Source organism: Allobosea sp. P4_C6 (assembly GCF_056402015.1).
Window position 1 is genome coordinate 1 of record NZ_JBFUIF010000022.1, and the last position, 54698, is coordinate 54698.

56 protein-coding genes and 1 riboswitch (1 of these 57 running past the window's edge) are annotated in these 54698 nt (G+C 67.0%); of the genes, 18 read left to right on the top strand and 38 right to left on the bottom strand.

All coding sequences use genetic code 11. The features are described from left to right. The 5 genes from AC1DVA_RS16570 to AC1DVA_RS16590 all read left to right on the top strand — a co-directional run. Positions 1-1482, top strand: a 1482-nt coding sequence (locus AC1DVA_RS16570) for an OmpA family protein (RefSeq protein ID WP_476806592.1), incomplete at its 5' end; no start/stop codon positions are given. Positions 1483-1595: 113 nt separating this feature from the next. Beyond that, positions 1596-1874 (top strand): hypothetical protein, encoded by a 279-nt coding sequence (locus AC1DVA_RS16575; protein WP_476806593.1) that lies wholly within the window; start codon positions 1596-1598, stop codon positions 1872-1874. Positions 1875-1921: 47 nt separating this feature from the next. Beyond that, a complete protein-coding gene (locus AC1DVA_RS16580) occupies positions 1922-2119 on the top strand; it encodes a hypothetical protein (protein ID WP_476806594.1) in 198 nt (65 codons plus the stop codon). A gap of 73 nt (positions 2120-2192) precedes the next feature. Continuing rightward, positions 2193-2296: riboswitch (TPP riboswitch) on the top strand. A gap of 78 nt (positions 2297-2374) precedes the next feature. Then, complete coding sequence (gene thiC, locus AC1DVA_RS16585; RefSeq protein ID WP_476806595.1) at positions 2375-4267, top strand: phosphomethylpyrimidine synthase ThiC; 1893 nt, start codon at positions 2375-2377, stop codon at positions 4265-4267. After that, on the top strand, positions 4264-5025 hold the full coding sequence (locus tag AC1DVA_RS16590) for a hydroxyethylthiazole kinase (protein WP_476806596.1): 762 nt from the start codon (positions 4264-4266) through the stop codon (positions 5023-5025). The genes thiC and AC1DVA_RS16590 overlap by 4 nt, the downstream gene beginning before the upstream one ends. Here AC1DVA_RS16590 and AC1DVA_RS16595 read toward each other — a convergent pair. Further along, positions 5009-5890, bottom strand: a complete 882-nt coding sequence (locus AC1DVA_RS16595) for a hypothetical protein (protein WP_476806597.1) — start codon at positions 5888-5890, stop codon at positions 5009-5011. The two genes, AC1DVA_RS16590 and AC1DVA_RS16595, sit on opposite strands and share 17 nt — an antisense overlap. Positions 5891-6210: 320 nt before the next feature. Here AC1DVA_RS16595 and dnaK point away from each other — a divergent pair, with 320 nt between their 5' ends. Together dnaK and dnaJ are read left to right on the top strand one after the other, a co-directional pair. Then, positions 6211-8124 (top strand): molecular chaperone DnaK, encoded by a 1914-nt coding sequence (gene dnaK / locus AC1DVA_RS16600; protein WP_265051224.1) that lies wholly within the window; start codon positions 6211-6213, stop codon positions 8122-8124. A gap of 152 nt (positions 8125-8276) precedes the next feature. Then, complete coding sequence (gene dnaJ, locus AC1DVA_RS16605) at positions 8277-9407, top strand: molecular chaperone DnaJ (RefSeq protein WP_476806598.1); 1131 nt, start codon at positions 8277-8279, stop codon at positions 9405-9407. Between the two features lie 68 nt (positions 9408-9475). On the opposite strand, the gene AC1DVA_RS16610 is transcribed toward dnaJ, so the two are convergent. Together AC1DVA_RS16610 and AC1DVA_RS16615 are read right to left on the bottom strand one after the other, a co-directional pair. Further along, complete coding sequence (locus AC1DVA_RS16610) at positions 9476-9667, bottom strand: CsbD family protein (RefSeq protein WP_265051226.1); 192 nt, start codon at positions 9665-9667, stop codon at positions 9476-9478. Positions 9668-9747: 80 nt separating this feature from the next. Next, positions 9748-10569, bottom strand: a complete 822-nt coding sequence (locus AC1DVA_RS16615) for a helix-turn-helix domain-containing protein (protein WP_476806648.1) — start codon at positions 10567-10569, stop codon at positions 9748-9750. A gap of 132 nt (positions 10570-10701) precedes the next feature. On the opposite strand from AC1DVA_RS16615, the gene AC1DVA_RS16620 reads away from it, so the two are divergent. Beyond that, the gene (locus tag AC1DVA_RS16620) at positions 10702-11136 is read left to right on the top strand and encodes a hypothetical protein (RefSeq protein WP_476806599.1); all 435 of its coding nucleotides are present in this window, start codon (positions 10702-10704) and stop codon (positions 11134-11136) included. A 258-nt stretch (positions 11137-11394) separates the two neighbouring features. Here AC1DVA_RS16620 and AC1DVA_RS16625 read toward each other — a convergent pair whose 3' ends face one another. From AC1DVA_RS16625 to AC1DVA_RS16645, 5 genes are read right to left on the bottom strand one after another with little or no spacing between them, the layout of a single operon-like run. Next, entirely contained in the window at positions 11395-12195 is an 801-nt protein-coding gene (locus AC1DVA_RS16625; RefSeq protein ID WP_476806600.1) for a MetQ/NlpA family ABC transporter substrate-binding protein, read from the bottom strand. A 42-nt stretch (positions 12196-12237) separates the two neighbouring features. Further along, positions 12238-12903 carry a methionine ABC transporter permease gene (locus AC1DVA_RS16630; RefSeq protein WP_476806601.1) on the bottom strand — a complete coding sequence of 222 codons (666 nt, stop codon included), beginning with the start codon at positions 12901-12903 and terminating at the stop codon, positions 12238-12240. Continuing rightward, complete coding sequence (locus AC1DVA_RS16635; RefSeq protein ID WP_476806602.1) at positions 12893-13999, bottom strand: methionine ABC transporter ATP-binding protein; 1107 nt, start codon at positions 13997-13999, stop codon at positions 12893-12895. The genes AC1DVA_RS16630 and AC1DVA_RS16635 overlap by 11 nt, the downstream gene beginning before the upstream one ends. Before the next feature lie 7 nt (positions 14000-14006). Further along, positions 14007-14180: a hypothetical protein gene (locus AC1DVA_RS16640; RefSeq protein WP_476806603.1), complete on the bottom strand. Its 174-nt coding sequence runs from the start codon at positions 14178-14180 to the stop codon at positions 14007-14009. Positions 14181-14187: 7 nt separating this feature from the next. Further along, positions 14188-14436 carry a hypothetical protein gene (locus AC1DVA_RS16645; protein ID WP_265051232.1) on the bottom strand — a complete coding sequence of 83 codons (249 nt, stop codon included), beginning with the start codon at positions 14434-14436 and terminating at the stop codon, positions 14188-14190. A gap of 411 nt (positions 14437-14847) precedes the next feature. Here AC1DVA_RS16645 and AC1DVA_RS16650 point away from each other — a divergent pair, with 411 nt between their 5' ends. Together AC1DVA_RS16650 and AC1DVA_RS16655 are read left to right on the top strand one after the other, a co-directional pair. Continuing rightward, on the top strand, positions 14848-15225 hold the full coding sequence (locus AC1DVA_RS16650) for a hypothetical protein (RefSeq protein WP_265051233.1): 378 nt from the start codon (positions 14848-14850) through the stop codon (positions 15223-15225). A gap of 100 nt (positions 15226-15325) precedes the next feature. Beyond that, a complete protein-coding gene (locus AC1DVA_RS16655; RefSeq protein ID WP_476806604.1) occupies positions 15326-15805 on the top strand; it encodes a copper chaperone PCu(A)C in 480 nt (159 codons plus the stop codon). Between the two features lie 102 nt (positions 15806-15907). Here the strand turns inward: AC1DVA_RS16655 and AC1DVA_RS16660 are convergent, their stop codons facing one another. Both AC1DVA_RS16660 and AC1DVA_RS16665 read right to left on the bottom strand, forming a co-directional pair. Beyond that, on the bottom strand, positions 15908-16837 hold the full coding sequence (locus tag AC1DVA_RS16660) for a dihydrodipicolinate synthase family protein (RefSeq protein WP_265051235.1): 930 nt from the start codon (positions 16835-16837) through the stop codon (positions 15908-15910). Positions 16838-16863: 26 nt separating this feature from the next. Continuing rightward, the gene (locus AC1DVA_RS16665) at positions 16864-17550 is read right to left on the bottom strand and encodes a fumarylacetoacetate hydrolase family protein (RefSeq protein ID WP_265051236.1); all 687 of its coding nucleotides are present in this window, start codon (positions 17548-17550) and stop codon (positions 16864-16866) included. Positions 17551-17766: 216 nt separating this feature from the next. Between AC1DVA_RS16665 and AC1DVA_RS16670 the strand changes: the two genes are divergently transcribed. Further along, positions 17767-17976, top strand: a complete 210-nt coding sequence (locus tag AC1DVA_RS16670) for a cold-shock protein (protein ID WP_265051237.1) — start codon at positions 17767-17769, stop codon at positions 17974-17976. Between the two features lie 136 nt (positions 17977-18112). On the opposite strand, the gene AC1DVA_RS16675 is transcribed toward AC1DVA_RS16670, so the two are convergent. Both AC1DVA_RS16675 and AC1DVA_RS16680 read right to left on the bottom strand, forming a co-directional pair. Next, entirely contained in the window at positions 18113-19351 is a 1239-nt protein-coding gene (locus AC1DVA_RS16675) for a multidrug effflux MFS transporter (protein WP_476806605.1), read from the bottom strand. 143 nt (positions 19352-19494) lie between these two features. Continuing rightward, entirely contained in the window at positions 19495-20133 is a 639-nt protein-coding gene (locus tag AC1DVA_RS16680; protein WP_265051239.1) for a glutathione S-transferase family protein, read from the bottom strand. Positions 20134-20258: 125 nt separating this feature from the next. On the opposite strand from AC1DVA_RS16680, the gene AC1DVA_RS16685 reads away from it, so the two are divergent. After that, a complete protein-coding gene (locus tag AC1DVA_RS16685; protein ID WP_476806606.1) occupies positions 20259-21011 on the top strand; it encodes a hypothetical protein in 753 nt (250 codons plus the stop codon). A gap of 9 nt (positions 21012-21020) precedes the next feature. On the opposite strand, the gene AC1DVA_RS16690 is transcribed toward AC1DVA_RS16685, so the two are convergent. The 6 genes from AC1DVA_RS16690 to AC1DVA_RS16715 form a co-directional block, all read right to left on the bottom strand. Next, positions 21021-21968: a lysylphosphatidylglycerol synthase domain-containing protein gene (locus AC1DVA_RS16690; protein WP_476806607.1), complete on the bottom strand. Its 948-nt coding sequence runs from the start codon at positions 21966-21968 to the stop codon at positions 21021-21023. A 186-nt stretch (positions 21969-22154) separates the two neighbouring features. Continuing rightward, the gene (locus tag AC1DVA_RS16695) at positions 22155-22580 is read right to left on the bottom strand and encodes a GNAT family N-acetyltransferase (protein ID WP_476806608.1); all 426 of its coding nucleotides are present in this window, start codon (positions 22578-22580) and stop codon (positions 22155-22157) included. A gap of 60 nt (positions 22581-22640) precedes the next feature. Further along, the gene (locus AC1DVA_RS16700) at positions 22641-23207 is read right to left on the bottom strand and encodes a hypothetical protein (RefSeq protein WP_476806609.1); all 567 of its coding nucleotides are present in this window, start codon (positions 23205-23207) and stop codon (positions 22641-22643) included. A 48-nt stretch (positions 23208-23255) separates the two neighbouring features. After that, positions 23256-25052 (bottom strand): ABC transporter ATP-binding protein/permease, encoded by a 1797-nt coding sequence (locus tag AC1DVA_RS16705; RefSeq protein WP_476806610.1) that lies wholly within the window; start codon positions 25050-25052, stop codon positions 23256-23258. Between the two features lie 362 nt (positions 25053-25414). Further along, positions 25415-27700, bottom strand: a complete 2286-nt coding sequence (locus tag AC1DVA_RS16710; protein ID WP_476806611.1) for an NADP-dependent malic enzyme — start codon at positions 27698-27700, stop codon at positions 25415-25417. A gap of 127 nt (positions 27701-27827) precedes the next feature. Further along, a complete protein-coding gene (locus tag AC1DVA_RS16715) occupies positions 27828-29651 on the bottom strand; it encodes a methyl-accepting chemotaxis protein (protein ID WP_476806612.1) in 1824 nt (607 codons plus the stop codon). A 104-nt stretch (positions 29652-29755) separates the two neighbouring features. Here AC1DVA_RS16715 and mutS point away from each other — a divergent pair, with 104 nt between their 5' ends. Next, positions 29756-32479, top strand: coding sequence for a DNA mismatch repair protein MutS (gene mutS / locus AC1DVA_RS16720; protein WP_442864861.1), 2724 nt, complete (start codon positions 29756-29758; stop codon positions 32477-32479). A 9-nt stretch (positions 32480-32488) separates the two neighbouring features. On the opposite strand, the gene AC1DVA_RS16725 is transcribed toward mutS, so the two are convergent. The 3 genes from AC1DVA_RS16725 to AC1DVA_RS16735 form a co-directional block, all read right to left on the bottom strand. Beyond that, positions 32489-33346: a C40 family peptidase gene (locus AC1DVA_RS16725; protein WP_476806613.1), complete on the bottom strand. Its 858-nt coding sequence runs from the start codon at positions 33344-33346 to the stop codon at positions 32489-32491. Between the two features lie 156 nt (positions 33347-33502). Next, entirely contained in the window at positions 33503-33856 is a 354-nt protein-coding gene (locus AC1DVA_RS16730; RefSeq protein WP_265051248.1) for a MarR family winged helix-turn-helix transcriptional regulator, read from the bottom strand. Between the two features lie 80 nt (positions 33857-33936). Then, positions 33937-35319 (bottom strand): leucyl aminopeptidase family protein, encoded by a 1383-nt coding sequence (locus AC1DVA_RS16735; RefSeq protein WP_476806614.1) that lies wholly within the window; start codon positions 35317-35319, stop codon positions 33937-33939. Positions 35320-35445: 126 nt separating this feature from the next. On the opposite strand from AC1DVA_RS16735, the gene AC1DVA_RS16740 reads away from it, so the two are divergent. Next, positions 35446-36330 carry a tetratricopeptide repeat protein gene (locus tag AC1DVA_RS16740; protein WP_476806615.1) on the top strand — a complete coding sequence of 295 codons (885 nt, stop codon included), beginning with the start codon at positions 35446-35448 and terminating at the stop codon, positions 36328-36330. Positions 36331-36499: 169 nt separating this feature from the next. Here the strand turns inward: AC1DVA_RS16740 and AC1DVA_RS16745 are convergent, their stop codons facing one another. The 10 genes from AC1DVA_RS16745 to AC1DVA_RS16790 form a co-directional block, all read right to left on the bottom strand. Further along, positions 36500-37477 (bottom strand): type II secretion system F family protein, encoded by a 978-nt coding sequence (locus AC1DVA_RS16745; RefSeq protein ID WP_265051251.1) that lies wholly within the window; start codon positions 37475-37477, stop codon positions 36500-36502. A 9-nt stretch (positions 37478-37486) separates the two neighbouring features. Then, a complete protein-coding gene (locus tag AC1DVA_RS16750; protein WP_265051252.1) occupies positions 37487-38464 on the bottom strand; it encodes a type II secretion system F family protein in 978 nt (325 codons plus the stop codon). Positions 38465-38491: 27 nt separating this feature from the next. After that, positions 38492-39937, bottom strand: coding sequence for a CpaF family protein (locus AC1DVA_RS16755; RefSeq protein ID WP_476806616.1), 1446 nt, complete (start codon positions 39935-39937; stop codon positions 38492-38494). Between the two features lie 96 nt (positions 39938-40033). Continuing rightward, positions 40034-41287, bottom strand: a complete 1254-nt coding sequence (locus AC1DVA_RS16760) for a CpaE/TadZ family protein (protein WP_265054969.1) — start codon at positions 41285-41287, stop codon at positions 40034-40036. Between the two features lie 8 nt (positions 41288-41295). Continuing rightward, positions 41296-42072: a CpaD family pilus assembly protein gene (locus AC1DVA_RS16765; RefSeq protein ID WP_476806617.1), complete on the bottom strand. Its 777-nt coding sequence runs from the start codon at positions 42070-42072 to the stop codon at positions 41296-41298. Positions 42073-42081: 9 nt separating this feature from the next. Further along, a complete protein-coding gene (locus AC1DVA_RS16770) occupies positions 42082-43524 on the bottom strand; it encodes a type II and III secretion system protein family protein (RefSeq protein WP_265051255.1) in 1443 nt (480 codons plus the stop codon). Beyond that, positions 43521-44300 (bottom strand): Flp pilus assembly protein CpaB, encoded by a 780-nt coding sequence (cpaB, locus tag AC1DVA_RS16775; protein ID WP_265051256.1) that lies wholly within the window; start codon positions 44298-44300, stop codon positions 43521-43523. The genes AC1DVA_RS16770 and cpaB overlap by 4 nt, the downstream gene beginning before the upstream one ends. A gap of 124 nt (positions 44301-44424) precedes the next feature. Next, the gene (locus tag AC1DVA_RS16780) at positions 44425-44937 is read right to left on the bottom strand and encodes an A24 family peptidase (RefSeq protein ID WP_476806618.1); all 513 of its coding nucleotides are present in this window, start codon (positions 44935-44937) and stop codon (positions 44425-44427) included. A 168-nt stretch (positions 44938-45105) separates the two neighbouring features. Then, positions 45106-45279, bottom strand: a complete 174-nt coding sequence (locus AC1DVA_RS16785) for a Flp family type IVb pilin (protein WP_265051258.1) — start codon at positions 45277-45279, stop codon at positions 45106-45108. Positions 45280-45589: 310 nt separating this feature from the next. After that, a complete protein-coding gene (locus AC1DVA_RS16790; protein ID WP_476806619.1) occupies positions 45590-45763 on the bottom strand; it encodes a hypothetical protein in 174 nt (57 codons plus the stop codon). Between AC1DVA_RS16790 and AC1DVA_RS16795 the strand changes: the two genes are divergently transcribed. The 3 genes from AC1DVA_RS16795 (at position 45762) to AC1DVA_RS16805 (ending at position 47686) form a co-directional block, all read left to right on the top strand. Continuing rightward, positions 45762-46205 (top strand): pilus assembly protein N-terminal domain-containing protein, encoded by a 444-nt coding sequence (locus AC1DVA_RS16795; protein WP_476806620.1) that lies wholly within the window; start codon positions 45762-45764, stop codon positions 46203-46205. The two genes, AC1DVA_RS16790 and AC1DVA_RS16795, sit on opposite strands and share 2 nt — an antisense overlap. Positions 46206-46451: 246 nt before the next feature. After that, complete coding sequence (locus AC1DVA_RS16800) at positions 46452-47066, top strand: TadE/TadG family type IV pilus assembly protein (RefSeq protein WP_265054971.1); 615 nt, start codon at positions 46452-46454, stop codon at positions 47064-47066. 74 nt (positions 47067-47140) lie between these two features. Then, on the top strand, positions 47141-47686 hold the full coding sequence (locus tag AC1DVA_RS16805; protein ID WP_476806621.1) for a TadE/TadG family type IV pilus assembly protein: 546 nt from the start codon (positions 47141-47143) through the stop codon (positions 47684-47686). A gap of 49 nt (positions 47687-47735) precedes the next feature. Here the strand turns inward: AC1DVA_RS16805 and AC1DVA_RS16810 are convergent, their stop codons facing one another. After that, positions 47736-48230, bottom strand: coding sequence for a retropepsin-like aspartic protease family protein (locus AC1DVA_RS16810; RefSeq protein WP_265051261.1), 495 nt, complete (start codon positions 48228-48230; stop codon positions 47736-47738). 220 nt (positions 48231-48450) lie between these two features. Next, a complete protein-coding gene (locus AC1DVA_RS16815) occupies positions 48451-49347 on the bottom strand; it encodes a 2-dehydro-3-deoxygalactonokinase (RefSeq protein WP_476806622.1) in 897 nt (298 codons plus the stop codon). Positions 49348-49477: 130 nt separating this feature from the next. Between AC1DVA_RS16815 and AC1DVA_RS16820 the strand changes: the two genes are divergently transcribed. Continuing rightward, positions 49478-50362 carry an aldose epimerase family protein gene (locus tag AC1DVA_RS16820; protein ID WP_265051263.1) on the top strand — a complete coding sequence of 295 codons (885 nt, stop codon included), beginning with the start codon at positions 49478-49480 and terminating at the stop codon, positions 50360-50362. A 15-nt stretch (positions 50363-50377) separates the two neighbouring features. Here AC1DVA_RS16820 and AC1DVA_RS16825 read toward each other — a convergent pair whose 3' ends face one another. From AC1DVA_RS16825 to accD, 5 genes are all read right to left on the bottom strand, one after another. Then, complete coding sequence (locus AC1DVA_RS16825) at positions 50378-51082, bottom strand: L,D-transpeptidase (protein WP_476806623.1); 705 nt, start codon at positions 51080-51082, stop codon at positions 50378-50380. Positions 51083-51214: 132 nt separating this feature from the next. Further along, positions 51215-52057: an aldo/keto reductase gene (locus AC1DVA_RS16830; protein WP_476806624.1), complete on the bottom strand. Its 843-nt coding sequence runs from the start codon at positions 52055-52057 to the stop codon at positions 51215-51217. 18 nt (positions 52058-52075) lie between these two features. Then, positions 52076-52498: a hypothetical protein gene (locus AC1DVA_RS16835; RefSeq protein ID WP_476806625.1), complete on the bottom strand. Its 423-nt coding sequence runs from the start codon at positions 52496-52498 to the stop codon at positions 52076-52078. Between the two features lie 41 nt (positions 52499-52539). Beyond that, positions 52540-53862 carry a bifunctional folylpolyglutamate synthase/dihydrofolate synthase gene (locus tag AC1DVA_RS16840; RefSeq protein WP_476806626.1) on the bottom strand — a complete coding sequence of 441 codons (1323 nt, stop codon included), beginning with the start codon at positions 53860-53862 and terminating at the stop codon, positions 52540-52542. A 29-nt stretch (positions 53863-53891) separates the two neighbouring features. Further along, on the bottom strand, positions 53892-54698 hold the 3' portion of the coding sequence (gene accD, locus AC1DVA_RS16845) for an acetyl-CoA carboxylase, carboxyltransferase subunit beta (RefSeq protein WP_265051268.1). 93 nt of this gene lie beyond the right edge of the window; the window shows 807 of its 900 coding nt (coding positions 94-900); the start codon falls outside the window, past its right edge; its stop codon occupies positions 53892-53894.

The following is a 54698-nucleotide window of genomic DNA, read 5'->3' on the forward strand; positions in this document are numbered from 1 at the left end:
CCGGCGGTTCCGCGCGGCGGCCCGGCCGTTCCGCCTTCGGCCGCTCCGGCTCAAACCCGCCCGCCGGCCGCTGCGCCGCAGCCCGGCACCGCACCCTCGGTGCCCGCCGGGCAGCCGCGCCCGACACCGGGAACGCCGCCGGCTGCCGCTCCCGCGCCGGCTCAGCCGGGCGCAGGCGCTCCGCCTTCCGCCGTTCCGCGTGGCGGCCCGGCCGTGCCACCCTCGGCTGCGCCGTCCCAAGCCCGTCCGCCGGCCGCAGCGCCGCAGCCCGTGACGCCTCCGGCCGCAGCGCCCGGCGTTCCCACGGCCCCTGCGCAACCAGGCGTAACCGCTCCGACTCCGCCCGCGGGAACAGCTCCGGTTCAGCCGCCGCGCCCCGCTCCGGGAGCGCCGCCGTCCGCTGCACAACCGGGTGTTGCCCCCACCCCTGCTCAGCCCGGCGTTGCTCCGGGTCAGCCGCCCGCCGGTGGGGCCTTCCCGACCCAGCCGCCCCAGCGCGAAGGACGTCGCGGCGGCATCTCGCCCGGCGTCGCCGGTGCGATCGGCCTCGGCGCCGGTGTCATCGGTGGCATCATGGCGACGCAGGGCGCACAGCGCTTCGAGGATATCCGCAGCCGCCGCGAGGAGCGCCGCGAGGGTGACGTCACCATCATCCGCGAGCCCGGCCGCACCATCATCCGCGACGATGACGGCCGCGCCATCATCCGCCGCGACGAGGATCAGCGTTTCCGCGATCTCGGCTGGCAGGGGCGATCCGAGCGCCGCGGCGACGAGAACCGCATGGTCTTCGAGCGCCCCGACGGCACGCGCATCGTCACCGTCACGGACGAGGAGGGCCGGCTGATCCGCCGCACCCGCATCGACCGCGACAACCGCGAGGTGATCATCATCGACAACACGCTGCGCGACCGTCCCGGCCGTTTCGCCGACGATGTCGTCGTATTGCCGGCGCCGCCGCTGCCGATGCCGCGCGAGCGCTATATCGTCGATGCGGATCAGGCCGACGAGGCGCTGATCTATGAGACGATCACGGCGCCGCCGATCGCCGCGATCCCGCGTCGCTATACGCTGGACGAGGTCCGCTACTCGCCGGATCTGCGCGCCCGCATGCGCAGCGTCGACATCGACACGATCACCTTCGACACCGGCTCCTGGCAGATCGCGCCCGAACAGGCGCAGCGCCTGTCCGTGATCGCGGACTCCGTCCGGCGCGCCCTGCAGCGCGCGCCCAACGAAGTCTTCCTCGTCGAGGGACATACCGACGCCGTCGGCGCCGATATCGACAACCTCTCCCTCTCGGATCGCCGCGCGCAGTCCGTCGCCGAGATCCTGACGCGCGATTTCCAGATCCCGCCCGAGAACCTGACGACGCAGGGCTATGGCGAGCAGTATCTGAAGATCAACACGCAGGACGCGGCACGCGAGAACCGTCGCGTGACGCTGCGGCGCATCACGCCGCTGCTCAGCGGCCAGAACCAGTGACGACGGGAACGGGGCTGCTCGACAAGCGGCCCCGTTCTTCCCTGGACGCAGGGAACTGCCGCCTTCTGTGGCGGTTTCATCTCCCGGAGGACAAGCCGAAGGGAGGTTCAGTCATGAAAAAGCTTGGTCTGGTGATGGCCTGCCTGATGATGGCGGGCTCGTTTGCATCGCTTCCGTCACTGGCTCAGAGTGCTCCTGCCGCCGTGAAGCAGCGGGCTCCGGGTGTGCCGTTGGCTCCTCGCGCAGGCGAGGCCGTTCGCGCGCCAGCCAGTGAGAGGCCCGTGCCGCGCGCGGAAATGCGCGCCCCGCGCGATGACCGCGCGCAGGCGGCGCCGCAGCCAGATCGCGACCCGCCGATGCCGCGCCCGGTGCCGTCGATCATCGCGCCCTGAGCGGGGCCGTTCAGGATTTGGCAAGGTCGGCGAACTAGCGTCGCCGCATGAGCGACGCCGTTTCCCTTGCCCGCAGCATCGTCACGATGCAGGCCGCCTCGACGCAGCAGGCGCTGTCCGTCGAGATGATCAAACAGAACGCGCAGGCCGATCAGAGCCTCGTCGCCATGCTCCAGCAGAGCGTCGAGCAGACGCAGGCGACGGTTCCTGCTGGGCAGGGCAGCCTGGTCGACCTGACGGCCTGATCTCCCTCTTCCATCCTCCAGTCATTCGTCATGCAGCCCCGTTGCCAAGCGGCGGCGCTGCGCCTAACCTCGGCGCTGTTCCGAGGGGTGCTCGCAAGAGCTGAGATGGCCTGACCGCCGAACCCATCGAACCTGATCCGGGTCATACCGGCGGAGGGACTGGAACGCGGCACGGTCACAACCATGCCCGCATCACAGCGCTTGAACCGCTTCGACGCCGGATCTCCTGACCCTTGAACCAAGGCGGAGATCCCCATGAACACCCATACGAAACCTCCGAAACCTGCTGCCGATGCGGCGCGAAAGTTCGGCGCGCCAACCGGCGTCACCACCGGGCCGATCATCGGCTCGCGCAAGATCTATGTTCCGACGCCGCAGGATGCCTCGATCCGGGTGCCCTTTCGCGAGGTCGTGCTGACGACCGATGCCGAACCGCCGGTGCGCATCTACGATCCTTCCGGCCCCTTCACCGAAACGGATGTGAAGATCGACCTCAATGCCGGCCTGCCACAGATCAGGCGCGAATGGCTGAGCCGCCGCGGCTTCGATACCGTGCCGGGCCGCGCGGTGACGGCCGCCGATAACGGCAACATCTCGCCGAACCAGATGGTCCCGGCTTGTCCCGCCGAACGCCCAGTGTTGATGGCGGCTGACGGGCGGATGACGACCCAGTACGAGTTCGCGAAGGCCGGCATCGTCACGCCCGAGATGATCTATGTCGCGCATCGGGAGAATCTCGGGCGTGCGCAGATGCTGGAAGGTGCCAGGGAGCGCCATGCCGATGGCGAGAGCTTCGGCGCTTCGGTGCCGGAATTCGTCACGCCCGAATTCGTCCGCGACGAGATCGCGCGCGGCCGTGCCATCATCCCCGCCAACATCAACCACCCCGAGCTGGAGCCGATGGCGATCGGCCGCAACTTCCTGGTCAAGATCAACGCCAATATCGGCAATTCCGCCGTGACCTCGGGTGCAGCCGAGGAGGTCGAGAAGCTGGTCTGGGCGATCCGCTGGGGCGCCGACACCGTCATGGACCTGTCGACCGGGCGTAACATCCACAACATCCGCTCCTGGATACTCAGAAACTCGCCGGTGCCGATCGGCACCGTGCCGATCTATCAGGCGCTGGAGAAGGTCGGCGGCGATCCGATCAAGCTCGACTGGGAGGTGTTCAAGGACACGCTGGTCGAGCAGGCCGAGCAGGGCGTCGACTACTTCACCATCCATGCCGGCGTGAGATTGCCGTATGTGCCGCTGACGGCATCCCGCGTCACCGGCATCGTCTCGCGCGGCGGCTCGATCATGGCGCGCTGGTGCCTGGCGCATCACCGCGAGAGCTTCCTCTACGAGCGCTTCGACGAGATCTGCGAGATCATGCGCAAATACGACGTCTCGTTCTCGCTCGGCGACGGCTTGCGCCCCGGCTCGATCGCCGACGCCAACGACCGTGCCCAGTTCGCCGAGCTGGAGACGCTGGGCGAGCTCACCAAGATCGGCTGGGACAAGGGCTGTCAGGTCATGATCGAGGGCCCCGGCCACGTGCCGATGCACAAGATCAAGGAGAACATGGACAAGCAGCTCCGTGAATGCGGCGAGGCGCCCTTCTACACGCTGGGACCGCTGACCACCGATATCGCGCCGGGCTACGACCACATCACCTCCGGCATCGGCGCGGCGATGATCGGCTGGTATGGCTGCGCCATGCTCTGCTACGTCACGCCGAAGGAGCATCTCGGCCTGCCCGACCGCGACGACGTCAAGACCGGCGTCATCACCTATCGGATCGCGGCGCACGCCGCCGACCTCGCCAAGGGCCATCCGGCCGCGAAGATCAGGGACGATGCGCTCTCCCGCGCCCGCTTCGACTTCCGCTGGGAGGACCAGTTCAATCTCGCGCTTGATCCCGACACGGCGCGCGCCTACCACGACGAGACCTTGCCGAAGGACGCCCACAAGGTCGCGCATTTCTGCTCGATGTGCGGGCCGAAGTTCTGCTCGATGAAGATCACGCAGGACCTGCGCGCCGAGGTTCTGGCGATGAGCGACAATGAGCGCGCCAATCTCGAAGCGATGGCAGCAGACGGCATGGCCGCCAAGTCGAAGGAATTCCTCGACAAGGGCGGCAGCATCTATCTACCAGCGGCGGAATGAGCAGCGAGAACGATAGTCTCGACGCGGCGCAGGTCGCGTCGATCCTCGCGCGGGTGGCCAAGCGCCGCCCGCGCATCCATTGCCTGACCAATACGGTGGCGCAGAACGTCACCGCCAACATGCTGCTCGCCTTCGGGGCCGTGCCCTCGATGGCCGGTCATCCCGACGAGGTCGCGGCCGTCGCCGCCGGGGCCGGCGCGATCCTGATCAATCTCGGCACGATCAGCCCGGAGGGCGAGCGCGCCATCCCGAAGCTCGTCGCCGTCTCGCAAGAATGCGGCATCCCCCTCGTGCTCGACCCTGTCTTCGTCGAGCTGTCGCCGCTCAGACTGGGTTTGGCCGAGGCGGTCCTGCGCTCGCCGGGCGTCACCGTGCGTGGCAACGCCACGGAAATGGCCGCGCTCGATGCCGTCATGCGGCGGGCGGATGGCGTCCTGCGCGTGACGACAGGCAAGATCGACAGCATCGAGGGCGATGGGCGCAGCTTCTCGATCGGCCATGGCCATGAATTGATGACGAAAGTCACGGGGCTCGGCTGCGCATCGAGCGCGCTGGTCGCTGCCTGCCGGGCGGTCGAGCCGGACGCCGCCGTCGCGGCAGCCGCCGCGCTGACGGCTTATGGGATCGCGGGCGAAATCGCAGCCGAACGCGCGGCTGGCCCGGGCAGCTTCGCGATGCTTCTGATCTACGCTCTCGCCGGGCTCGACGAAGCGACATTGGCCAAGCGGATGGGCCGGGACCCTACTGCGTCGGTGTGAGCGAGAGCGGCGCCGGCCTCGGCGTTGCCGGGCGCGGCTTCGGCTTGGCTGCCGGCTTGGGCTCGGTGTTGAGGCCGAGCCGGGCGCGCAGCCCGGCGGCGCGCGCCTCGGTGATGCGCGCGGCGCAGAACCCCACCTGCCCCTCGCGCTGGAAATCGCGGCAGATCATCTCGCGCTCGGCCGAGAAGCCCGCCTGCTCGCGGGCGATCGTGCGCTGCTCGACCGCGTCGGACTTCGCGGTCAACGTCTTGTAGCCTTCGCGGACGGCCCGCTCGGCCGCGCCGCGGGCTCGCTCGATCTCCTTGGCCTGGGCGGCGGCCGTACGTGCGTCCGGCCCCCACAGGCCACGCGGGTCGATGCGGCATTGCGCGGCCTCGACCACGCAGGGCTCCGTCGGCTCCACGACGAGGAAGGCGCCGTCGAGCACATCGAAGACGATCGGGCAGATCGGAGCTTCCAGCCGGTAGCGCGGCACGCCGGCCGGGCGGCCCAATGCGGTGACCGGAACCGGATCCGCGCCGAAGGAAACGGCGCAGGGCTCGACGAGATTGGCGGGCTGGAAGCCGTCGAGATTGAGCTTCATCCCGAATCCGCCTGCCGTTTTGGTGAAGATCGCCTCGCCGTGATGGCCGTTGCGATGCAGGACCTTGCCGAGGATCGCATCCTCGCCGGCGATCTTGATCGCCGGCATGCTCGGCGGGCGCGGCTGGGCGGGCGCGCCCGATTGCGACGGGGCCGCCTGTTGCGCACCCGGTGCATTGAACGGCTGCGCGCCCGGCAACTGCAGGGGCTGCGCCTGCGCGCAGGCGGTCATCGCGGCTAAAGCAGCCGCCAAAGCGAGGATGAGGCGCGTCGATCGGCTCATGGCTGTCCATGCGCTAACGGAACGGCCTTCCTGCATGAAGGGCGGCGTCAGGATGCGCAAGGGCGGCGAGGCCACAGTCGCGCCTGAAAGCACGAATCCGGCCGCAAAGCCCGAAATCCCCGTTTCTTATTCGGCTCGCCTGTCTTGCAAGGGTGGGAACACCCTCACTATATACGCCGCCAAGGGGCGGTTTAACCACCGTCAAACGTGGAATGCCGGTTCGTTCGCCGCCGAAGCGGGGGCGGTCCGGTCCATGGGCCGGCAGGTGACGGGAATGCGTCGCCGGCCGGCGATCTGCTCAATCGAAAGGGATCCCATCCATGGGTAAAGTCATTGGTATCGACCTCGGCACGACCAACAGCTGCGTTGCAGTGATGGAAGGCACCACGCCGAAGGTCATCGAGAATTCGGAAGGCGCGCGCACCACGCCCTCCATCGTCGCCATCACGGATGACGGCGAACGCCTTGTCGGCCAGCCGGCCAAGCGCCAGGCCGTCACCAATCCGGAGCGCACCTTCTTCGCGATCAAGCGCCTCATCGGCCGGACCTTCGAGGATCCGATGACGCAGAAGGATCTCTCGCTCGTTCCCTACAAGATCAAGAAGGCTTCCTCGGGCGATGCCTGGGTCGAGGCTGACGGCAAGGACTATTCGCCGTCGCAGATTTCGGCCTTCACCCTGACCAAGATGAAGGAGACGGCGGAGGCCTATCTCGGCCAGCCCGTCACTCAGGCCGTCATCACGGTTCCCGCCTATTTCAACGACGCCCAGCGCCAGGCGACGAAGGATGCCGGCCGCATCGCCGGCCTCGAGGTGCTCAGAATCATCAACGAGCCGACGGCGGCCGCGCTCGCCTACGGCCTCGACAAGAAGCAGGCCGGCACCATCGCGGTCTATGACCTCGGCGGCGGCACCTTCGACGTCTCGATCCTCGAGATCGGCGACGGCGTCTTCGAGGTGAAGTCGACCAATGGCGACACCTTCCTCGGCGGCGAGGATTTCGACATGCGCCTCGTCGAGTATCTCGCGGACGAGTTCAAGCGCGAGCAGGGCATCGACCTGAAGAAGGACAAACTCGCGCTCCAGCGCCTGAAGGAAGCCGCCGAGAAGGCCAAGATCGAGCTCTCGACCACGGCCCAGACCGAGATCAACCTGCCCTACATCACGGCCGATGCCTCGGGTCCGAAGCACCTCGCCATCAAGCTCTCGCGCGCCAAGTTCGAGAGCCTGGTCGACGACCTGATCCAGCGCACCATCGAGCCCTGCAAGAAGGCGCTCAAGGATGCCGGCCTGTCGGCGGGCCAGATCGACGAGGTCGTCCTCGTCGGCGGCATGACCCGCATGCCGAAGGTCCAGGAGGTCGTGAAGCAGTTCTTCGGCAAGGAGCCGCACAAGGGCGTCAATCCTGACGAGGTCGTCGCCATCGGCGCCGCGGTTCAGGCCGGCGTGCTGCAGGGCGACGTCAAGGACGTGCTGCTGCTCGACGTGACCCCGCTCTCGCTCGGCATCGAGACGCTGGGCGGCGTGTTCACCCGCCTGATCGACCGCAACACCACGATCCCGACCAAGAAGAGCCAGGTCTTCTCCACCGCCGAGGACAACCAAAACGCGGTGACGATCCGGGTCTTCCAGGGCGAGCGCGAGATGGCGGCCGACAACAAGCTGCTCGGCCAGTTCGACCTGATGGGCATTCCGCCGTCCCCGCGCGGCATGCCGCAGATCGAGGTGACCTTCGACATCGACGCCAACGGCATCGTCTCGGTGACGGCGAAGGACAAGGCCACCAATAAGGAGCAGCAGATCAAGATCCAGGCTTCGGGCGGTCTCAGCGAGGCCGACATCCAGAAGATGGTGAAGGATGCGGAGGCCAACGCCTCCGAGGACAAGAAGCGCCGCGAGCTGGTCGAGGCGAAGAACCAGGGCGAGAGCCTTGTGCATTCGACCGAGAAGTCGCTGAAGGATTATGGCGACAAGGTTTCGGAAGCCGACAAGGCGGCGATCGAGACCGCGGCCGAGGCGCTCAAGACTGCCCTGACCGGCGAGGATCCCGAGGCCATCCAGGCGCGCACCAACGAGCTGATGCAGGCTTCGATGAAGCTCGGCGAGGCGATGTATGCCGCCAGCCAGGCCGAAGGCGCCGCTGCCGAAGGCGAGACGACCGAGGAAGCCAAGAAGGACGACGTCATCGACGCCGACTTCAAGGACGTCTCGGACGACAAGAAGAAGAGCGCGTAACCGGCGCTCGCCTTCTCCTGGGACGTCATGGCCGGGCTTGACCCGGCCATCTCGTTACGAGAAGGCATCGCGAAGAAAAACGCTTTCCTGCCGGAGATGGCCGGGTCAAGCCCGGCCATGACGCATGAGGCGGCGAAGGGGCTGTTCGATCGATGTCGAAACGCGATTACTACGAGATCCTTGGCGTCAGCCGGACCGTGACGGAAATCGAGCTGAAGGGCTCCTTCCGCAAGCTCGCGATGCAGCATCACCCCGACAAGAATCCCGGCGACAAGGAAGCCGAGATCAAGTTCAAGGAAATCAACGAGGCCTATCAGGTCCTCTCCGACGGCCAGAAACGCGCCGCCTATGACCGCTTCGGCCATCAGGCCTTCGAGAATGGCGGCGGCGCCGGCGGCAATGCCGATTTCTCCGACTTCATGTCGGACATCTTCGATTCCTTCTTCGGCGATGCCCGTCGCGGCGGGCCGCGCAGCGCCAATGGCCGCGAGCGTGGCGCCGATCTGCGCTACAATCTCGAGATCGGGCTGGAGGACGCCTTCACCGGCAAGAACGCCTCGATCCGCGTGCCGACCTCGGTCTCGTGCGAGGCCTGTTCGGGCACGGGCGCCAAGCCGGGCTCGAAGTCGCGGCAATGCCCGACCTGCGGTGGCCATGGCCGGGTGCGCGCCAATCAGGGCTTCTTCTCGGTCGAGCGGACCTGCCCGACCTGCTCGGGCCGCGGCGAGATCATCGACGACCCCTGCAAGAACTGCCAGGGCGCGGGCCGCGTCACGCGCGAGCGCACGCTTGCGGTCAACATCCCCGCGGGCGTCGAGGACGGCACGCGCATCCGTCTTGCCGGCGAGGGCGAGGCCGGCCTGCGCGGCGGGCCGGCGGGCGACCTCTACATCTTCCTCTCGATCAAGCCGCACGCGATCTTCCAGCGCGACGGCGCCGACCTGTTCTGCCGCGTGCCGATCGGGCTGGTTTCGGCCGCGCTCGGCGGCGAGATCGAGGTGCCCACGCTTTCGGGCGAACAGGCGCGGGTGAAGATCCCCGAGGGCACCCAGACGGGCAAGCAGTTCCGCTTGAAGGCCAAAGGCATGAGCGTGCTGCGCTCGCGCGAGGTCGGCGACCTCTACATCCAGGTCGTGGTCGAGACGCCGCAGAAGCTCACAGTGCGCCAGCGGGAATTGCTCGAGGAGTTCGAGCGCGAGAGCTCGCACAACAACCACCCGGAGACGGCCGGCTTCTTCTGCCGGGTGAAGGACTTTCTCGGCGGTCTCGGCGGCACGGCCTGACCGGCACCCGGGCATAGATACAAAAAGGGCCGCCTTTCGGCGGCCCTTTGCGTTTTGAGGCCGGTGCCTCAGACCTTGTCGACGGCCTTCTTGACGGCGTCCTTGCCCTTGCCGATCGCCTGCTGGGCTTCGCCCTTCAGCTCCTGCGCGGCGCCCTCGGCTTCCAGGTCCGGCTTGTTGAACGCCTTGCCGGCGGCCTGCTTGACGTTGCCGGTGGCCTCGTTGGCCATACCCTTGATCTTGTCGGTCGTGCTGCCCATTGCGAAGCTCCTCTTGGTTCCGGTGCGACATCCGTCGCGTCGGGTAAGGAACGGAGCCTGGGCTGAAAGGTTCCGGGCGATCACGCCGTTCCGCTGCCGTTTGCGGCGAGGGCATGCAGCGCCTCGGCCGTGGCGGTATCGGCCGGGAAGAACGTTTCAAGCGCGAGCTCCGAAAGCGTGATGTCGACCGGTGTCCCGAACACCGTGGTCGTCGAAATCAGCGAGAGCACGGTGTCGCCGAGCCGCAGCTGCATGGGCACGACGATGCCGGCTTCGGCTTCGGGCTCATGGCGCGCCTTCGTCGCCTGGCTCGGATGCGGGTACTCCGAAAGCTCGCTCAGCAGGGCGCCCAGCGTGCCGTCTGCCGTCGATCGGACCTGCTGGCGCAGCCGGGCCAACAAATGTGCGCGCCATTCGCCGAGATTGAGGATGAAGGGCGCGAGTCCGTCCGGGTGCAGCGACAAGCGCAGCACATTGACCGGCGGCCGCAGCAGCTCCGCATCGGCGACGAGGCTGAGCAGGCGGGTAACCGCGCCGTTCGCCGCGAGCAGCGTCCAGTGCCGGTCGATCGCGATTGCCGGATAGGGCTCATGGCCCTTGAGGATGAGGTCGATCGCGCCCTTCGCCGCTTTCAGCGACGGGTCTTCCAGCGGGCGCGCCAGATAGACCGGCGCATAGCCGGCGGCCAGCAGCAGCGCGTTGCGTTCGCGCAGCGGGACAGCGAGGTGCTCTGCGAGCAGCAGCACCATCTCGCGGCTCGGGCGCGAGCGGCCGCTCTCGATGAAGCTCAGATGCTTCTGCGAGATCTCGGCCTCGAGCGCGAGGTCGAGTTGGCTGAAGCGGCGCAGCTGCCGCCAGTCGCGGAGCAGGGCGCCGATGGAGGGGGCGTGATGCATGGTCATGGCAGGCAAGCTAGCGATCCCGGCGGACCGTTCCAATTACCTCCCGCTTAATCGACGCGTCCCCGCGAACCCGTCAGCATTCTCCGCATCGACAACGGGCCTTCCGCCCAACAAGCCGCAAGGAGAAATGCCATGTCGCTCATCCAGTCCTCGCCGTTCCTGCGCAACGCTCTCGCGCTCGATGCCGCTGCCTGCGCCGGCATGGCTCTGCTGCTCGCCACCGCCGCCGGCCCGCTTGCCGCGCCGCTCGGCCTGCCGGAAGGCTTCCTGCGCGGGGCCGGCCTCATGCTGCTGCCCTGCGCGGCGCTGCTCGGCTTCCTCGCCAGTCGCAAGCTCCTGCCGCGCCTCGTGGTTTATGCGGTCATCGGCGGCAACCTCGTCTGGATAGCCGACAGCATCGCGATCCTGCTGTTGGGCTGGTTCGCGCCGACGGGGCTCGGCATCGCCTTCGTGCTGGCGCAGGCAGCCGCCGTTGCCATCGTCACCGAGCTCGAAGTGATCGGCTTTAAGCGCTCGCCGGCGCAGGCCGCGATAGCGCTGGGCGCGGATGGCGCGGGCCTGCGCTAGGCCTGTCACGCGGCCGCCGCATGGTTCCCGGCCGGCGGATTCCGATCTTGTCAGCGGGGCCGTTCCACGCGCCAGAGCGTGGCATCATGGGCAACAAGGGGGGCGACCTCTTCGTGGTCACCGAACGACCGGCGAGACCCGGTGCTCCGCCTTCGGCCCGCCTCGGCGCTGAGCGTCGGAAAACAAAAAGCCCCGGATGCACGCATCCGGGGCAGTTGCCTGGCTATATGACTGGAGAGCCAGGTGGGGAGGAGACGGTCACCAGCCGGCGAGAACGGCGCCCTTGAAGCGCTCGGCGACGAAGGCCTTGATCTCGGGCGTGTGATAGCTTTCGAGCAGCGTCTTGACCCACGGCTTGTCCTTGTCGGCGCTGCGGATGGCGATCAGGTTGACATACGGGCCCTTGGCATCCTCGCGCAGGATGGCCGAGGCCGGGTCGATCTTGGCATCGACCGCGTAGTTGGTGTTGATCGCGGCGGCGGCGACGTCGGCCAGCGAACGCGGGGTCTGGGCAGCCTCGATCTCGATGATCTTGAGCTTCTTCGGGTTCCCGACGATGTCGGCCACGGTCGGCTTGAAGCCGACGCCGTCCTTCAGCTTGATGATGCCCTTGTCCTGCAGCAGCAGCAGCGAGCGCCCGCCATTGGTCGGGTCGTTCTGGATCGCGACGGTCGAGCCATCCGGCACCTCGGACCAGTTCTTGTATTTCGACGAATAGATGCCGAGCGGGAAGTTCACTGTCAGCCCGACGCTCTCGATCTTGAAGCCGCGGTCCTTCACCTGGTTGTCGAGATAGGGCTGGTTCTGGAAGGAATTGGCCTCCAGCTCGCCGGCGTCGAGCGCCTGGTTTGGCACGACATAGTCGGAGAACTCGATGATCTTGAGGTCGATACCCTTCTTGGCGATGAGGGGCTTCACCTTTTCGAGGATTTCGGCATGCGGGCCGGGCGAGACGCCGATGCGCACGACCTGATTCTGCTGGGCCAGCGCCGGGCCGGCGGCAAGGGCGAGGGCAAAGCCGGCGGCAAGGGCGCTGCGGCGGCTGACGGAGGTCGTCATGATGGTGGTTTCCTTTGACGTGAAGCGGATGGAATGTCGGGTTCAGGCGTGGCGCAGGCGCTTGTTGAGGCGGCGCGCCAGGCGGTCTCCGATGCTCTGGACGAGCTGGACGAGAACGATGAGTACGGCGACGACGGTCGCCATCACATCGGGCATGAAGCGCTGGTAGCCGTAGCGGATGCCGAGATCGCCGAGCCCACCGCCGCCGACCGCGCCGACCATGGCCGAGAAGCCGATCAGGCTGACGATGGCCAGCGTCAGGCCGAGCACGATCGCCGGGAGAGCCTCGGGCACCAGGACTTTGCGCACGATCTGGACGGGCGTGGCGCCCATGGCGCGGGCAGCCTCGACCAGACCCTGATCGACCTCGCGTATCGCGCCTTCGATCAGGCGGGCGATGAACGGCGTCGCGGCGACGGTCAGCGGCACGATCGCCGCTGCTGTGCCGATCGAGGTGCCGGCGAGCAGCCGTGTGAACGGGATGATCGCCACGACCAGGATGATGAAGGGCGTCGAGCGGGTGGCGTTGACCAGCACGCCGAGCAGGGCATTGGCGGCAGGTGCCGAGAACAGCTCGCCGCGCTTGCTGGTGGCGAGGAAGACGCCGAGCGGCAGCCCCAGCAGTGTGCCGATGCCGGCCGCTGTCGCGACCATGATCAGCGTGTCCAAAGTCGATTGCCAGATCAGGCGGATGATTTCAGGAGACATGGCCGATCACCTCCGCCTTGAGTCCCAGGCTCTTGAGGGCGCCGAGCACGGCTTCGCTCTCCGGCGCGCGCGAGGGCACCGAGACGAGCAGGCTGCCGAAGGGCTGGCCGGCGATGGCGTCGATGCGTCCCGCCAGGATGTTGACGTCGATGCCGACGATGGCGCTCAGCCGGCTGATCACGGGCGCGGTCGCGTTCTCGCCGATGAAGGTGATGCGCAGGACGAGATTGTCGCCCGGCCGTGCCTGCGAGCGGATGCGGCCCGCAAGATGCTCGGGCACCTCGACCCCGGTCACCGCTTCGACGAAGCGGGCCGTCGTCGGATGCTGAGGGTTGGTGAAGACGGAGAAGGTCTCGCCCTCCTCGACGATCCGCCCATCCTCGATCACCGCGACCCGGTCGCAGATCTCCTTGATCACCGGGATCTCATGGGTGATCAGCAGGATGGTGATGCCGAGATCGCGGTTGACCTGCTTCAGCAGGGACAGGATGGAGCGGGTCGTCTCGGGATCGAGCGCCGAGGTCGCCTCGTCGCAGAGCAGCACCTTCGGATTGGTGGCGAGCGCCCGGGCTATGCCGACGCGCTGCTTCTGCCCGCCCGACAGCTCGGCCGGATAACGCTCGCTCTTGTCGGCGAGCCCGACGAGCGCGAGCAGCCGCTCGACCTTGGTGGCGATCTGCGCGCGCGGCGTGCCGGCGATCTCCAGCGGCAGCGCGACATTGTCGAAGACCGTGCGCGAGGAGAGCAGGTTGAAGTGCTGGAAGATCATGCCGATCCGCCGCCGCTGTGCCCGCCAACCGGCCTCGGTCAGGTTCGTGACGTCCTCGCCCTCGATCAGGATGCGCCCGGCGGTGGCGCGCTCCAGCCCGTTGACCAGGCGGATCAGTGTCGACTTGCCGGCGCCGGAGCGGCCGATCACGCCGAGGATGCTGCCGGCCGGCACATCGAGATCGATGCCGGCGAGCGCGCTCACGGCCTGCTGGCCGCTGCGCCCGGCATAGGTCTTGCCGACCTGCTCGAAGCGGATGGCCGGATCGGGAACGGCGATGGGCAGGGCGCCGGCACTCAGCGTGCCGGGTCTGACGGGGGCGTTCATCATGTCCTCAGAAATGGGTATGGCAGGACCAGTGGGCGATGCCGAGCTGCTCGATCGTCACGTCGTGGATCGAACGGCGCCGGTCGTCCGCGCTCGTGGCGTCGAGCGGGTCGAAGCTGGCGGGAACGGCGCGGGCGAACCAGGCTGCCAGGGCGTTCCAGAGTGGCGACAGGAGCTGCATCTTCGCCTCACGAGGCCAGTCGAAGCGAGCTGGCGCGTCGCGGCGCGGCAAGCCGGCGGGCAGCGCTTTCCGCCGCACCCGGGCTGGCGAAGCGGCGCCCGTCCAAAGCGTGGAAAGCCGAGGAAGCGGCGATGAAGGTGAAGTCGCGCTCGTCGGCGCGGCGGCTGACGAGGCCGATCTGGGCCTCGCCGATTTCGATCACATAGGCCTGCTGGGCCGGGCGGGTCCGGCTCGAAGCGGAGTAAAACTGGGACATGGCTCTGCCTTTCGCCGCTCTTGCGGCGTTCGTCGAAACGATCGGATGGAAGCGGCCTTGCGGCCCTGCGATCTCAGCGTCGACAGCAACAGAGAGAGTGGCGGAAGCGGATTTGGCTTCGGCTCGTTTTCGCAATGGCCATGTCAGTCTCCTCGGTCTGGAGCCCACGACCCAGTCGTGGCGCTTTAGCGTTTGGTGACGCGGCGCAAGCTGCTCGCTCAAATCTCCGCGGTGCCTGGATCGCTCCAGGAACGATCTACAATCTGGCGGTGGTCGTCCTCTTTGTCAATCGGTTCGTTCTTTTAAAGAAACTCAGGCAAGGAGAATAATCTTCTCCAATCGTATGTCCGGAGTGCGGCCTGCGGCATCGCGCGGCTTGACGGCAGGGCGGAAGCGGCGCCATTTGCCGCCATGCCGGCTCGCGCCACCCTTCTTGACCGCCTGCGCCGCTCCGGGCTCGGAGTCTGGCTCGCCGTCGCTTATGCCTGGGCGGTGCTGGCGCTGGCCCTCGCTCCTGCGCCCGCGCAGGCGGCTTTCATCGCGCAGAACGGCGCCGTCCTCTGTTCCAGCATGCCCGTTCCCGGCGATGCCGCGCCGGTTCCGCTTGGCGATCTCGTCCATTGCAAGGGCTGCCCGCTAAACCCGATCCTCGCTGGTTCGGCAGCCGATGGCGTGCCCTCGGTCGGGCGTTCCGTCGTCAGCCTGCCCGTGCCGCTCCCGCTGGCGGAAGGCCTGGCGCATCGCTTCGCCACCGGCCTCGCGCATTCGCGCGCCCCGCCGGCCGCCTGACGTTTCTTCCCCGATCCGTCGATACGTCGCCGGCCTCACGGGGGCGGGCGACATGCAATCTGGACTGCGTCAGCGGTCCTCTCCGTTCAGGACACAAGCCATGAAGCTTTCCTATTCGCTCGCCGCGGCCGCCTTCGCGCTATCGGCCACCATCGCCTCCGCCCATGAGTTCAAGGCGGGCGCGCTCAAGATCGGTCACCCCTGGTCGCGTGCGACGCCAGCCGGCGCGAAGGTCGGCGGCGGATATCTCAGCATCGAGAACACCGGTTCGACGGCGGACCGGCTGGTCTCGGTCTCCGTTCCCTTCGCCGCCCGTGCCGAGGTTCACGAGATGGCGGTGAWGGACGGCATCATGGCCATGCGCCCGCTTGAGAATGGCGTGGACGTCCCGCCCGGCGGCAAGGTCGAGTTCAAGCCCGGCGGCTACCACATCATGTTCATGGAGCTGAAGCAGCAGCTGAAGCAGGGTGAGATGATGAAGGGCACGCTGACCTTCGAGAAGGCCGGCAATGTCGATGTCGAGTTCAAGGTCGACTCGATCGCCGCCAAGGGCGGCGAGGGCGAGCACAAGGGGCATTGAGCCCGGATACATGCGCGAGATGCTCGGGCTTTGACCCGAGCATCTCTTGCCTGAGATTCTCGGGTCGCCGTGCACGGCGCCCGGGAATGACGTTCTGGCCGATCAGATCTTCGCGCGCGGATCGTGCTTCGCGATCCGGGCCAGCAGGTAATCGACCTCGGCCTTCGCGGCGGCGCTCAACGCCGCGCCCGGCTTGCGCTGGGCGTCATGCGTGAGGATGCCGCGCTTCATCATCGTGTATTTGCGCACGGCAAGGCCGACGCCCTGCTGCTGCTCGTAGCGCATCAGCGGCAGATGCGCGTCGAAGATGTCATGGGCTTCGTCACGCTTGCCGGCCTTCTGCAGCCGCACCACGTCGATCAGCAGCTCCGGGAAGGCATAGCCGGTATTGGCACCATCCGCGCCGCGCTCCATCTCGAAATCGAGGAAGAGCCCGCCATTGCCGGTCACGATCGAGATCGGCCGGAGCGAGCCTTCCGCCTGGAACTTTCGCAGCGTCGAGATCTTCTCGAGCCCCGGCCAGTCCTCGTGCTTCAGCATCACGCAGGAGGGATTGTCTTGCACGATCTTGCGGATCACCGCCGGCGTCATCACCACCGACAGTGTCAGCGGATAGTCCTGGATGACGAAGGGGATGTCGGTCCCGATCGCCTCGACGGCCTGCGCGTAGTAGCCGGTGATCTGGTCGTCGGTCCGCAGGGACGGGGGCGGCGCGATCATCACGCCGCCGGCGCCGAGATCCATCACCTGTCGCGCGAGCGAGCGCATCGCGGCGAAGCCCGGCGCGGAGACGCCGACGATGATGGGCTTGCCGCCCATCTTCGCGACGGCGCGCTTGACCAGCCCGATCGATTCCTCCGGCTCCAGCTTCGGCGCCTCGCCCATGATGCCGAGCACGGTAACGCCGTCCGAGCCGATGCCGTGATAGAACTCGAACAGCCGGTCGGCCGAGGTCCAGTCGATGCTGCCGTCCGGGTTGAACGGCGTCGGCGCGATCGGGAAGACGCCGCTGGCGTCGGGTGTCAGGCGCATGATGCGCTCCTTGTCGTACGGTCGGGTCAGACGATGCGGGTGCGGACGGTGCCGACGCCGGCGATCTCGCCTTCCAGCACATCGCCCCTGCCGACCGCCGCGACGCCTTCCGGCGTACCCGTGAAGATCAGGTCGCCCGGCTTCAGCTCGACCAGCCCGGAGAGATAGGCGATCGTCTCCTCGACGTTCCAGATCTGCTTGGCGAGGTCGGAGGTCTGGCGCACGACGCCGTTGACGGTCAGTTCGATCTTGCCGGCGCTGGGATGGCCGGCATGGCTCGCCGGCACGATCTCGCCGATCGGGCCCGAGAGATCGAAGCCCTTGGCCATGTCCCAGGGACGCCCTGCCTTCTTGGCGGCGGCCTGCAGGTCACGGCGCGTCATGTCGAGCCCGGCTGCGTAGCCGTAGACATGGGCGAGCGCCTCGGATTCCGGGATGTCCCTGCCGCCGGTGCCGATCGCCACGACCAGCTCCATCTCGTGGTGGAGGTCCTTGGTCTTGCTCGGATAGGGCATGTCGGCGCCGTTGATCAGCAGCGCGTCGGCCGGCTTGGTGAAGAAGAACGGGTCCTCGCGATCGGGATCATGGCCCATTTCGCGGGCGTGCTCGGCATAATTGCGGCCGACGCAGAAGATGCGCCGCACCGGAAAGGAACCGCCCCCCGCGACCGGAACGGCCGTGACGGCCGGCGGATCGATCACATAATTGCTCATCGGGCAGCTCCCTCTTGCTCGCTTGCGCCGTTCATGCGGGAGCCGCGCGCCGACCGCAAGCGACTTGCGGCCTCACCAGGGCTGCGCGGGCGGCATTGCAGACCGCTCTTCGCATGCGCGGCAGAGTTTGTGCGGCGCGTCGTTGCAACCGTGACGATTTGCCTCCTACACTGCCTGACCGGACCGGTGCCGGTGGTCTTATGGAAGGAGTGACATGTGAGTACGGGAACCGTGAAGTGGTTCAATGAGACCAAGGGTTACGGCTTCATCACGCCGGACGAGGGCGGGAGCGACATCTTCGTCCATGTCAGCGCGGTGACGCGTGCGGGGCTGCGTGGGCTGAATGAAGGCCAGAAGATCAGCTACGACCTCGAGCCCGATCGCAAGACCGGCAAGAGCGCTGCGGTGAACCTGAAGGTCGCGTAGGACACGCGCGCGACAGCGGGAAGGCGAACGGCGGCACCCTTCCCGAGCCACAGCGAATCTCTTTCGCTCACGAGCGGATTGAAGACGATTCCAGGCATGCCCGTCGCCGCTGGCGGCGGAACCGAGGGCAGGCTCCTCAGGAGCGGCCCGGCGCCGGATGGAACAGCCGGCCTTTTTCTACGATCAGCACGGTGACGAGCGCCGCAAGGCCGCAAAGCGCGAAGCCCAGCGTGATCGGGACGACCGTGCCGTTGAAGTGCTGGCCGATATAGAAGCCCAGCAGCGCCCCGATGACGGTGGTGACGAAGCCCTGCACCGAGGATGCCGTGCCCGCGACATGGCCGAGCGGCTCCATCGCCATGGCGCCGAAATTCGGGCCGATCAGGCCGAAGCAGAACATGGCGCCGCCCTGGAAGATCGCGAAGCTCCACAGCGATTCATAGCCGGCGAGGGCGACGAGCGCATGCGCGCCGGTCAGCGCGATATAGCCGAGCAGTGCCGCATGCGAGACGCGGCGCATGCCGAGCCGGCCGACGATGCGCGAATTAAGCAGGGACGAAGCGGCCATGAACATCGCGATCATCGCGAAGATCGTGGTGAACAGCTCCGGCGCGTGGAAGACGTCGACGAAGACCTGCTGGGCCGAGTTGATGAAGCCGAACAGCCCGCCGAGGACGAAGGCCATGGCCAGCATGTAGCCGACGCCGATACGGCTCGTCAGCGTGCTGCGGAAGGCGGCGGCGACGCTTGCGAACGCGATCGGCTTGCGGTCCTCCGGGTGCTGGGTCTCCGGCAGCTTCACCGCGACCCAGAGCAGCACGGTGGCACCGAAGGCGGTCAGCACGCCGAAGATCCAGCGCCAGGGCGCGATCCAGAGGATCGCCTGGCCGATCGAGGGCGCCAGGATCGGCACGGCCAGGAAGACGATCATCGCCAGCGACATGACGCGCGCCATGTCGCGGCCGGAATAGCAATCGCGCACGATCGAGACGACCAGCACGCGCGTCGCTGCCGCGCCGACGCCTTGCACGACACGCGCGACCATCATCGCCTCGAACGAGCCGGCGAAGGCTGCGGCGATGCTGGCGAGGACATAGATCACGAGCCCGATGATCAGCACCGGGCGGCGGCCATAGCGATCCGAGATCGTGCCGTAGAAGATCTGCGAGATGCCGAAGCCGAGCAGATAGGCGGTGATGATCCACTGCCGCTGGTTGGCCTCGGCGATGCCGAGCGCCTCGGCCATCTGCGGCAGGGCCGGCAGCATCGAGTCGATGGCGAGCGCATTCGTCGCCATCAGCGCGGCCGCGAGGCCTACGAAAGGATAGAAGCCCATGCCGTGGCGCGGCCGGGCAATGACGGACATGTCGTTCATGGTGATCGCGAAAGTTGCTGTAGGGCCCGGCGGCTGCAACCGGGCGGCAGCGGCGGACCATCGAACCGCAGAATTAGACGCGCCGGCAGGCTGCGGCAACCCGCCTTGCCGGCCAGGAGCCATGCACCGGGCGCGATTCTGGCTCAGTCCGCCTTCTTCTGCATTTCGGCCATCAGCGCGTTGTCGATCTCGTCGGCCCGCCGTGCGGCCGGCCGACCGGACAGTCGCGCGCCATAGGCTTCGAAGGCCGGCCGCTTCTCGATCGTTCCGAACTGCAGACCCCAGAGTATCTGTGCGCCGACATAGACGTCGGCGGCGCTGAAGCGGTCGCCGAGCAGATATTCGCCCTGGCTGACGGCCTGTTCGAGCGTATCCATCACGTCGCCGAAGGTGCCGTAGCCCATCGATCGCGCCCGTTCCGGCGGGACTTCGAAACCGAAGGCCTTGTTGCTGACGGCGGCCTCGATCGGGCCGGCGGCGAAGAACAGCCAGCGATAATAGGGGCCGCGCAACCGGCTGTCGGCCTCGGGGGCGAGCCCGGCTTGCGGGAAGGCATCGGCGAGATAGGCGCAGATCGCCGCGCATTCCGTGACGACGGTGTCGCCATGCACCAGCGTCGGCACCTTGCCCATGGGATTGATCGCCTTGTAGTCCGCGCTCTTCATCGGCGCGCCGAAGCCGACGATCTCGGCGCGGTAGGGCTGGCCGATCTCCTCCACCATCCAGCGCGCGATGCGGCCGCGCGACATCGGGTTCGTGTACAGGACGAGTTCATCCGTCATGAGCTTTGTCTCCCTGGAGCTCCAGCTTCGCTCTATCCTGCGATAGTGTCGCGACGCTGTCAGGAGCCGATTGCCTGACGCCGGAAGATCGAACTGCTATCCTCGCCGCAGAGCGGGGTGGGAGCATGAACGAATCACAGGCGTTGCGCGGCGTATCCCTCGGTGACGGGCGGATGGCGATCGAAGGGATGTCGGCCCGCTATGTCCAGGGCGCCACCCGCCGTTTTCGGCTGACGGCTTCCGGGCTAAGCTTCGTCGGGGGCTATGACAGCCGCGATGGGCGGATCGAGGACGGCCAGCGCCTCATGGCCGAGGCTCATGTCGAAGGCGGCGCGCTGCGGCGCGCCGGAGTCGAGGGCGAGGCCGGTGTGATCGGCCTGACCTTGCGTCCGCTATCCACGACCGGAGAGCAGACGCGGCTGCTGCTGCTGCTGGGCTATCGCGAGCAGGACGGCGAAACGCTGCCTTTCGCCGAGGCGTTTCTCGCGCCGGCCGTCTTCGAGGCCCTCAAGGCGGACATGCTGGCGGGGCTCGCTCGGCACATGACTCTCAGCGCCACGACGAACCTCTGGATACGGGAAGACGACCGCGATCTGGCGGAGGCAAGCCCGATCGACTGGCATCTCGCCTCCGGCATCGAGGAAGGTGCCGTGGCTCCGGCCCGCGGCTTCATCGAGAGCATCGAATGGCGGCCGCACGCCTCTCCCGCGCCGAACGACGAGGCGGCCCTCGCGATCCTCCCGGCAGCCGTTCACGACGAGGAGGCGGAGGAGGATTGGCGGGAAAGCAGCGCCGAGCAGCTGCGCAAGATCAACTGGAGCTTCAAGCAGCTCCTGCTGCTGCTCGCCTTCCTGATGATCATCATCGCGGTGAAGTAGCCGTTCGCCTCACGGCCCGTGGCGGCGAATGCGGCGGATGATCTCGTTCAGCGCCAGCAGGGCCAGCGCCAGGATGAAGGGCAGGACGTAGTAGATCACGCGGAAGATCAGCAGCGCCCCGAGCACATGCTCGTAGGGGAAGCGGTTGAGCGCGACGAGGATCGTCGCCTCGAACACGCCGAGCCCGCCCGGCGCATGGCTGGCGATGCCGATCAGGCAGGCAAAGATGTAGGCCGCGAGGAAGGTCGGATAGTCGAGGTTGTAACCGCCCGGCAGCAGCACGAACAGCACGGCAGCGGCAGCGCAGACCTCGCAGGCGCCGAGTGCCATCTGGCCGAGCGTGGTGCCAAGCCCCGGCAGGTGCAGGTTCCAGCCCCTGACGCGCAGGGTCCGATCGTCGGTCGCGATCCAACCGAGATAGCCGAGGATGCCGAGCCCGACGGCGCCGCCGACGACCTGGACCACGAGCGGCGAGGTCCGCGCCAGCATCGCGATCGAATCCGCCGAATAGACCAGGCTGGCGCAGAGGATGGCACCGAGGCCGAGCCAGAAGGTCAGCCCGGCGATCACCGTCAGGCTCGCGACCTCGGACGCCCGCACCCCCTTCGGCGAGTAGATCCAGTAGCGCACCGTGCCGCCGGTCACGATCGGGAAGCCGAGCGTGAAGGAGACCGAATAGCTGGTGAAGGAGGCGAGCGCCGTGGTGCGGTAGGGGATCGAGAGCCCGAGCCGTCGCAACGCCAGCGCGTCGTAGCCGGTGAGCAGCAGATAGCTCAGTGCGGTGAAGGCGGCTGCGAGCCCGAGCTGGCGCAGGCTGGCATTGGCGAAGGCGCCGGCGAGTTGGCCCGGCTCCATCTGGCTGATGATGTGCCAGAGCACGACGAGCGAGGCGCCGAAGATGACGATGCTCGCCAGCGGGCCGAGCCACCACCAGCGGCTGCGCTTGCGCAGGGGCATTCCTGGCTCGTGCGGGCCGAACGACATGCGCTCTCTGGGTTGCGCGCCGCTGCCGGGTCGCGGCGGCGCGGTGGATTGGCGAGAGGGCGCGGCCGCGCCCCGGTCCGAGAGATAGCGCGTCGGTGGCGATGCACAAGCCGGTGTGGCGAATGAACCCTATGAGGGAACCATCGTGGGTGCTTTGCCCTATGTGGCGCGCCGATACCAGAAGGCATCGGCCACGCGCTCCATGCCGACGCTCTCGTAGAAGCCGGCCGCCTCGGGCACGGATGCCAGCATGAGCGCGACCTGCGGGCCGAGCTGCCGCCGCGTTTCGTCAAGCAGGCCGCGCCCGACGCCCTGCCCCTGCGTGCGAGGGCTCACCGCCAGGTCCGAGAGATAGCAGCACCAGCAGAAATCCGTGACGCAGCGCGCTACGCCGACGAGTTCGCCTTGCGGCCCGTCGAGACGCGCGGTGACGACGAGATCGGCCGCCGACAGCATCGCCTGAAGCCGGGCTTCGTCCTCGATCGGCCGGATCGCGCCGAGACCGGACTCGATGAGCACCTGCCTGAACGCGGCGACCGGGAGGTCCGCTTCGCGGGCGTAGAAGACCCGCTTGGACTGATCCATGACCTTCCTCCCGGCCCTTCGGCGCGGGGCGGACAGTTGTCCGCCCCGCGCGGTGTTGCCTCAAGCCGTCTTGCGGAAGATGCGCAGTGTCTTGAAGCCCGGGAGCTCCTCGACCGGCATCTCGCTGGCCCACTCCGCGATGATCGGTTCCGCCGCGCCATAGGCGAAGGAGCCCTTGTAGAACAGGATGTGGCCGCCCGCGTCAGTCTGCTGCGTGAAGAGATCCATCACCTCGCGGTCGGTCAGCGCGCCATAGGCATCGTTCGCCGCGCTGCGGAATTCGCAGGAATGGAACAGCGTCACGATGTCGAACCGCGGCAGGAGCTTGGCATTGCTGGTGTAGATATCGCCGAAATAGGCGGAGTAACTCTTGGTGACGGCTGGGTTCTCGGTCGCGAGCGCGATGAACGCCTCGTATTCCTTCGGCGCTGCGGTGATCCCGAGCACCGTGTTGTCGAGATGCGGCTCGGCGCAGCGCAGGCCGACATAGTGATGCCCGCCCGTCCCGAAATGGTAGATGCGCTTGCCGCTCAGGCCTTCCGTCTCGAGCCATTCGACCAGATGCACGTCGCAGGGGCACTGCTCGACCTCGAGACCCCAGAAGGCATCCCAGATATTCATCTTCACGGCGGTTCTCCTCGTTGTTGCCGGTGTTTTTTGATCTGCTGCCGCCCGCTACAGGGCTGCGACGGGTTCGGCCGGCCGAGACTCGGCAAAGCCGTCGCGCTCGACGATGCGGGCGACGCCGCCGATCCGGCGCAGCACGATCCGGTGGGTGGCGATCTCGCCGAAGCCGGGCGATTGCCCGAAGGCGACGATCACGGCTTCGGGCAGCGCCGCACGCAATTCGGCAAGCAGGTCGAGCGCCGCCTCGGCTTCGAGGGCATTCGTCGCTTCGTCGAGCAGCACCACCTCGCAGCCGCCGAGCTCGGCACGCGCCAAGGCGAGCCGCTGACGGTCGCCTCTCGTCAAGGCCCTGTTCCAGTCGTCCTCGCCGTCGAGCCGGGAGGTCAGTGTCGCCAGGCCGTAGCGGCGCAGCGCGGCGGCGACATCCGGCGCCGGGCGCGGCCGGTCGCCCTGCAGGAGATGGCGCAGGCTCGTTCGCGGCAGCTGCAGATGCTGGGGCACCACGGCGACGCGGGCGCCGCGGGGCAATGCGATCATCCCTTCCCCCTGCTGCCAGAGACCCGCGATCGCCTGCAGCAGCGTGTTCCTGGCAAAGCCGGCGTCGCCGACGACATGGAGCGTCGCGCCGGCCGGCAACGCGAAATCGATTCCGGCGGCGAGCGGCAGGCCGGTGCCGTCGTGCAAGGTCACGTCCTGGAGACGCAGGACGTGATCCGGAGCGTGCGCGATGACGAGGCTCTGCACCGGCGGGCGGAACTCGATCTCGGCCAGCGCATCGGCCAGTTCATTGACGCGCCGGGCGGCGGCGAGCCACTCCGCGATGCGCATGAAGTTGTCGAGCAGCCAGTTGCAGGCGTTCTGCACGGCGACGAAGGCCGCCGCGACCTGCACGACGCCGCCGAGCGTCATCTCGCCGCCGAGGTATTTCGGCGCCGCCAGCAGCAGCGGCACCACCGGGACGAGCGCGCCGCTGCCATTCGTGATCCAGGTCAGGCGCGCCCGTTGCCGGATCATCGCCAGCCAGCGCCGCACCAGGACCTCATGGCTGCGCGCGACGGCGTGGCGCTCTCCGGTTTCGGTCCGCGCAAGTGCGATCGCTTCGCCGTGATCGCGGATGCGCATCAGGGCGAAGCGCAGGCCCGCCTCGCTCTCGTTGCGTGCGGCGATGAGGCCCGGCAGGCGCCGCCCGACGGTCGTCACCAGCGCCGAGACGATTACGGCATAGAGGATGGCGGCCAGGACGAGATAGGCAGGGATCGCGACGCTGCTTTCGCCCCAGGACAGGTTCAGGCTGCCGCCGATCTCCCAGAGGATCTCGATGAAGATCGCGATGGTGATGACGGAGGAAAGCAGGCCGATCGCGAAATCCACCACCGGCTCCGTCGCCCAGCGGACGTCGTCGGCGATGCGGTATTCGGGATTGGCAGGTTCGGTGCCGGTGAGCCCGAGGCGGAAGAAGCGCCGCTCGCCGACCCAGCCATCGGCCAGCCGCGCGGTGAGCCATTGCCGCCAATGCACCTGGAACGTCTCGCGCGCCCGCAGGATGACGACGCCGAGCCCCGCCACGACGAAGACAAGCACCGGAAACACGCCCATCGCGACCAGGGCGCTGTGGCCGTCCTTGCGCTCCAGCGCGTCGAAGAACCAGCCGTTCCAGCGGTTGATCGTGACATTGGCGAAGACGGACAGGATGATCCCGGCCGCCAGCAGCAACGTCCAGAACCAGGCGCGGCCGGCGCTCTCGCCGCGCCAGAAATGACGCGTCAGGCGGGCGAAACGGATCGCCACCTGCCGGTCTCCGGGCACGGTCGCTCTCTCGCCTGCCATTTCGTCGGGCGTCAGCACGGTTTCGATCGTTCCCCCGGGGCCGGTTTTCCGGTCTCCCACGGTGAGAAGCTGATCGGGCGAAAATGAACTCAGGCTGAACGGAGTCGGTGGGCGGGCTAACCTCGCACTCTGTCGATGTTCGGCGATGGAGATGGCATGGTGAACCACCCGTCATTCCGGGGCGCCGCGAAGCGGCGAGCCCGGAACCCAGAACCCGTGCGGTTTCCCAAAGCCAGCGCCTCACAATGACGCGCATCGTTTCTGGGTTCCGGGCTCAGGCCTTTCGGCCTGCCCCGGAATGATGGCGAAGGAGTCGCGACGACGATGCCGCCTTGTCGGCAGCCTCGAACGGTCCGGCTCAGGTTGTCACATGCCCGGCGTCAGCCGCCGATGTTGAAGGACGCCAGCGCCGCCATGTTGACGATGTCGGAGTCCTTGGCGCCGAGCGGCACGATCTGCACGGGCTTGTCGAGGCCCACGATCAGCGGGCCGATCACGGTCGCACCGCCGAGTTCCTGCAGCAGCTTGGTCGAGATCGAGGCCGAGTGGAAAGCCGGCATCACCAGCACGTTCGCCGGCCCGGAGAGGCGGCAGAACGGGTACTGGCCCATGATCTCGCGGTTGAGCGCGACATCCGCCGCCATCTCGCCGTCATACTCGAAATCGACGCGCTGGTTGTCGAGGATCGCGACGGCCTGGCGCACCTTCTCGGAGCGCTCGCCGGCCGGATGGCCGAAGGTCGAGAAGGCGAGCATCGCGACCTTCGGCTCGTAGCCGAGCCTGCGGGCGACGCCGGCGGCTTCGATCGCGATCTCCGAAAGCTGCTGCGCCGTCGGCATCTCGGTGATCGCGGTGTCGGCGACGAGCACGGTCCGGTCGCGCGAGATCACGATCGAGACGCCGATCAGCCGATGCCCCGGCTTCTCGTCGATGACGCGGCGGACCTCCTCCAGCGCGATCGAATAGTTGCGGGTGACGCCGGTCACCATCGCATCGGCATCGCCGAGCGCCACCATCGCCGCGGCGAAATGGTTGCGGTCCTGGTTGATCAGGCGCTGGCAGTCGCGGAAGAGATAGCCCTGCCGCTGCAGCCGCTCGTAGAGATATTGGGCATAGGCAGAATTGCGGTGCGAGAGCCGCGCATTCTGCACCGYGATGCCCTTCGCCTCGAGATCGACGCCGAGGAAGGTCGCGGCCTCGTAGATGCGTTCCTCGCGGCCGACGAGAATGGCCTGGCCGAGGCCCTGCCCGACGAAGGACGCCGCCGCGCGGATGACCTGTTCCTCCTCGCCCTCGGCGAAGACGACGCGCTTGGGATAGCGCCGCACGCGCTCGAAGATGCGGTTGAGCGTGCCGGCGATCGGGTCTCGCCGCGCCGAGAGCTGCGCCTTGTAGGCGGCCGTGTCGACGATCGGCTTGCCCGCGACGCCGGATTCCATCGCCGCCTTGGCGACCGCCATCGGCACGACATGGATGAGGCGCGGGTCGAACGGCACGGGGATGATGTAGTCCTTGCCGTAGCGCGGGCGCGCGCCCTGATAGGCGGCGGCGACCTCGTCGGGCACGTCCTCTCGGGCCAGCGCAGCCAGCGATTCGGCCGCTGCGATCTTCATCTCCATGTTGATCGTGGTCGCCCGCACGTCGAGCGCGCCGCGGAAGATGAAGGGGAAGCCCAGGACGTTGTTGACCTGGTTGGGATAGTCCGAGCGGCCGGTCGCCATGATGGCGTCGTCGCGGATGGCGTGGACCTCCTCGGGCGTGATCTCCGGGTCAGGATTCGCCATGGCGAAAATGATCGGATTAGCCGCCATCGAGGCGACCATCTCCGGGGTCACCGCGCCCTTCTGCGACAGCCCGAAGAAGGCATCGGCGCCGTCAAGCGCCTGCGCCAGCGTGCGCCGGTCGGTGATCGCCGCATGGGCCGATTTCCACTGGTTCATGCCCTCGGTGCGGCCCTGGTAGATCACGCCCTTGGTGTCGCAGAGGATCACGTTGTCGGGCTTGAAGCCCATGGCCTTCAGCAATTCGATGCAGGCGATGGCGGCCGCGCCGGCGCCGTTGATGACGAGACGGGTCGACTTGATGTCGCGGCCGGTCAGGTCGAGCGCGTTGATCAGGCCGGCAGCGGCGATGATCGCGGTGCCGTGCTGGTCGTCGTGAAAGACGGGGATGTCCATCAGCTCGCGCAGGCGCTGCTCGATGATGAAGCACTCGGGCGCCTTGATGTCCTCGAGATTGATGCCGCCGAAGGACGGGCCGAGATAGCGCACGGCGTCGATGAACTTGTCCGGATCCTCGGTGTCGACCTCGAGATCGATCGAGTCGACATCGGCGAAGCGCTTGAACAGGACGGACTTGCCCTCCATCACCGGCTTCGAGGCGAGCGCGCCGAGATTGCCGAGGCCGAGGATAGCCGTGCCGTTCGAGATCACCGCGACGAGGTTCGAGCGCGTGGTGTAGTCATAGGCGCGGGACGGGTCCTCGGCGATCGCCAGCACCGGCACGGCCACGCCCGGCGAATAGGCGAGCGAGAGATCCCGCTGCGTCGCCATCGGCTTGGTCGGAACGATTTCCAGCTTGCCCGGCCGCCCCTGCGAGTGGAACAGCAGCGCCTCCTGGTCCGTGAAGGTCGGACGGGGTCTCTTGGTCGTCGGGCGATCGGTCATCGAAGCGTCTTTTCTTGTGCGTTTCCTCGGGGGGAGCTGACCATACGGCGCTGCGCCCGCAGACCACAAGCCGTGACGGCTTCACGGGGCCCTTGCCGAGGAGCGATCCGCCTGACGCCGGCGGCGGCTAGAAGCGGCTGCGCACGCTGCGGACGAAGTCGCCGACATAGCGGTCGAGCGCTTCGGCCTGTTCGTCGACCTTGCGGGCGGCACCCGCCACGCCGACGGCGGCATCGCCGGTGACGCGCACTTCGGCCCCGACGGCGCCGACATTGGTGGTGACGGCATCGGCGCTGAGGGCCACGGCCTGCGCATCCACCGCGATGGTCGAGGCGATGTCGGCCTGGCGGCTGACGACGGAGGCGATCGCGCCCGAGGTCCGCTCGATCGTCGTCATCGTGTCCTCGATATGGGCCACGGCCTCGAAGGCGGTGGCGGCGGCCCCGCGGATATCGGCCAGCGTCGCCGCGATGTCGCGCGTCGCCTTCTGCGTCTGTTCCGCGAGCGTCTTGACCTCGCCTGCCACGACGGCAAAGCCCCGGCCTGCCGCGCCGGCCCGGGCGGCCTCGATCGTGGCGTTCAGCGCCAGCAGGTTCGTCCGGGCTGCGATCTCCTCGATGAAATCGAGAACGGCGCGCACCTTGTCGGCGGCCTCGGTCAGCCCGGCCACGTCGCTTCGCGTGCTGCGGACATAGCTGGCTGCCGCGCGCACCGTCTCGTCGGCATGGCTGGTCTGGCGGGTGAGCTCCCGGATCGAGGCCCCGATCTCCTCCGCCGCGATGGCGACACTGCCGACCCGCCGCGACGCACTCTCCGCTTCCCGGGTCACGCCTTCGGCACGCAAGGTCGTCTTGCTGGCGCTTTCCACCATCTGGGCGGCGGCGTCGTGCATGCCCCGCATCGAGGCCCCGACATCGGCGAGCGCCTTGCCGACGGTGCGTTCCAGATCGCCGGCGAGCTCGTCGAGGGCCGTCTTGCGCAACGTCTCGATCTCGTCGCGCCGGACTTCCAGCGTCTTCTCGGCGGTGATGTCGAGCAGGATGCCGTCCCAGACCAGGGTGCCGTCGGCGAGCCTGCGCTTGGTCGATTCGCTGCGCAGCCAGACGACGCCGCCGCCCGGCGCATGATAGCGGCCTTCGAAGCGCCAGAGCGCCTCGCCGGCATGCTGCTCGCGTCGCAGTTGCTCGAAGCGGGCGCGATCCTCGGGAAAGAGCTTGCCGAGCCAGATTTCGGGGTCCCGTTCGACGTCCTCTTTCGTGATGCCTAGTGCCTTGTCGATGGAAAAGGACGCGAACCGGTATGACAGCATGCCGTCCGGCCGCACGATGCGCTGATACAGCGTGCCGGGCGCGCGCTTGATCAAGGTCCGCAAGCGATAGGCGGTTTCGCGGCGGTCATTGTCATGGATCACGACGATGCCGGTGAGGATGATGCCGACCGTGCTGACGAGGATCATGGCGGGGACGGCCTCGCGCAGGAAGCGCTCGCCCGCATCGCCGGGAATGAACGGCGCCGAGGCCAGCAGGCAGACCGCGTCGAGCGAACTCAGCAGGATCATGTCGCGCGCCATCAGAGGGCGCCGGCGCCTGACCAGCCAGATCGAGAAGCCGATTCCGATCAGCATGCGCAGCACGATGCCGCTGATGCCGGTCGCCATGCCGACGCCGCCGGTCATGAAGCGCACGGCGACCAGCGGCACGGCGGTCAGCACGGCGGCCCATGGCCCACCGATGGGCCCCGCCAGGATGGCGAAGGTATTGCGCGAATCGATCAGCAGGCCGGGCTGGATCTCGACCGGGTTCGCCATGCTGACGAGCGCGCCGCCTGCGAACAGCAGCCCCACGGCGCAGGGCCGCAGCCAGTCCCGTCCGACGAAGCAGGGCGCGATCACCGTGAGCACCAGCCCTGCAAACAGCAGGAAGAACAGGCTTTGGACGAGATTGATCAGCAAGATGGCGGCCTTCCGCCGGATTCGGCCGATCGACCTTGCTTTCAATTGTTGAAAGCCGTCCTAACGGATGGTCTTGACGCTACTTTTTGCTAGCGTGCCGGCCGATGCGCCACAGCTCTCCCACCGAAGTCGCCGGTTCGACCGTGCCAGCCGCTCCTGCCGAGCGGGTGACGCCGATGATGGCGCAGTACGTCGAGATCAAGGCTGCCAATCCCGATTGCCTGCTGTTCTACAGGATGGGCGATTTCTACGAGCTGTTCTTCCGCGATGCGGAGATCGCCTCGCGTACGCTCGGCATCGTGCTGACCAAGCGTGGCAAGCACCAGGGCGACGACATTCCGATGTGCGGCGTGCCCGTCGAGCGCGCCGACGACTACCTTCAGCGCCTGATCGCCGCCGGCCACCGCGTCGCGGTCTGCGAGCAGACGGAGGACCCGGCCGAGGCGAAGAAGCGCGGCGCCAAGTCGGTGGTGAAGCGCGATGTGGTGCGTCTCGTCACCCCCGGCACCATCACCGAGGAGCGGCTGCTCGAGCCCGGCCGCGCCAGCCTGCTCGTCGCCGTGGCGCGCCGCAAGACCGGCGAGGCGGCGGCGGTCTACGGGCTGGCGGTGATCGACATCTCGACCGGCCGCTTCACCGTGATGGAGACGCCGCAGGAGCGGCTCGCCATCGAGTTCTCGCGATTGGAGCCGCGCGAGATCGTCTGCCCCGACGCGATCCATGACGATCCCGAGCTGAAGGATTTCTGGCGCGAGATCACGATCCCAGTGACGCCGCTGGCACGCGACGGGCTGGATGCCGCCTCTGCCGAGCGCCGCCTCAAGGAGTTCTTCGGCGTCGCCACGCTCGATGCCTTCGGCGCCTTCAGCCGGGCCGAGATCGCGGCTGCGGGCGCCGCACTCGCCTATGTCGAGCGTACCCAGCTCGGCGCGCGGCCGCCGCTATCGGCCCCGGTGCGCGATTCCGGCTCGGCGACGATGCTGATCGACGCCGCGACCCGCGCCAATCTCGAATTGACGCGCACGCTCGGCGGCGAACGCCAGGGCAGCCTGCTCGCCACCATCGACCGCACGGTGACGCCCGGCGGCGCGCGCCTGCTGGCCGAGCGGCTGGCGGGGCCGCTGACCGATCCGGCCGCCATCGCGGCGCGTCATGACGCGGTCGCCCTTCTGGTGACCGACGGGGGCCTTCGCGAGGATCTGCGCCGGGCCCTGGAGAAGGTGCCGGACGTCGCCCGCGCGCTGGCGCGGTTGTCGCTCGACCGTGGCGGCCCGCGCGATCTCGCGGCGCTCGGCGCCGGGCTCGACGCCGCCCGTGCGATCGCCGCCCTGCTGATCCGGCGCGCCGATCTGCCGGAGGAGCTGAATCGGGCCATGCGGGCGCTCGGTGAAAGCGATCCCGATCTTCCCGTCCGGTTAAGCGAGACGCTGGCAGAGGAACTCCCGCTCAACCGCCGCGACGGCCGCTTCGTGCGCGAAGGGCATGATGCCGGTCTCGACGAGCTGCGCCTGCTCCAGGTCGATTCGCGCAAGGTCATCGCCCAGCTTCAGGCGCGTTATGCCGCCGAGACCGGCTGTCGCACGCTGCGCATCAAGCACAACGCCATGCTCGGCTATTTCGTCGAGGTGCCCCAGGCGATGGGCGAGGAGTTCCTGAGGGAGTCCTGGCGCGCGACCTTCGTGCATCGCCAGACCATGTCGGACGCGATGCGGTTCTCCTCGGTCGAGCTCGGCGAGCTCGAAGCGAAGATCGCCTCCGCCGCCGACCGGGCGCTCAAGCTCGAACTCGGTATCTTCTCGCAGCTGACCGAAGCCGTCCTGGCCCAGGCCGAGCCGATCAAGGCCGTTGCCCTGGCGCTGGCCGAGCTCGATGTCGCCGCCGCGCTCGCCGATCTCGCTTCGCGCGAAGGCTGGAGCCGTCCGCATGTCGATGGCGGCGTCGCCTTCACCATCGAGGGCGGCCGCCACCCCGTCGTCGAGGCGGCGCTGAAGCGCGACGGCAAGCCCTTCGTCGCCAACGACACCGAATTGTCGCCGCCCACTGCCGATACCAAAGGTGGCCGCATCTGCCTGATCACCGGCCCGAACATGGCCGGTAAATCGACTTTCCTGCGCCAGAACGCGCTGATTGCCGTTCTCGCCCAGATGGGCTCTTTCGTGCCGGCGACGCAGACCCGTATCGGCGTCGTCGACCGGCTGTTCTCGCGCGTCGGCGCCGCCGACGATCTGGCGCGCGGGCGTTCGACCTTCATGGTGGAGATGGTCGAGACCGCCGCGATCCTGAACCAGGCCGGCCCGCGCGCGCTCGTCATTCTCGACGAGATCGGGCGGGGCACCGCGACCTTCGACGGCCTCTCCATCGCCTGGGCCGCGATCGAGCACCTGCACGAGATCAACCGTTGCCGCAGCCTGTTCGCCACGCACTACCATGAGCTGACGGCGCTCGGAGACCGGCTCGACCGCGTCGCCAACGCGACGGTGCGCGTCACCGAGTGGAAGGGCGAAGTCGTCTTCCTGCACGAGGTCGTGCCGGGCGCGGCCGATCGCTCCTACGGCATCCAGGTCGCCAAGCTCGCCGGCCTGCCACCGGCCGTGGTTGAACGCGCCCGCGCGATCCTCGGCGAGCTCGAGAAGACCGAGCGCGAAAAGCCTGTCGCCTCGCTGGTCGACGACCTGCCGCTCTTCGCCGCGCCGCTGCGACGCCCGGCTCCGGTCGTCACGGAAGACCAGCCCGACGGGCTGCGTGAGACGCTGGCCGGGATCGACCCGGACGAGATGACCCCGCGCGAGGCGCTGGAAGCGCTCTACCGGCTGAAGCGGCTCAGCTGAGGTTCTCGGCTATCCCACCCGCGTGATGCTGGTGATCGCGCCGAAGCTCTTGTCTCGAATGCGGTCGCGCGCTTCCTTCAGCGGCTCGCGGTGCACGGTCATCGTATAGCCGTTGGCATGCAGGAGAGTGTCCGGGTCGGTCAGGATGCCGACATGGCCCTTCCAGAAGACGAGATCGCCGCGCTGCAGCCCCGACAGGTCTTCGTCGAACGCAACAGCGCGGCCGAGCGCCGCCTCCAGCATGTCGGAGTCACGCGGCGAGGCGACACCCGCCGCCGCGAGCGCGAGCTGCGTCAGTCCGGAGCAGTCGAGCCCCAAGCTGGTCTTGCCGCCCCAGAGATAGGGCACGCCGAGGAAGCGCTCGGCGACTGCGACGAAATCGGGCTCGTGCCGGTCCTGCGGGGTGAGGTGCTTGGCGAAGATATGCCCGCCATCGCCCAGCACGGCGAAATCGCCGTTCATCGCAGCGACGACGACGCCCGCATTCAGCGAGAGCATGGCGAGCGGCGCCAGTTTGATCGAGGGGCCCGGATAGACGAAGGTCCGCAACGCCGTGACGCGATGCGTCGGCGCCGGTTGGTCCGCCCGCAGCGCGTCGTCCGGCAGGTAACCGACATAGCCATCGCCCGCGAGCTGGACCCAGGCCCAGCCTTCCTCCTGCTCATAGACCTCCACGAGTTCGCCGGCGAGCGCCTCGGTGTCGAGCGGCGCGTCCGGGCGCGGCTCGCGCCGGAGCGGCGCTGAAGGCACGATCACGCGCATCGCCTGCGGGTCGACGAAGCGTGGGGCCTCGACCTGCCCGGCCAGATGGCGGGCGGCGAGGTCGGGGCGAAAGGGCGTGATGCGGCGGTCGAGAATCGTGGTCATATCGGCAATCTAGGGTGCTCCTGCTTGTCAGGGAACCACGTCATTCTCGGGCGGAGCGAAGCGTAGACCCGAGAATCTCGGGCAGGATGAGGTTCGAAGAGCGTCCTTTGGCGAGAGATGCTCGGGTCAAGCCCGAGCATGACGGGTAGCTTGCAATCAGCTTCCGCCGATCTCCTTCGCATGCTCGGTCACCAGATCGGCAAGCCTCTCGACCGCGAGTGCACCGGCTACGGTGCGCTGGATCACGACATTACGGCGGTCTGCCTCGTCGCGCTTGCGGGTCAGCAGGCCGAGTTTTCCGAGTGTATCGAGCGCGCGGGTGATCACCGGCTTGGTCACGCCGAGCTGCTTGGCTAGCCCCCGCACCGTATGCGGCGGCAGTTCGAGGTAGACCGTCAGCAGGATCGCGGTCTGGCGCGCCGAGAGATCGGCCTCGCTGTCCCGCACCAGATCGAGATGAACCTGCCGCCACAGTTTGAGCGCCTGCGAAGGCTTGATCTCCAAGGGCATGAAGGCACGGTTCCCGATCGTTACGGGTCCGTATCATTATCCTGTGGCTGCCCCTGTGCAATCGACTTCGCCGATCAGCCTTAACCGCGCGGGTAAAGCTGCTTGACCAGCGCATGGATCAGCCTCGCGCCCTGGCATTCTCCACCCTCGGGACGCCCCGGTTTGGACGAAGGATTCCAAGCGTAGATGTCGAAATGCGCATAGGATTGCGTCTTCTCGACGAAACGGTTGAGGAAGAGCGCCGCCGTGACCGAGCCCGCCATTCCGCCGCTGGAGACATGGTTTACATCGGCGATCTTGGAATCGAGCAGGCCATCGTAAGGGCGCCAGAGCGGCAGCCGCCAGGCCGGGTCGTTCACCGCCATGCCGATCCGCGCGATTTCCGCCGCGAGCCCGTCGTCATGGGTGTAGAAGGGCGGCAGCTCCGGCCCGAGCGCGGTGCGCGCCGCGCCGGTCAGCGTGGCGAAATCCACCAGCAGCTCCGGCGTCTCCTCGTCGGCAAGCGCGAGCGCATCGGCCAGGATCAGCCGACCTTCGGCGTCGGTGTTGCCGATCTCGACCGAGAGCCCCTTGCGGCTCGCCAGCACGTCTCCGGGCCGGAATGCGTTGCCGGAGACAGCGTTCTCGACGGCCGGCACCAGCAGCCGCAGCCGCACCGGCAGCTTCGCCAGCATGATCATCCGCGCCGCCGCGATCGCCGCCGCCGCGCCGCCCATGTCCTTCTTCATCAGCAGCATCGAGGCATCGGGCTTGAGGTTGAGCCCGCCGGTGTCGAAGGCGACGCCCTTGCCGACGAGCGTGACCTTGGGATGGGCCGGGTCGCCCCAGACCAGATCGACGAGGCGCGGCGCGCGCGGCGAGGCGCGGCCGACGGCATGGATCATCGGGAAGTTGCGTGCCAGCAGATCGTCCCCGACGATGCTCGTGACGCTCGCGCCGCATTCGGCCGAGAGCCCGCGGATCGCCGCTTCGATCTCGCCGGGCCCCAATTCATTGGCCGGTGTGTTGACGAGATCGCGCGCCAACATGGTCGATTCAGCGATCAGGCTGATCTCCTCGCCGTCGACGCCATCGGGCAGGGACAGGCGGGCACGCGGCGGGTTCGGCTTGCGATAGCGCTCGAAGCGATAGCCCTGCAGCAGCCAGCCGAGCGCGGCCAGGGCCACATCATCGATCTCGCCTTCGAGCGCATAGTCGCCGGCCGGCAGAAGGGTCGACAGGCGTCCGGGCGCGAAGGGGTCGCGCCGGCGTGCGCCGGTCTCGACACCCAGGACAACGGCAGCGAGCACGCCTTGCGAATCCGGGAGGACGCAATGTTGGCCGGAGCGGGCCGCAAAGCCTTGCGCCGACGCGAAGTTGCGATGAGCCGGCGAAAGCCGCCTCTGCAGCGCGGGCCATGTCTCGGCGGACACCACATGAACCGGAACGGCAGCGTCGGAGGCAGGGGTGAGAAGAGCGTTCACGGGCCGATCGATCGGTTCTGGGGCAGGGGCTGATGCCGGAATTAAGAATGCATTAGGGTTAACGCTTTATCACCGGAGGACCAGAAGAACCCAGTTCGACGACGTTGTCGCAAGGCGATCCGGCCCATGATTTCAACGAAGCTCGCCTCCGACCTGCCGATCGTCTCCGTCCGGCGCCGCGGCCTCGCGGTCGCAGTCTGTCTCGCCGCGCTCGCCCTGGCGGGCTGTCAGGGTCGCGGCGGCCTCGGAGACGTCACGGGCTCGATCGGACGCAGCCAGGCGAGCCAGCCCCGCACCGCGTCCGACTGGCAGGCCGAGCGCGAGAGCTGGGGGAAGCGCTACGACGCCAATCCGAAGGACCGCAATGCCGCCTTGAATTACGCGCGCGCCCTGCGGGCTCTTGAGCAGAATGCGCAGGCGCTGGCCGTGCTCCAGAACGCCGTGCTGGTCTTCCAGGATGACCGCGAGCTGCTCGGCGCCTATGGCCGCTCGCTCGCCGATAACGGCCGATTGAGGGAGGCTGACGACGTGCTGTCCCGCGCCCATTCGCCGGAGCGGCCCGATTGGCGGATACTCTCGGCGCAAGGCACTGTCGCCGATCAACTCGGCGAGCACGAGCGTGCCCAGCAGATCTATCAGGCCGCCCTCAGACTGGCGCCCAATGAGTCGACCATCATGTCGAACTATGGCTTGTCGCTCGCCCTGTCCCGCAAATTGCCGGAAGCCGAGCGTGTTCTCACGGAGGCTGCGGCTTCGGAAGGGGCCGATGCGCGGGTGCGCCAGAATCTGGTCCTCGTCCTCGGCCTGCAGGGACGCTTCACCGAAGCCGAGACCATGGCGCGGCGCGACCAGAGCCCGGCGGAGGCGGCCGCCACGATCGCCTATCTGAAGCGCAGCGTCAGCCAGCAGAACAGCTGGGACCTGCTGAAAGGCGCGAAGGGTCGGGCGCAGCCTGCCGGCAAGTCTCCGCAGGCGCCGAATGGCTCGGCCGATATGGGTGCCCGCGGCTGAAGCCGAGTCGACGAGGCCTGCGGCGCCCGTAAGCTCAAGCTACAGAGTGAATCCGGACGGCTTGGCTCCAACCTGTTCGCGCAGCCGCCGGCAGGTTCCACGCGATTGATCTGTCGATTGCCTCCGGGACTTCCGCATAGGCGGATGACGCGCTACCGCTTGGGCGAAGTCACTTCCAGCCGAAGACCTGCACCAGCGCAGGAAACATGATGATGACGAAGAGCACTGGCAGGAAGAACAGGATCATCGGCACCGTCAGCTTCGGCGGCAGTGAGGCGGCCTTCTTCTCGGCGGCGTTCATGCGCTGATCGCGGCTTTCCTGCGCTAGCGTGCGGAGCGCCGTGCCTAGCGGCGTGCCGTAGCGTTCGGCCTGGATCAATGCCGTCGAGACCGATTTGACGCTTTCGAGCCCGGTCCGCATCGCGAGGTTCTCATAGGCGATTCTGCGGTCGGTGAGGTATGAGAGCTCCGCCGTGCACAGTGCGAATTCCTCGGCCAGCGGCACGGACTGGCTGCCGATCTCACCGGCGACCTTGCGGAAGGCCTGCTCGATCGACATGCCGGACTCCACGCAAATCAGCAGCAGGTCGAGCGCGTCCGGAAAAGCCAGGCGCATCGAGAGCTGTCGCTTGCTGATCTGGTTGGAGAGGAAGATTTCGGGAGCCTTGATGCCGATATAGGCGCCGCCGATCGCGATCCCGATCTTCATGAACAGCGACTGGCCGAAATCATTGATGGCGAAGAGATAGAATAGCGTGAACAAGAAAGCGCCGACCGGGACGGCGAGACGGAAGAACAGGAAGGCGATTTCCGCTTGGGGCCCACGGTAGCCCGCCATGGCGAGTTGCTTCTTGGCACTCTCAGTGCCGAGCCAGTCGCCGAGCTTGAACTGCTCGACGATGCGCCGCATGTAGGCCTTCGGCTCCTGGCGCAGGTTCACCTTTTCGCTCTGGCGGTTGAGGCGCTCACGCTCGCGCGCCCGGATTTTCTCGCGTTCGGTCGCGACATTCTTCATGCGCTTCTGGAGGGTGTTTCCCTCCGTCAGGGGGATCGCGACGGTCAGCACCGTGGCGACGGCCGCGACGGCGGCCAGCAGTGCCAGCATGAATTGCGGATCGACGAGCTTGTCGGCGATTTGCGAGATCATGGACGCACCTCAGATCTCGAAATTGATCATCTTGCGCATGATCAGGACCCCGATCATCATCCAGATGCCGCAGCAGACGAGGGCGAGCTTGCCCGCCTGGGTGAGCCACAGCAGCTCGATGTATCTCGGGGTGGACAGGTAGACGAGGACAGCGACGCTCGGGGGCAGGGCGGCGATGATGCCGGCGGATGCCTTGGCTTCCATCGAAACGGCCTGGATCTTGTCGCGCATCTTGCGCCGCTCGCGCAGCACGCGCGAGAGGTTCGCCAGCGTCTCGGACAGGTTGCCGCCGGTCTTCTGCTGGATTGCGACGACGATTGCGAAGAAGCTAGCTTCCGCGCAGGGCATCCGCTCGGGGAGCTTTGCGACGGCCTCGGGGAGCGGCAGGCCGAGCGTCTGGGTCTCGATGATCTGTCTGAATTCGCCCTTGACGGGGTCGCTCGCTTCGGAAGCGATGATGCGCAAGCAGTCATTGACGGGAAGGCCCGCCTTGATGCCGCGCACGATCACATCGAGCGCGTTTGGAAACTCGATGCCGAACCGCTTCAGGCGCCTGGTCTTGCTATGCTTCAAGAACCAGGCCGGGAGCCCCAGCGCCCCGATGAAGAGACCTGCGCCGCCGAGAATCGCATTGCCGCTCAGTACCCACAGAACCAGCCCGGTAACGACCGCGGTCGCCGCGCTGACCACGTAGTATTTCTGACGGGTCCAGTTTAAGCCCGCCTGGCCGATGCGTTGTTCGAGCGTCAGCTTGTGGCGCGCGCTCTCGCGGCTCTCGATGTCCTTGAGACTCTGCGCGACTTGCCCGCGCTTCGCCCTGGCCTGCGCCTCCCGGTCGATGCTGCGTATCGTGCTTGGACCGGCGAAGTCCTTGCGCCGTTTCTCGGCCCGGTTTTCGCCGCTCAGCATAGGATAGAGCAGGGCATAGGCGACGCCGCCAACGGCGAGCATGGCCAATGCGGCGACAGCGAGCGTGCTCGAGTTCATGTGCGGGCTCCCGACAAGGGCCTCCGTTCAGGCTGCATGACCTTCGCCGACCTGTTCCATCTGATCGAGGGCGGCCGCGAGGCGTTGCTCCTCGCCGAAATAGCGTGCTCGTTCCCAGAAGCGCGGCCGGCCGATGCCGGTCGAGCGGTGGCGACCCATCAGCTTGCCGGAGGCGTCCTCGCCGAGCACGTCGTAGACCATGAGATCCTGCGTCGTGATCACATCGCCTTCCATGCCCATCACCTCGGTGATGTGCGTGATGCGGCGCGAGCCATCGCGCATGCGCTGCGCCTGGATGATCACGTCGATCGAGGAGCAGACCATCTCGCGCAAAGTCTTCGACGGCAGCGAGAAGCCGCCCATCGTGATCATGGACTCGATACGGCTGAGGCACTCGCGCGGCGTATTGGCATGCAGCGTGCCCATCGAGCCGTCATGGCCGGTGTTCATGGCCTGGAGCAGGTCGAAGGCTTCCGGTCCGCGCACCTCGCCGACGATGATACGCTCGGGCCGCATGCGCAGGCAGTTCTTGACGAGGTCGCGCATCGTCACTGCACCGGTGCCCTCCAGGTTGGGCGGGCGCGTCTCGAGACGCACCACATGCGGCTGCTGCAGCTGGAGTTCGGCGGCGTCTTCGCAAGTGATGACGCGCTCGTCATGGTCGATGTAGTTGGTCAGGCAGTTCAGCAGTGTGGTCTTGCCGGAGCCCGTACCGCCGGAGATCACGATGTTGCAGCGGACGCGGCCGATGATCTTCAGGATCTCCGCGCCGGCCGGCGAGATCGCCCCGAACTTGGTGATCTGGTCGAGCGTCAGCTTGTCCTTCCTGAATTTGCGGATCGTCAGGGCGGGCCCGTCGATGGCGAGCGGCGGCGCGATCACGTTGACGCGCGAGCCGTCGGCGAGGCGCGCGTCGCAGATCGGCGAGCTTTCATCGACGCGCCGCCCGACCTGGCTGACGATGCGCTGGCAGATGTTCATCAGCTGCGCATTGTCGCGGAAGCGGATGTTGGTGAGTTGGATCTTGCCGCCCGTCTCGATGAAGGTCCTGCCCGCGCCGTTGACCATGATATCGGCGATGTCGTCGCGCGCCAGCAAGGGTTCGAGCGGGCCGTAACCGAGGACGTCGTTGCAGATGTCGTCGAGCAGTTCCTCCTGCTCGGCGATCGAAAGCACGACGTTCTTCAGCGAGATGATCTCGTTGATGATGTCGCGGATTTCCTCCCGCGCCGATTCGGAGTCGAGCTTCGCGAGCTGCGACAGATCGATGGCCTCGATCAGCGCCCCGAAGATCATGCTCTTCATCTGATAGTATTCTTCGGACCGCGTCGGCGCCTCGACCGGCGCGGCCTTGCGTTCCTCGGCGCCGGGCTGGATTTGTTCCAGCTTGCGCGGCGCCGGTTGCAGAGCCGCAGGGCTCTTCGCGCTCAGGGACGGCGCGACGGTCGCGGCCGCGGATCGCTTCCCGAACATCTCAGCACACTCCCGCACGCGCCGCTTCGGCGCGCGCATGCTCGACTGCCTGGCCTGATCTCCCGGCTGGCTTTCCGTCTGGCCGGTCCACCGTCATCAAGAGGCCTTGCGGCGTTTCAGCTTCGAGACGAGCGGCTCGAACAGGCTGCGCCGGCTGCGCTTGGCTTCGCCGCGGCCGGTCAGCGCGCTTGCGATCTGCGTGAAAGCTTCGCTCGCCTTGCTGCCCGCCTGGACCTCGGCGATCATCTGGCCGTTGTTGGCGGCCGTGCCGAAGAGCTGCGCGTCGAAGGGGATCGTGCAGAGAACGTCGATGCCGAGTGCCTTGGCGAACTCGCTGGCATTGATCTCCGGCCGCTTGGGCACGCCGACCTTGTTCAGCACGAGACGGGCGACCGCATCGTTGGGCCGGGTGGCGCGGGACAGATCGACGATGTTCTTGGCGTTGCGCAGGGATGCGAGCTCTGGCTCGGCCACCACCACGATCTCGTCGGCGCTGATGAGAGTCCGCTTGACCCAGCTGCTCCACTGGTGCGGCACGTCGAGGACGATGCAGGGGACGCTGGCGCGCAGCAGCTCCAGCAACTGCTCCAGGGCGTCTTCGTCAAGATCGATGGTCCGGTCGAGGACCGCCGGCGCCGCGAGGAGGGCGAGATTGTCGCTGCAGCGCGACAGGAGCCTGTCGAGCAGGTTGGCGTCGAGGCGCTCGGGCGCGAACACCGCTTCCGCGATCCCCTGGGGCGGATCTTGATTGAAGTTGAGACCGGCCGTGCCCCAGGCGATGTCGAGATCGACGACCACCGTGGAGGCATCGAGATTGCGCGCGATCGCCCAAGACATGTTGTGTGCGATGGTCGAGGAGCCGACACCGCCCTTGGCGCCGACCACCGCGATGACCCGGCCGAGATTGCGCGCTTCCGGCGTGATATAGAGCTCTGAGAGCGTGCGCAGCAGATCGAGCGTCCCAAGCGGTGCGATCAGGTATTCGCTGATGCCGCGGCGCAGCAGGTCGCGATAGAGCTGCACGTCGTTGACATGGCCGATCACCACGACCTTCGTGCCGGGATCGCAGCTTTCCGACAGCATATCGAGATGCGCGATCAGGGTCGCCGGGTCCGACACGGTCTCGACCACGATGACGTTCGGCGTCGGTGCCGTTCGGAAGGTCTCGACGGCTGCGGCTGGTCCGCCCATCTGGATGCGGGCATGGGTCTTGTCCATGCGCCGGTCGGCGACCGCCGCCTGCATCGTCGCGGCGACGGCCGGTGTCTCGCAAAAGGCCTGCAGCGTGATGCGCGGCAGCGGCGCGATGGTCTCTTCGTTCGCCTCGGGCGCCGGTGTTTCGTTCGTCATGGGCTGCATTAGCTGCCGCCTCCCACCGTCGCATTGATCTGTGGTGTCTGCTGGCGATACTGCGTCGAGGGATCCTTGCCTTCGCGAATCTTGGCGATGGCACCCATACGCTTGACGATGTCGGGGCGGCCTTCGTCGCGAGCCCTGACCAGGTCGATTGGATCCGCGACCTGGGCCGCCAGCGTGGCCTGAGAAGAACAGCCGAGGTTCCAGTATGGCTCGTTGGATGCCGAGAACTTGAAGTCGGAGCTGCCGAGATCGGTCGGCCACTGCCCGCACTGGTGCGGCACGACGGCCTGGAGCGACGCGAAGCTGAGGCGGATCGGCGACGCGAGGCCTGGATCCTGGATTGGATAGCTGCGAACGCTCAGAGCATTCGGCGATACGCCATTGCGGGCCAAGGTCGCGCGGATACCGCTGAGCGTGTCATGCGTCGCCCCCTCGCGGCGCGAGCCCTTTGGAACCTCCGCGACGAGGCCGCCCTTTCCGGACCTCCGGTATTCCCGGGCGAAACCCGCGACATCCTCGGCCTGACGGCTGTCGAGCGAGCCCCCTGCGCGGCCGACGAAGACGTCGAGCGAGCGGGGCGCATCGCGCAGCACGATCGGATGTCGTTCCCGGGTATCCACTGGCGCAATGGAAGGCGGATCTGCCTGCGCGCCCTTGCCGGCGCATCCGCCGGCGAGCGCACCGAAAGCCAATGCAAAGGCCAGAAGGCGCGGGGCGATGGCTCTCTCCTGGAAGGGAACCGTCATGGTCGGGCGATCCATCATGATGCTATCCATTCGGTTCGCTTAGTCGGCAATGAAGCCGACGCGGCCCTTGTACGCCTGTGGGATCGGGCCGCCGCCGCTGCCGTAGAGCTTGTTGAGGCGTCCGAGCAGGATGGCCTGGGCATCGTGGGATTCCACGAAGCCGTCATCGGGGCGCTGGACCTCGTTCGGCTGCATCGGCTTGGCGATGTAGGGAGTGGCCGTGATCATCAGCTCGGTTTCCTCGCGCTGATAGTCGCGCGAGCGGAACAGCACCCCGATGATCGGCAGGTTCATGAGCCCAGGTAGGCCGTTGAGCGATGACTTGGAGACGCGCTGGATCAGGCCTGCGGTGGCCAGCGTGCCACCGGATGGCAATTCAACGGTCGTGTCGGATTTGCGCACGCGGAACGCCGGGACAGTGACGGTGGGCTGGCCGGCTCCGCCCTGGAGCACGATCTGGTTCTCGAAGTCGAGCTCGGTGACCTCGGTCGCGATGCGCATGCTGATCTTGTTGGCCGAGAGCACGATCGGCGTGAAGTTGAGGGCGACGCCGATCGGCTTGTATTGGACGCCAAGCGTGCAGACGGCCTTGGCCGGGTCACAGGTATAGCCGGTCGGAACAGGGACTTCGCCACCTGCCGTGAACTTGGCGCTCTCGCCGGAGATCGCGGTGACGTTTGGTTCGGCCAGGACGCGGGCGAGGCCCGCCCGCTCGAGGGCTCGCAGGGTGAAGTTCTGCGAATTGCCGATGCCGGCTCCGATCGCCGTGGCGGATAGCGCCTGAGGAGACAGCGAAAAGGGGTTGTCGATGCTCGGCGTGATCGAGAACTTGCCCAGCTTCCACTCGCCGGTCGAGTTGATGCCGAGCTGCTTGATCGCCTTGCGCGAGACCTCGGACACCGTCACCTTGACCATGACCTGGTCGCGGTCGCGGATCGTCAGCGAGTTGATGACGGCGCCCTTGGAGGCGTTCTTGTCGGAGACTCCGACGAAGGCATTGGCGATGTCGACGGCCTGCGTCGCTTCGGACGCGTTGGGCACGGTCCCGACCAGTAGGATCGAGTCGCCTGCGGGCTTGATCTCGATCTGCGAATTCGGCAGCGCGGTGCGTAGCGTCTGGCGCAGGACATTGAGGTCCCGCCCGACATTGATCTCGAGGGCGGTGATCTGGCGGCCGTCGCCGTCCATCACGAACATCGAGGTCGCCCCGTCGGCGATGCCGATGATGAAAAGCTTGCGTGCGGTCCGGACCACCGCATTTGCGACCTTCGGGTTCGCGACGAACACTTCCTTGGCGTCTCGTGGCAGTTCGACGATCAGAGAACGGCCGATCGAAAGGTCGAGCTTGCGTGAAATCGCGTGCTCGCTCGCGCCGACATTGAGCACCGGAGCGGCATCTCTGCCGGTCGACTGTGCGTTGGCGCTGCCGGCCAGCAGAACGAGCGCGAGAGCCGTCGCGAGGCGAAGAGAGCATCTGGTCATGGCTTCACGCTCTTCGAGGTGACACCGTAGCGCACCAGGGTCATGGAATTGTCGGCCGAGGCTGGCGGTGCCGGTTCATTCGCGTCCTTCAGGCTGCGCAGCGCCAGCGAGAGCGTCCCGGTCTTCTGCGCCTGGATCAGGATCTCGACCTGCCCGGGATCGACCTCGAGCGTCGCGGTCTCGCCGACCACGACCTTCTCGCCGTTGCGCTCCTGCACGTTCTGGCCGATCGCCAGAGTCCTGATGTTGCGCAAGATGGTTTCGCTGACCTGGGCTTCGCCGCGACCGGAGGTGGATTCGCCGCGCCAGGTGGAGACAACGTCGACGCGATCGTTGGGAAGGATGAAACCGCCTGCGGTACTGGCGCCGCGGCTATCGGTGCTGATGGCCACCGCGCGCATTCCGGACGGCAACACGGCCGAGAGGAAGCCTGTCCCGTCGGTCCTGATCAGCTTCTCGCGCCGGATTGGCTCGGCACCGAGAATGGCGTAGCGCGCCAACTGGCCGATGATCTCCTTCTCGGCTTCGGGCGCTTCATCCTTGCGGATGATTCCGTTCGGCACGCTGGCCAGCGGCCAGTTCAGCCAGCGCAGATCGTTGGCCGCTACTGTGTTGCCGATCGGGATGTCGGTTGCCGCGACGAGCACGGGCACGGTTGGCGCCTGCTCGACCTTGGCCACCGGCGCCGGAGCCTGCGACGGCTGCTGCACGAGGAGAGCGGCGCCCAGGCCCGCGGCCAGTGCGATCACGAGAATGATGATGCGTGCGGGACTCATCGGCGTCCGATCCTCAGCCAGGCGGAGCCGGCTCATGTCCTGGATCGTCGTCGTGAAACGTCAACTTATGGTTAATCGGACGTATATTTTTTGATGAGGTATGACGTAAGGTCGCCGTATGCCGTCAGACGCCGACTGCGGCGCGCCAGATTGCGGTCTCCGGCAGGATGAGCAAGGCGGTGAAGGCGAGAGCGATTCCGTAGGGAACGCCCTCCTTCGGCGCGTGCAGGCGCTGTGCCCAGCCCCAGTTGGCAGCCATCGAAGGAAGAGGATGCGAGCGCAAATGCAAGATCAGCAGCGTCAGCAATCCGCCGGCGAAGCTGGAAAAGACGAGATACGGCATCAACTCGTCGAAGCCGAACCACAGGGCAGTCGCTGCCGCGAGCTTGGCATCGCCCCCGCCGATCCAGCCCGCGGCGAATAGGCCGAAGGCGCCGACGAGCACCAGCATGCCGGCTGCCAGATGCCAGGCGATGTCGTTGAGGCTGAGGCCCAGCAGCGCGGCGCAAAGCGCGAAGGAAATGACCAGGGAGAGGCAAAGCCGGTTCGAGATCGTCATCGAGACGAGATCGCTCGCTGCGGCATAGGCCATGGCGAAAGGAAACACACCAAGCATAATAATCAGTGGGAGTGACATGGGCTGGTCCGATCCGAGCGAGGGTGTGACAGTCGCACGCAGGCCTCACCAAAGCCTTACGAAAACGGCGGGAATGGTCGGAGAAGTGTAAAAACGGCAGAACGCCCCGGCCATGCCGGGGCGTTCTCGGATGCGCTCGGCAACCCTGAGGGCCGCCTGTGAGAATCCTCAGGACTTCTTGATGAGGCCGCTTTCGACTTCCTGGAACCGCGCCTTCAGATTGCTGCCGATGGTCGTCCAGGTAGCGATACAAACGACGGCGATCAGGGCGGCGATCAGGCCGTACTCGATGGCGGTGGCGCCGGACTCGTCCTTGACGAAGCGAGCGAAAAGATTGGTCATGCTGAAACTCCTTACACCACGGTTTGACGGCTGCCTTCGCTCTGAAGCGGCTTCGGTCAGCGACAGGAACGACATTAGCCCGCCCCTCTTGCCGATCAGTTAAAGTGATCAAAGAATTGGGCGCTTTGAGATGATGTTTTCGCCGTGGTTAACGCCCAATTTAAAGGACGAATAGAAAGGGATTCATGCAATAAGCAAGAATTAATCTAGGTTTTTGTCGGTAAATAAGATATTTAACCGATACTGCATTCACGTTTTAGTTTGATATCAATGATCGCTCAACGAGATTTTTGGAAGGCATTCCGCTTCGTTAGGCGGAGAAAAGATCGATGAAGTCGCTGCCGTCATCGTTTTTAAGACTTGGTTCATCATTTTGCGCTTGTCTGGTGACATCGCAGAGCTTGAGGCCCGCCATGTCGACCAACCACACGCCGGAAAGGTGCCGTCGTTCCGCGCCTTGGCTGGTCGCCATGGTCTTCGTCATGGCCTGCTCGACCAGCGGTCCGGCGACGGCTGCGCCGCAGGAGAGCCAGGCCGAAAGCGTGATGGTCCTGGTTGATCATGCCAAGGTCGTGCGCTTGCCCGAGAAGGCGCAGACGGTCATCGTCGGCAATCCGGCCATCGCGGACGTGGCCGTGCAGCGCAATGGTGTCATGGTGGTCACCGGCAAGAGCTTCGGCGTGACCAACCTGATCGCATTGGACGGAACGGGCACGCTTCTGGCCGAGTCGCTGGTTCGCGTCGGCGCGGCGTCCGAGGCGGTGCTGACGGTGCAGCGGGGCATGGAGCGCGAGAGCTATTCCTGCACGCCGGTATGCCAGCCTGCTGCGCAGCTTGGTGACGCCCAGAAGTATTTCGGCGAAGTTGGAGGCCAGGCGTCGGCCCGCAACACTCAGGCAACCGGCAATGGTGCCGCGCCCAAATAGTTGGCGTTAGCCCAACGCCAAGTGCAAGTAGTTCGTCGGAAAGCCTGGCCGTTCGATCGCGGCCGATCCTATTAGGTGTTGACGCGCGCGTAGGCGCGGGCGTGCTCGGAAGTGCTCAAGGTAAATAAAATCTTTGCCTTGCAGGCGGTGGCAGCGAAACACCCCTAACCGATCGGCAATTGTTTTGGCTTAGATATCAGCTGGTCGGAGCGACAGGCTCGGCGAGGCCAGCGAATGTTTGATCCTATGGCACCAGCGGAGCAGACCGGCACAACAGCCGGGCGGAAGGGCCGCGGCCGGCGTTCCATCATCAGGCGCTTCCAGCGTTCCGAGAACGGGGCGACGGCGATCGAGTTCGGCTTCGTTGCGTTGCCCTTCTTCATGCTGACGTGGGCTATCATCGAGACGGGGCTGATGTTCTGGACCAATCAGGTCCTGGAGGAATCGCTGTCGCAGGCGTCGCGCGCGCTGTTGACCGGCGAGTCGCGCAGCCGCTACTCGTCCAGCACTGCCTCAGTCAATGCAGCCGCATTCCGCGACGACGTCTGTGCGCGGGCGCCGATGAAACTCATCGACTGCACCAAGCTGGCTATTGATGTCAGCACCTATAGCGACTTCTCGGGGGCGAGTTCCGGTACGGCCAGCAGCAATCCTCTTGCGGGCGGCAATCTCGATACGAGCAGCTTCTCTTACCGCCAGCCCGACACCGGTCAGATCGTCGTCGTGCGGGCGGTGCTCGACTACAAGCTGCTTCTCACGAGCTGGGCGTCGAAGGATCTCGCCAACATAGGCGGCGCGGGTTCCGGTCGGCGCGGCCTCGTTGCAAGCATGACCTTCCGGGCGGAGCCGTTCGTCCCATGACGCGATCCGGAGCGAAGATGAAACTCAAGAGCGTCTTCAGCCCGTGGCGCCGTTTCCGCGACGCCTCTGACGGCGTGGCGGCCATCGAGGCCGCGATCGTGCTTCCCGTGATTGCGATCGCTTATATCGGATTGGTCAACCTCTCACAGATGGTCATGATCAATCGCAAGGTCACCCAGCTGACTTCATCTCTGAGCGATCTTACGGCGCGCCTCCAGACGATTCCGACGGCGGAAATCACCAACATCTTCAAAGCGTCTGAAACGGTCCTGCTTCCCTACGACGCCAGTAAGGTCAAGATGGTCATCGCCAGTATCGTCATCGATGCCAACCGCATCGGCAAGGTCTGCTGGTCGAGCAGCTATCCGGAGGGTACCGCCGCGCCCAAGCGCGGCGACACCGTGACCGTGCCCGAAAGTGCGCGGATCGCCAACACCTCCGTCATCATGGCGCGAGCGAGCTACGAATTCACGCCGTTGATCGGCGAGGGCCTTTTCAGCAAGATCACGCTCGGCGATAATCCGATCTATACTAGGCCGCGCAACGGCAAGGCCGATGGCGATAACAGCATCGAGCAGATCGTGCGCGCCGACGTGAAGGGTTGCCCCAAGTTCACCTGAGCGGGGCGAGACACGTTCGGGACCCGTTGCCGGCCTCGGCGGCCGCCTTTCAACCCCGCAGCACCATCCGCCCCGTCTGGACCTCGTAGCCCTGCAGCTTGCTGAGGAAGGAGTTGCCCAGCAGGCTCATCGAGAGGGCCCGCTCGGGCAGCACGACGGCGTCGACATTGCGCACGACGATGTCACCGAGCCGGATTTCGCGCAGCACCGTGCGATAGCCCGTGACGGTGCCGTTTGCCGTGCTCAGCATCATCTTGCGCGCATTGGCGTCCGACTTGATGCCCAGCGCCTGGGCATCGGCCGCGGTCAGCGCGACGATGCTGGCACCTGTGTCAACCATCATCTTGATCCGGTAGTTCTCGACGCTGGGATGGACGATGTAGTGCCCGCGATAATCGGCGGATACGGCAAGCGTCACGGGCTGGCGCGGCCCGGGGATGGGCCTTTCCGCTGAGGCGACGGCCACCACCGGCGCTGCGCCTTCACTGCGTTGCGCGAGCCATTGCGTATAACCGAGCGAGCCGACAATGGCGAAGCCGGCCATGCCCAGGGCCCATATCGAGGGATGCGATGTCACGGCCTTCCCCAGCCTGATCCAGTCCGTCATCATCGGGCCGGTCCCCTGACGAAGGGTGAAGAGGGTCTCCGCGATTGTCTGCAACGGCGGCGCGCCCGGCGCCGATCGCGCGCAGGCTTAATCCACGCTTACCGGCATGTCGTTCTGCCAGCCCGTGTCGCTGCAGCGGCAGGGCAGGCGACGGCGATTACCCGGTGAGTCCGTCTGCGAGACGCCTGATGCCGGCGACGAAGGCGTCCTCGGGCGTGGTCAGCCTGACGGTAAGGCCTGCCGCTTCCAGCGCGGCGCCATAGCTCTCGGCCAACGCACCGTCGGCGACGAGGTGGATCTCTTCCCGCCGCCCGAACAGCGACTGCGCTCCCAAGATCTCCTGCCCGACCAGCAGCGCCGAGAGATAGGGACCGACCTCGCCGCCGCGCATCCGGCCGGCAAGGACCTCGGTGCGGGCGGCGAAGGCCGTGTTGAGCAGGCCGCCGGCACGTTGTGCGCCTGCCCGGCCGCGTGTCGCTCCGTTTGAAGCATCCTCACCCGACGGTTCTTCCGCGAGGCGGCCCAGGATCGAGCCGTTGCGCAGCAGCCCGTAGACCTCTCCGGTCATGAAGCTGGCGAAGCGGACGATTCGCCCGTCCCTGATTTCGGCCCATTTCGAATGCGTCCCGGGCAGGCAGGCGATGCCGTTCTCCAGGCCGAGCCCGACGATCAGTGTCTCCTCGCCGCGCATCACGTCGAAGGCGCCCTCGTCGCAGCTCAGGCCCGGCAGGATGGTGGCCGTGGTGTGATCGTCGAGCGCCGCGCGGATCGAAGCTGCCGCGATCTCGTCAGCAGAGGCCGGGCAGGCGACATAGGGCGCCTCGATCCAGCCATTGCGGCTGCCGACCATGCCGGCGAGCACGATGGCCGCATCGGGCGCGGCGCGCCGGAAATCGCCAGCCAGCGTCTCGAATGCGGCGGGATAGCCGCCAGCCGGCACGGACTGGATGCCCTGATCGGCGATGCGCCGCTGCAGCACCGCGCCCGTTTCCGAGATCAGGAAGGCGCGCGCGCGGGTCGTACCCCAGTCGAGCGCGATCAAAGGTTTGGGCATGGCAGACTCCGGCAATGGCGCGCGACTGTCACTGCCGTACCGGACATGGTCAAGGCGCGCCGGCTTGTGCCCGCCCTGCAATCGCGGCAACGCTGCGGTTCGACGGGAACGAACGAATCGGACGAGCGCGATGCTGCAACTGCAAGCCGGCGGCCTGGAAGCCGTGGTCATACCGGAGATCGGGGGCATCGTCTCGCGGCTCGTCTGGACCGGCCCGGATGGGCGCCGGCATGATGTGCTGCATCCGCCGGCTGATCGGACGGCCTCGACCGCTTCTCCGAACTTCTTCGGCAGCTGGGCGATGCTGCCCTTCGCCAACCGGGCCTTCGGAAGCGTGGTGGACGACGGCGAAACCCGTTTTCAGGTTCCCGCCAACGATCCGTCAGGCACCATCCATGGCTTCGGCTGGCAGGCCGCCTGGGAGGTTCTGCGGTATGACCGCGGTCATACCGTCATCGAGCATCGGCGCATCGACGGTCCCGACCGCTATCGCTACCGTGCCCGGCAGGAAGTCATACTGGACGAAGCCGGTATGACCATTCGCCTGTCGATCACGAACGAGGCCGAGACGGCGCTACCGTTCGGGATCGGCCATCATCCCTGGTTTCCGTGCGCGGCCGATACGCGCCTGACCATGCGGGCAGCCGGCGCGCTGGTCTTCGGCGAAGCCTTTCGGGCGATCGGGCAGGAAGCTTTCACCCAGGGCGGCCCTTACGCCGATGCGCGGCCGTTCCGCTCCGATACGGTGACGGCCTGGAGCTTTTTCGACTGGGACGGCAGCGCTCGGATCGAGACGCCCTCGACCGGCCTCGCCATCACGCTGACGGCGAGCGACAGCCTGAACTGCCCGGTGGTCTGGTCGCCACCCGGGGCCGACTTCCTCTGCGTCGAGCCGCAGAGCCACGCCATCGGCGCGCCGAGCGAGCCGGCCGCGCGGGCGGCCGCGCCGCTGAAGCGGCTGGCGCCCGGTGAGACGCTGGAAGGCTGGCTCAGGATCGCGCCGGAAGCGATCTAGCGTCTGACGTCGATCTCAGCGCCAGCCATAGCCATAGCCGCTCGGGTAATAGGGCTGGTAGCCATAGGCATTAGCCGGCAGCGCGGGCCGCAGCAGGATCTGGCCGCGCGCCGCTTCCCAGCCATTGGACCGCCCTTGCTGGGCGATCGTGCTGTCCTGATGCCGCGGCTTGGCCTTGGCGATCTGTGCCTTGGTGCCGCTGCTGTTCGCGATCTTGTGCTTGGTCGGTGCCGTGTTGGCGAACCGGGCCTTCGAGCCGCCGGGCGCCTTCGCGAAGCGCGAGAGATTGTCGGTCGCGGCCCCGTTCAGCGCGATCCGGGTCTGGCCGGCGCCATGCTTCTTCACCAGCGCAAACAGCTTGGCGGCATTGGCGGGGTGCAGGCGGATACAGCCATGAGAGGCCGGGCGGCCGAGCGCGCCGACGGCCGTCGTGCCATGGATCGCGTAGCCGCCGCGGAAGAACACCGCATAAGGCATCGCGCCGCCATATTTGCGCGAATACCAGTTCTTTTCGAGCCGGGTCGGGCGGTACTGGCCGTTCGGCGAGCGGAACCCCTTGCGCCCTGACGAGATCTTCCATTCGTAGATTTCGCCGTCGGTGGTAGCCACCGTCATCCGCTGCGCGGCGATGTCCACTCGCACATCGACGCCGGCTTGCGCCTTGGCGGCGCCGAAGACGGACAGGAACAAAACGGCCAGGATGCCGAGAACACGACGCATCGCCCAAACTCCGAAGACGCAACTGTTGAGCGGGCGTTGGTGAGGCTCTGACGGCCGTCGCCCTTGACTCTAGGAAAGCGCGGGCGCCGCAGCCTGTAAAGCGCGAAGGTGGATCGTGGTTTCCAGCGCAGATCAAATCATCGGCAACGCATGGGGCTTGCGGCCGAGCGGGAAGGCGGCGTCGATCCGCGCGATCTCGGTTTCCGAGAGGGCAAGACGCAGCGCCCCGGCATTGTCCTCGACATGGCCGACCTTGCCCGCTTTCGGGATCGCGAAGAGGCTCGTGCGCCGCGTCAGGAAGGCGAGCGCGACCTGCCGGGGAGACGCGTCATGCGCCGCGGCGATCTCGGCGAGGATCTTGCCCTGCGCGCTGCCGGGGGCCGGAAAGTCGTCGTGCCCGAACGGGCTGTAGGCGGTGACGGCGACGCCGTTGCGCTCGCACCACGGGATCACCGCATGCTCGATGGCCCGCTCGCGCAGATGGTAGAGCACCTGGTTGCAGGCGATCCTGCCTTTGCCGGCAGCCGCCAGCGCCTCGTCGAGATCGTCCTCGTCGAAATTGCTGACGCCCCAGGACAGGATCTTGCCCTCCTGCTTCAGCGCCTCGAAGGCGGCGAAGGTCTCGGCCAGCGGATGTGGCCCGCGCCAATGCAGCAGGTAGCAGTCGAGCCGGTCGGTCTTGAGGTGCTTCAGCGAGCGCTCGCAAGCGGCGCGCACACCCTGCCGCGAGGCGTTGTGCGGCAGTACCTTCGAGACGAGGAAGACCTCGTCGCGTCGCCCAGTGATGGCTTCGCCGATCAGCGCCTCGGAGCGGCCGTCGCCATACATCTCGGCAGTGTCGATATGGTCAAGTCCGAGATCGAGCCCGCGCCGGAACGCGGCAATGGCCTCGCGCCGGTCGCCCTGCTCGCTGTACCAGCTGCCTTGGCCGATCGCGGATACGGCCGGTCCTCCGGCTCCGAAGTTGCGTTGCATGCCGCTCTCCCCGTCGTCTCAGTCGACCTCGACCTTGAACTGCGCATGCCGGATCTCGCCGTCGCTGTAGCGCACACGCACCCCGAAGCGGTCCGGTCCGCGATAATTCCGGCGTGACGTGTATTCGAAGGCGAGCGAGGGGCCGATCTTGCCGTCGCAGTGCTGATGGTCGCCGGGCCGGTATTCGGCCTTGGCGTTCCGCTTGGCCATGCGCACCTTGCCGTGCCGGGGCGGCTCGGTCAGGACGGCCGTGGGCGGCTTCACCGGCCGGCAGCTTGTGTCCATCGTCATATAGGTCTGCTGCAGGAAAGTCGGCTTGCCGGCCGTGACGCGCTCGGCGCCTTCGGCTGCAGGCGGCGCTGGATCACCGGAGGTGACGCAGCCGCCGAGCATTCCGCACAGCAGCGTCGCGGCGAGAACGGTCAGTCCGGGAACTGGCATGGCTTTCCCCGCCTCAATGATCGTAGTCCGCCGGCCGCTGTTCAGGTCGGCGGTGTGCCGTTGGCCGAGAGCACCTCGCCGGCGAGATAAAGCGAGCCGCAGATCAGGATGCGCGGCGGCGCCGGCCAGTCGCGGCCCGCGATCGTCCGCAGCGCCTGCTCGACCGAGCCTGAAACCTCCGCCGCCAGCCCGGCATTGCGGGCCGCTTCAGCCACTTCTTCCGCCGGGCGTGCGGCCAGCGAGTTCTGGATCGGCACGGCATAGAGCGCCTGCGCCAGCCCTTTGAAATGGCCCAGTGTCGCGGCGGCGTCCTTGGTCGAGAGCAGGCCCGCGATCATCACCAAAGGCGCAGGGTTGCGGTCGGCGAGATCGGCCATGGCCTGGGCCAGCACGCGCCCGCCATCCGGGTTGTGGCCGCCATCGAGCCAGAGTTCGGCCCGCTCGGGCATGATCCCGACGAGGTGCCCGCGAGCCAGCCGCTGCAGCCGCGCCGGCCAGTCGGCGTTGCGCATGCCCTCCTCGAAGGCCCGCGCCGGCAGGCCGCCATAGCCGGCCGCACGCAGCGCCGCGATCGCGGTGCCGGCATTGATGTGCTGATGGCGCCCGGCCAGGCGCGGCAGCGGGAGGTCGAGCAGCCCGTCGCCATCCTCGTAGACCAGTCGCCCGCCGGCCTCGTGGACGTTGAAATCCTGCGCGCCGATCAAGATTTTCGAGGCGCCGACGCGCTCGGCCGTGGCTTCGAGCACCGCCGTCGGCTCCGGCTCCTGCGGGGCGATCACCGCCGGCGCGCCGCGCTTGAAGATGCCGGCCTTCTCGGCCGCGATCTTGGTCACGGTGTCGCCGAGATACTCGGCATGGTCGAGCGAGACCGGCGTCACCACGGTGCAGGCGGGATGGGCGATGACATTGGTCGCGTCGAAGCGGCCGCCGAGCCCGACTTCGAGCAGCACGACATCCGCCTCATGCTCTGAAAACAGCAGCAGGGCCGCCGCAGCCGTGATCTCGAAGAAGGGGATGGCATCGCCGGCATTGATGCGCTCGCAGCGCTCCAACGCTTCGACCAGCACCGCCTCGTCGACGAAACGGCCGCCGCCGGGCGCGCCGATGCGGATGCGCTCGTGGAAACGCACCAGATGCGGCGAGGTGTAGACATGGACGCGCAGGCCCGCCGCCTCGAGGATCGCCCGCATGAAGGCGATGGTCGAGCCCTTGCCGTTGGTGCCGGCGACGTGGATCACCGGCGGCAGGCGCTTATGCGGGTCGCCGAGCCGCTCCAGCAGGGTCAGGATGCGGCCGAGCGAGAGGTCGATCAGCTTGGGGTGCAGCGCCATGAAGCGCGCAAGCAGCGTGTCGGAAGACCCCATGATGTGACGGCCCCCTGCCGCAAACGACCTCAGACCGCCTCGACCACCGGGCGTGCGGCCACCGCGACTTCTTCCTTCACAGGTGGCTGCTTGGTCAGCAGGCGGCCGAGCCGGGCCAAGGTCTCGGGGATCTCGCGGCGGTGGACGACCATGTCGACCATGCCGTGGTCCTTGAGATATTCGGAGCGCTGGAAGCCTTCCGGCAGCTTCTCGCGGATCGTCTGCTCGATCACGCGCGGGCCGGCGAAGCCGATCAGCGCGCCGGGCTCGGCGATGTGGATGTCGCCCAGCATGGCGTAGGAGGCGGTGACGCCGCCGGTCGTCGGATTGGTCAGCACGACGAAATAGGGCAGGCCGGCCGCGCGCAGGCGCCGCACCGCCACCGTCGTGCGCGGCAGCTGCATCAGCGAGAGGATGCCCTCCTGCATGCGCGCGCCGCCCGACGCCGCGAAGACGACATAAGGCGTCTTCTTCTCGAGCGCGGTCTCGGCGCCCTTGACGAAGGCCTCGCCGGCGGCCATGCCGAGCGAGCCGCCCATGAAGTGGAAGTCCTGCGCCGCCAGCGTCATCGGCAGGCCCTTGACCCGGCCGTAGCCGATCTTGAAGGCATCCTGTGCGCCGGTCTTGGCGCGGGCGTCCTTCAGCCGGTCGACATAGCGCTTCTCGTCGCGGAACTTGAGCGGATCGACCGGCACCTCCGGCAGGGCGACGTCGAGCCACTTGCCGTCGTCGAAGGTCAGGCGCAGCCGCTCCGGCGCGGTGACGCGCATATGGTGCTCGGAGCCGGGGATGACGTAGCCATTGGCCTCGACATCCTTGTGGAAGACCATCTGCCC

What these genes read in the sequence shown, in the direction of transcription:
- AC1DVA_RS16575 (WP_476806593.1), top strand. Translation starts at nt 1,596, where the DNA reads ATGAAAAAGCTTGGTCTGGTGATGGCCTGCCTGATGATGGCGGGCTCG.
- AC1DVA_RS16580 (WP_476806594.1), top strand. Translation starts at nt 1,922, where the DNA reads ATGAGCGACGCCGTTTCCCTTGCCCGCAGCATCGTCACGATGCAGGCC.
- thiC (WP_476806595.1), top strand. Translation starts at nt 2,375, where the DNA reads ATGAACACCCATACGAAACCTCCGAAACCTGCTGCCGATGCGGCGCGA.
- AC1DVA_RS16590 (WP_476806596.1), top strand. Translation starts at nt 4,264, where the DNA reads ATGAGCAGCGAGAACGATAGTCTCGACGCGGCGCAGGTCGCGTCGATC.
- AC1DVA_RS16595 (WP_476806597.1), bottom strand. Translation starts at nt 5,890, where the DNA reads ATGAGCCGATCGACGCGCCTCATCCTCGCTTTGGCGGCTGCTTTAGCC.
- dnaK (WP_265051224.1), top strand. Translation starts at nt 6,211, where the DNA reads ATGGGTAAAGTCATTGGTATCGACCTCGGCACGACCAACAGCTGCGTT.
- dnaJ (WP_476806598.1), top strand. Translation starts at nt 8,277, where the DNA reads ATGTCGAAACGCGATTACTACGAGATCCTTGGCGTCAGCCGGACCGTG.
- AC1DVA_RS16610 (WP_265051226.1), bottom strand. Translation starts at nt 9,667, where the DNA reads ATGGGCAGCACGACCGACAAGATCAAGGGTATGGCCAACGAGGCCACC.
- AC1DVA_RS16615 (WP_476806648.1), bottom strand. Translation starts at nt 10,569, where the DNA reads ATGACCATGCATCACGCCCCCTCCATCGGCGCCCTGCTCCGCGACTGG.
- AC1DVA_RS16620 (WP_476806599.1), top strand. Translation starts at nt 10,702, where the DNA reads ATGTCGCTCATCCAGTCCTCGCCGTTCCTGCGCAACGCTCTCGCGCTC.
- AC1DVA_RS16625 (WP_476806600.1), bottom strand. Translation starts at nt 12,195, where the DNA reads ATGACGACCTCCGTCAGCCGCCGCAGCGCCCTTGCCGCCGGCTTTGCC.
- AC1DVA_RS16630 (WP_476806601.1), bottom strand. Translation starts at nt 12,903, where the DNA reads ATGTCTCCTGAAATCATCCGCCTGATCTGGCAATCGACTTTGGACACG.
- AC1DVA_RS16635 (WP_476806602.1), bottom strand. Translation starts at nt 13,999, where the DNA reads ATGAACGCCCCCGTCAGACCCGGCACGCTGAGTGCCGGCGCCCTGCCC.
- AC1DVA_RS16640 (WP_476806603.1), bottom strand. Translation starts at nt 14,180, where the DNA reads ATGCAGCTCCTGTCGCCACTCTGGAACGCCCTGGCAGCCTGGTTCGCC.
- AC1DVA_RS16645 (WP_265051232.1), bottom strand. Translation starts at nt 14,436, where the DNA reads ATGTCCCAGTTTTACTCCGCTTCGAGCCGGACCCGCCCGGCCCAGCAG.
- AC1DVA_RS16650 (WP_265051233.1), top strand. Translation starts at nt 14,848, where the DNA reads ATGCCGGCTCGCGCCACCCTTCTTGACCGCCTGCGCCGCTCCGGGCTC.
- AC1DVA_RS16660 (WP_265051235.1), bottom strand. Translation starts at nt 16,837, where the DNA reads ATGCGCCTGACACCCGACGCCAGCGGCGTCTTCCCGATCGCGCCGACG.
- AC1DVA_RS16665 (WP_265051236.1), bottom strand. Translation starts at nt 17,550, where the DNA reads ATGAGCAATTATGTGATCGATCCGCCGGCCGTCACGGCCGTTCCGGTC.
- AC1DVA_RS16675 (WP_476806605.1), bottom strand. Translation starts at nt 19,351, where the DNA reads ATGAACGACATGTCCGTCATTGCCCGGCCGCGCCACGGCATGGGCTTC.
- AC1DVA_RS16680 (WP_265051239.1), bottom strand. Translation starts at nt 20,133, where the DNA reads ATGACGGATGAACTCGTCCTGTACACGAACCCGATGTCGCGCGGCCGC.
- AC1DVA_RS16685 (WP_476806606.1), top strand. Translation starts at nt 20,259, where the DNA reads ATGAACGAATCACAGGCGTTGCGCGGCGTATCCCTCGGTGACGGGCGG.
- AC1DVA_RS16690 (WP_476806607.1), bottom strand. Translation starts at nt 21,968, where the DNA reads ATGCCCCTGCGCAAGCGCAGCCGCTGGTGGTGGCTCGGCCCGCTGGCG.
- AC1DVA_RS16695 (WP_476806608.1), bottom strand. Translation starts at nt 22,580, where the DNA reads ATGGATCAGTCCAAGCGGGTCTTCTACGCCCGCGAAGCGGACCTCCCG.
- mutS (WP_442864861.1), top strand. Translation starts at nt 29,756, where the DNA reads ATGCGCCACAGCTCTCCCACCGAAGTCGCCGGTTCGACCGTGCCAGCC.
- AC1DVA_RS16725 (WP_476806613.1), bottom strand. Translation starts at nt 33,346, where the DNA reads ATGACCACGATTCTCGACCGCCGCATCACGCCCTTTCGCCCCGACCTC.
- AC1DVA_RS16730 (WP_265051248.1), bottom strand. Translation starts at nt 33,856, where the DNA reads ATGCCCTTGGAGATCAAGCCTTCGCAGGCGCTCAAACTGTGGCGGCAG.
- AC1DVA_RS16740 (WP_476806615.1), top strand. Translation starts at nt 35,446, where the DNA reads ATGATTTCAACGAAGCTCGCCTCCGACCTGCCGATCGTCTCCGTCCGG.
- AC1DVA_RS16745 (WP_265051251.1), bottom strand. Translation starts at nt 37,477, where the DNA reads ATGATCTCGCAAATCGCCGACAAGCTCGTCGATCCGCAATTCATGCTG.
- AC1DVA_RS16750 (WP_265051252.1), bottom strand. Translation starts at nt 38,464, where the DNA reads ATGAACTCGAGCACGCTCGCTGTCGCCGCATTGGCCATGCTCGCCGTT.
- AC1DVA_RS16755 (WP_476806616.1), bottom strand. Translation starts at nt 39,937, where the DNA reads ATGTTCGGGAAGCGATCCGCGGCCGCGACCGTCGCGCCGTCCCTGAGC.
- AC1DVA_RS16760 (WP_265054969.1), bottom strand. Translation starts at nt 41,287, where the DNA reads ATGACGAACGAAACACCGGCGCCCGAGGCGAACGAAGAGACCATCGCG.
- AC1DVA_RS16765 (WP_476806617.1), bottom strand. Translation starts at nt 42,072, where the DNA reads ATGGATAGCATCATGATGGATCGCCCGACCATGACGGTTCCCTTCCAG.
- AC1DVA_RS16770 (WP_265051255.1), bottom strand. Translation starts at nt 43,524, where the DNA reads ATGACCAGATGCTCTCTTCGCCTCGCGACGGCTCTCGCGCTCGTTCTG.
- cpaB (WP_265051256.1), bottom strand. Translation starts at nt 44,300, where the DNA reads ATGAGTCCCGCACGCATCATCATTCTCGTGATCGCACTGGCCGCGGGC.
- AC1DVA_RS16780 (WP_476806618.1), bottom strand. Translation starts at nt 44,937, where the DNA reads ATGTCACTCCCACTGATTATTATGCTTGGTGTGTTTCCTTTCGCCATG.
- AC1DVA_RS16785 (WP_265051258.1), bottom strand. Translation starts at nt 45,279, where the DNA reads ATGACCAATCTTTTCGCTCGCTTCGTCAAGGACGAGTCCGGCGCCACC.
- AC1DVA_RS16795 (WP_476806620.1), top strand. Translation starts at nt 45,762, where the DNA reads ATGGCCTGCTCGACCAGCGGTCCGGCGACGGCTGCGCCGCAGGAGAGC.
- AC1DVA_RS16790 (WP_476806619.1), bottom strand. Translation starts at nt 45,763, where the DNA reads ATGACGAAGACCATGGCGACCAGCCAAGGCGCGGAACGACGGCACCTT.
- AC1DVA_RS16800 (WP_265054971.1), top strand. Translation starts at nt 46,452, where the DNA reads ATGGCACCAGCGGAGCAGACCGGCACAACAGCCGGGCGGAAGGGCCGC.
- AC1DVA_RS16810 (WP_265051261.1), bottom strand. Translation starts at nt 48,230, where the DNA reads ATGGCCGGCTTCGCCATTGTCGGCTCGCTCGGTTATACGCAATGGCTC.
- AC1DVA_RS16815 (WP_476806622.1), bottom strand. Translation starts at nt 49,347, where the DNA reads ATGCCCAAACCTTTGATCGCGCTCGACTGGGGTACGACCCGCGCGCGC.
- AC1DVA_RS16820 (WP_265051263.1), top strand. Translation starts at nt 49,478, where the DNA reads ATGCTGCAACTGCAAGCCGGCGGCCTGGAAGCCGTGGTCATACCGGAG.
- AC1DVA_RS16825 (WP_476806623.1), bottom strand. Translation starts at nt 51,082, where the DNA reads ATGCGTCGTGTTCTCGGCATCCTGGCCGTTTTGTTCCTGTCCGTCTTC.
- AC1DVA_RS16830 (WP_476806624.1), bottom strand. Translation starts at nt 52,057, where the DNA reads ATGCAACGCAACTTCGGAGCCGGAGGACCGGCCGTATCCGCGATCGGC.
- AC1DVA_RS16835 (WP_476806625.1), bottom strand. Translation starts at nt 52,498, where the DNA reads ATGCCAGTTCCCGGACTGACCGTTCTCGCCGCGACGCTGCTGTGCGGA.
- AC1DVA_RS16840 (WP_476806626.1), bottom strand. Translation starts at nt 53,862, where the DNA reads ATGGGGTCTTCCGACACGCTGCTTGCGCGCTTCATGGCGCTGCACCCC.